Here is a 57,036-nt window from a genome sequence, read left to right as displayed (position 1 = left end):
CTCAGACCTGGAACTGACCACGCAAGCGCTGGACTTGAAGGGCGAGTTGCAACTGGCCCAGGGTGGAACACTGGCACTTGCGGCTTTGCAGGGACGTATCACGCCACCAGACGGCCAGGCTGTGATCCTGCCTGTGTCGGGCGGGGACACGTCCCTTCAGGCCGCACAGATTTCCGCACTTTTCGATCAGAAAAACGGCAACCTTTGGGACCTGAGCCTGACGGCGAACGGCTTTAAATCCCCTCAGGCCAACCTGCAAAACGCCCGGATTACGGCGCAAGGAGTTCTGGATCAGGCGGAAACCCTGTCAGTAAGTGGTGACCTGCAGGCCAGCGTCACCGGTGTTGATTTGACTGATCCTGCTTTGAACTCGGCTATCGGCCAACGCATCACGCTGGACGGCCAGTTTGACTATGGCAATGATCAGTCTCTGAACCTATCGGGGTTCGAACTGGTCGGATCGGATTATACGCTTGCGCTGGATGCTTTGGTCGATGGCCTGAACAGCGGTTTGAACGTGGACGGTTCAGCTACGCTCGAAGCGTCTGACTTGGCCCGATTTTCGGACCTCGCACAAATGGACCTTGGGGGGCGGGTCTCGGCCAGAATTGATGGGTCGGGATCGCCACTGGAAGGCAGCTTTGACGGCAAGCTGGCTGTCGAGGGCAGCGACCTGTCTACCGGGCGCGACGATATCGACCCGGTCATCACTGGCGAAACGACGATCACGCTGGATGCCAAACGTGATTCAGACGGCATTACCATCCGCGCCTTCGATCTGAACAGCGAAGCTGCGCAGGCTCAGGCAAGCGGCGATGTGACTACACCCGATGGCAATCTGACCATCGACGGGCAAGCGCGGGTAAATGCGGCGGACTTGTCAGTGTTCTCGGGCTTGGCGCAGCGTGAGCTGGGAGGCTCTGTAAGGGCAGAAGTCAGCGGCATGGGGACAGTACAAACGTTGGAGTTTGACGGCACCGCCAATGTCGTCGGTCGGAACATACGAACGGGCATGGCGGATATTGATCCCCTCTTGACCGGTCAGACCACAATCCAGTGGGATGGTGCACGGACCGCGGATGCCATTGATATACGAAGCGCCACAATCAACGCCCAAGCCCTGAGCGCGCAGGTTCAGGCCATGATAAATGACCCGACCGAAGAACCCTCGGGCCAGGGTCAGGCGCGTTTGACCGTGCCAGACCTGTCGCTTTTTTCGGGATTGACCGGCCAAGATCTGGCCGGATCAGTGAATGCCAACCTACAAGGCAGCGGCGACCTCGCCACGCGCGCTTTTGACGTCCAAGGGAACGTGGACGCCAACAACATTCGGTCCGGGATCGAGGTACTCGACAAACTGATTGAGGGGCGTACAACCCTGACCATAGACGCTGAAAATGGCGACGAGGGTCTGGATGTTCGCACGTTCCGACTGACAGGAACGGCAATCTCTGCAAACGCCTCGGGCAAGGTCTCGCGCGAGGCCGGAGGGCTGGATTACTCGGTGACACTGGACGACGTCGCCCGTGTGACCCGGACTCTGTCTGGCCCCCTGACTTTGGAAGGCAACGTGGCACCAACTCGGACGGGGTTGGAAGGAACTGCAAATTTAAGCGGGCCTGACAGTTCTTATGCCAATCTCAAAGGGACAGTTGAAACGGACGGCGACGCAGATGTGGAATTTGACGCCAAGTTCAATCGCATTGAACGATTTGCACCCGACTTCCCCGGCACCATCGCTGCCACGGGAACTGCACAACGCAAAAGTGGCATCTGGACCATCGACACCAGCGCCGAAGGCCCCGCGCAGATTAACAGCGACGTTTCGGGTACATTTGACGAAAGCACGGGTGAAGCGGATCTGAAGGCCGTGGGCGGTGTGAACATAGGAATTGCCAACCTGTTCATTTCACCCAATAAAATCGACGGAACTGCCCGGTATGACGTTACTCTTAAGGGCAAGCCAGCGCTTGATGCCCTTAGCGGGTCGATCACCACCTCTGGCACATCGCTGGCCATTCCGGGCGCCGGGCAAACAATCACTGGCATCAGTGGGTCAGTCGATCTGTCGCAAAGCCGAGCAACGGTTTCCATTTCCGGCGGCACCCGCGCCGGCGGTTCGTTCTCGGTCGCCGGGCCGGTTGATCTTACCCCGCCCTTCAACGCGAATATCGTAACGACTTTGAATAACCTGGTTCTGACGGACCAGCTTTTGTATGAGACCACACTGGCTGGACAAATTGCGATGACCGGAGCGTTGGCAGGAAATAGCTCGGTTTCAGGGCAGATCGATTTCGTTGAAACAAACATCAACCTAGCAGCCGCCTCTGGCGCGGTAGGGGCGGCGGCGATCCCCGACATCCAGCATGTTGGTGAAAGTGCTGCAGAATTGCTGACACGGCAACGCGCCGGTCTGGTCAAGGACGAAGAGACCACACAAAGCGACTCGCGCATTGCGTTGGATATCGCATTGCTAGCCCCGAAAGAGGTCTTTGTGCGCGGTCGCGGCGTGAACGCGGAACTGGGTGGGCGGCTGTTTATCGGCGGGACCACATCATCCGTCATCCCGTCAGGGCAGATAGAATTGATCCGCGGTAACTTTGATATTCTGGGGCGTCGACTGGCGCTGACCAAGGGTATCGTAACGCTACAGGGCGACCTCACACCGTATATCGAGTTCGAATCTTCGACCAGCACCTCGGACGGTACTGCTACGATCGAAATCGCCGGGCCGCTGGATTCACCCGAAGTCGACGTATTCTCTGACCCGGAACGCCCCGCCGAAGAGGCTCTGGCCATGTTGTTGTTCGGCAACCGGTTTTCGGAACTGTCGCCCTTTGTGATTGCCCAGATGGCGGCGTCGCTGGCACAACTTAGCGGCGCAGGTGGTGATGCCACCAAGGGGCTGCGTGACAGCACAGGGGTAGATACGGTCGATATAGGCGCGACGGAAGGCGGAGCGGGACGCTTGGGCGCGGGCGCTTACCTAAGCGATAACCTCTACACCGATTTCACCGTCAACACAGAAGGCGACACCGAAGTGAACCTGAACCTTGACGTCACCGACAACTTCACCGTCCGGGGCACTGTCGATGGCCGGGGCGAGACTGGGCTGGGTGTGTTCTTTGAACGCGATTACTGACGCCGGATCGCAATCGGTAGACCGATCTGAGGCACCGCTTCAAGCCCCGCATGATCACGCGCCATCCGCGCCAACCGGGCTGCAGCCCAATCTGGATACGCAACAGATCGACCTGTTGTTTGGCTAACATTCATGAAAAGCGCTTCTTGTGTAGCGCACACCTCGCCTGAAGCCGAAAGCATCTGGGCAAAATAATGCCCCCGTTTGTGATCGGCATCCAACATGCGAATGTGAAAGGTCAACGACTGACCTTCGAGAACTTCGCGCAGGAAAGACATTTGCGATTGCAGGACGTAAGGTCCCTGCCCCAACGCGCTGACCTGAACTTCGCCCAGTCCCAGATGATCAACCATCAACCGTTCAAGCGCCATATCAAATGCCACTCCGTAATAGCCCACATTCATGTGGCCATTATAGTCGATCCATTCCGGCAGCACCTTGAATCCGTGAATTTCGACAGGTGCGTCATAGGGGCCATCATGGCCGCCCAATGGTTCAGTCATCTGCATCATCCTCGAATATGGCGACAGCGCGCGTGAATCCCGCCGAAGCGCCTTTGATCTTGAACGGAAAACACGAGATTTCAAAGCCATGGGGCGGCAGGCTGTCCAAGTTGGTCAGCTTTTCCATGTGGCAATACCCAATGTCTATCGAAGCACGGTGGCCTTCCCAGATGATCGAAGGATCCTGTGTTTCGGCATATTCCTGCGCGGTGAAGGCAAAAGGGGCGTCCCAGCTCCAGGCGTCAGTGCCAGTCACCCGCACGCCTCGTTCCGTCAAATAAAGCGTCGCCTCGCGACCCATGCCGCAACCTTTCATCAGATAATCAGGTTGCCCATAATGCGTACCCGCAGCCGTATTCACAACGACGATATCCAATGGTCGCAACGTATGACCGATCCGTCTCAGCTCGGTCTCAACATCCGCTGCAGTCACCACATAGCCATCCTCGAAATGGCGGAAATCCAGCTTCACACCGGGATTCATGCACCATTCAAGCGGCACCTCGTCGATGGTGATCGCGCGTTCACCGTTGTTCATGGTTGAATGGTGATGATAGGGCGCATCCAGATGTGTGCCGTTGTGGGTGGCGATCTGAAGACGCTCAACAGCCCAACCTTCACCACCCGGCAGATCGTCTTTTTGCAGTCCGGGAAAGAACGACATGACCTGTTCCGCAGTATGGTCATGGGTCAGGTATTCGATTTCAGGCAGCATGATCGGCGGGTCGGACACGATCCCGGTTTCCAACGGAACAGACAAATCGACGAAACGGCGCGCCATGGAACCCTCCATCACCAAAAGCGGTAACAGGTTTGGCCGCCTCTAAGCTTCTGTCAAGGAAAGAAAAAGGCGGCCACATGGGCCGCCCTTGTTGATTTATTCAGCAGCGATGGCGTCTTCTATCTTTTCAACCCTGATGGCCGAGAACTTAAACTCGGGGATCTTGCCATAAGGGTCAATGGCCGAGTTGGTCAGGATATTTGCTGCTGCCTCAACATAGGCAAACGGAATGAACACCATATCCTCGGCAATCGCCCGGTCCGTCCGCACCATGATCTCGATCGAGCCGCGCCGGGTGGTCAGGCGGATCGTCTCGCCCGGTTCGATCCCCATCAGCTTGAGCGTGCGCGGGTTCATCGAACAGTTCGCTTCCGGTTCCACAGCATCCAGAACGTTGGACCGGCGGGTCATCGACCCGGTGTGCCAATGTTCCAGCTGACGACCTGTTGTGGCGATCATCGGATATTCGGCATCCGGGGCCTCATCCGGCGGGATGACGCTGGCGGGCGTGAATTTGGCTTTACCACCCGCACGGGGAAATCCGTCGCCAAACACGATGGACTGCCCCGGATCGGTCTCGGACAGCGACGGATAGGTGATCGTCTCGTTTTCCAGACGTTCCCACGTGATGTTGTCCAGCGACTCCATGGTCAGCTTCATCTCAGCAAAGACCTGAGACACATCCGTATAGTCCCAGTTCAAACCGATCCGCTGCGCCAGTTCGACGGTGATCGCCCAATCCTCACGCGCCTCACCCGGAGGAGCGACTGCCGGGCGCACACGCTGCACCTGACGGTTGGTGTTCGACACGGTGCCGTTCTTTTCATACAGCGCCGAGGCCGGCAGAATGATATCAGCGTAGTTTGCCGTCTCGGTCAGGAAGATGTCCTGAACGATCATCAGGTCCAGCTTTGCCAGCGCTGCGCGGGCATGGTTCACATCCGGGTCAGACATGGCCGGATTTTCGCCCAGAATATACATGCCCTTGATGTTTCCGGCATAAATCTGGTCGATGATTTCGGTGACCGTCAGGCCCTTTTCGTTCGAGAAATCCTCTGATCCCCAAACATCGGCGAACTTCGCCCGGATGTTGTCGTCTGTGACCGTTTTGTAGTCCGGCAGGAACATCGGGATCAGACCAGCATCCGAGGCGCCCTGAACGTTGTTCTGACCACGCAACGGGTGCAGACCCGCGCCCGGTTTACCAACATTCCCGGTCATCAGCGCGAGGCTGATCAGACAACGCGAGTTATCCGTTCCATGGATGTGCTGACTGACACCCATGCCCCAGAAGATCAGGCCGGCCTTGGCCTGTGCAAAGGTACGGGCCACCCGGCGGATCTGATCCGGTTCAATACCGCAGATCGGGGCCATCGCTTCGGGCGTGAACTGGCGCAGGTGTTCTTTCTCGGCCTCCCAGTTCTCGGTCCAGCGGTGGATGTACTGGCTGTCATAGAGCTCCTCTTCGACGATCACGTTCATGATCGCGTTCAACATCGACACATCCGCTCCCGGTCGGAACTGCAGCATTTCATCGGCGAACTTGCGCATCCCGACACCGCGCGGGTCCATTACGATCAGCTTGCCACCGCGTTTGGTGAACTGCTTGAAATACGTCGCGGCGACGGGGTGGTTCTCGATCGGGTTGGCCCCGATTATGATCGCCACATCCGCGTCTTTGATGTCGTTGAACGCAGCCGTAACCGCGCCCGATCCAACGTTTTCAATCAGCGCGGCCACCGACGACGCGTGGCACAGACGGGTGCAGTGGTCGACGTTGTTGTGGCGGAAGCCCTGACGGATGAACTTCTGGAACAGATACGCTTCTTCATTCGTGCACTTGGCCGAGCCAAAACCCGCGACATTGCGCGGATCATCGTCGCGCAGTTCCTTCAGCTTGGTCGCGGCCAGATCCATCGCCTCTTCCCAGGTCGCCTCGCGGAAATGGGTGGACAGGTCCGCAGGGTCGACATTCAAGCCCTTGGCAGGCGCGTCCTCGCGCCGGATCAGTGGTTTGGTCAAACGGTGCGGGTGGTGGATGTAGTCAAAGCCGAACCGGCCTTTGACACACAGGCGGCCTTCGTTAGCGGGGCCGTTGATGCCTTCGACATACTTAACCTTGCCGTCCTTGACCTTCAGCGAAACTTTACAGCCCACGCCGCAGAACGGGCAGACGCTTTCGGTCTCGGAATCGTAGTCCTTACTGTCACCCTTCTGCTGGTCGTCCAGCACAGTGGCGGGCATCAGCGCGCCGGTCGGGCAAGCCTGAACGCATTCACCACATGCGACACAAGTTGAATCGCCCATCGGATCGTTCTGGTCGAACACAACCTGCGCAGTATGACCGCGACCAGCCATGCCAATTACATCGTTCACCTGCACGTCGCGACAGGCGCGCACGCAGAGATTGCAGTTGATGCAGGCGTCCAGATTAACGCGCATCGCAACGTGGCTGTCATCCAGCAGCGGGATTTTCTCGGCCTCTTTGGCCGGGAAACGGCTGTCGCTGACGTCGTTCAGCTTGGCCATGTCCCAGAAGTGGCTGGACGCGTCATGTGCCTCCTCCGGCTGGTCAGCGACCAGCAGTTCCATGACCATGGCGCGCGATTTCTCGGCGCGGTCGCTGTCTGTCTTGACTACCATACCATCCGCTGCGGGTCGGATGCACGAAGCGACCAGAGTACGCTCGCCCTCCACCTCGACCATACAGGCGCGGCAGTTGCCGTCGGGTTTGTAACCCGGCTGCGGTTTGTGGCACAGGTGCGGAATTGTGAACCCTTGGCCTTTGGCGGCTTCCCAGATGGTCCAGCCCTCAGGCACGGTGACATCTTCGCCGTTCAGGTTGAAGGTGACGGTCTTGTTCGGGCTTGCGTCTAGCATGGCTCTGTCTCCCTTCAGATTTCGTCAGCAAAATGTTTCATGACAAGGCGGATCGGGTTCGGGGCCGCCTGCCCCAGACCACAGATCGAGGCATCGCCCATAACCTGACACAGATCCTCCAACAGATCGGTGTCCCATGTGTCGGCCTGCATCAGCTTGACCGCCTTTTCACAGCCCGCCCGGCAGGGCGTACACTGGCCACAGCTTTCGTCTTCGAAAAACCGCAGCATGTTCAGCGCCGCATCGCGGGCAGTGTCCTGATCGGACAGAACCACCACGGCGGCGGACCCGATAAAGGTGCCATGCGGCTGCAGCGTGTCGAAATCCAGCGGGATATCGTCCATCGACGCGGGCAACAGACCCGAGGAAGGCCCGCCCGGCTGATACGCCTTGAAGCTCTGCCCCTCGGCCATGCCACCAGCCGCCTCAATCACGTCCAGAATGGTCGATCCGGCGAGCAGCAGATAGACGCCCGGCTGTGCCACCCGGCCCGAGACCGAATAGCTGCGCAGGCCCTTGCGCCCGTTCTTTTCAACAGAGTTCAAAATCTGCGGCCCTTCGCGGCAAATCTTCGACACCCAATAGAGCGTCTCGACGTTGTGCACCAAGGTCGGTCGGTTAAAGACCCCAACCTGCGCCACAAACGGAGGACGGTGACGCGGCAGACCCTTTTTGCCCTCGATCGATTCAATCATCGCGGATTCTTCGCCGCAGATATAGGCACCGGCCCCCCGGCGCAGATCGATATAGCCGGGCGTGACGATCCCGGCCTGCTCCAGCGCGGTGATCTCACGGCGCAGAATTTCCAGCACCGCCGGATATTCGTCGCGCATGTAGATAAAGCAGGTTTCCGCCTCGACCGCCCATGCGGCGATCAGCATGCCCTCAAGGAAGACATGCGGCGTGCGCTCCAGATAGTAGCGGTCTTTGAACGTGCCGGGCTCGCCCTCGTCCCCGTTCACGGCCAGATAGCGGGTGCCTTCGTTCATGCGAACAAAGCCCCATTTCTTGCCCGACGGGAAGCCAGCACCACCCAGACCGCGCAGGCCCGAGGACAGGATGTCTTCCTGAACTTGTTCCCAATCGCCACCGTCGCGCAGCTCTTTCAGCTTGGCATAGCCGCCATTGGCCTCATACGCGGCAAAGGCTTCGTAGTCGGGTAGATGGGCGTGCGTGTCATCGGCAGCAATCGCGGCCTGCACCTTTTCGGGGGTCGCGTGGTCGATATGGTTGTGACCGATCTCCAGCACCGGAGCAGTATCACAGCGGCCCATGCACGGCGCGCGCACGACGCGGACCTGCGAGGCATCCAGACCGTCCTCCAGCGCCTTTTGCAACTGCTGGGCACCGGCCATTTCGCAGGACAAAGAATCACAGACACGGATCGTCAGCGCGGGCGGAGGCGTCTCGCCCTCTTTCACCACGTCGAAATGGGCATAAAAGGTAGCGGTTTCATAGATTTCGGCCTGACCGATGCGCATCTCGACCGCCAGAGCGGCGATGTGGTCGGCGCTGATATGGCCGTGTTCGTCCTGAATCAAATGCAGGAATTCGATCAGCAGATCACGGCGGCGCGGGCGATCGCCCAGCAGGCGCGCGATCTCGGCCTGTGCTTCATCCGTGAACTGACGGCCTTTGGGCGTGTGCCGCCCTTTGCCTTTACCTGACTTCCAGACGCCCTTGGGTGCGCCTGATGGCTTGGTATCTAATGGTGCCATGATGCCCTCCGATTAAGGCTCCGTGTCTCATCAGATCAGCATATCGTCAAATCGCATATTTCAATCGCACGATAACGACACCTTATCACCGTAAGGAGGCGACAACCGCCCTTAGCGCTTCGACCGTCGGCAATTCCGGATCACGGCTGAGCGTGGCCAGACAGATCGGCTTGCTGACGATCGGATCGACCAGAGGCAGCACTTTCGTCCCTTTCAGATCGCCCAATGCCCGCACCAGCACTCGGGGAACAACCGTGGCCGCCAACCCCTCGCGCGCCATGACCATCGAAGCGGTGAAGCCGCTGGTTTCGGCCACCACATGCGGGTGCAGGCCCTGTTCAGCGAAAATCCGATCCAGAATGCGGCGGTTCTGCATCTGCGGCTCAAGCAGGCTGATCGGGAACTCGGCCACCTGCGCCCAAGGGATCGGCCCGGTTTCATCGGTCATATGCGCCGGAACCAGCAGCACATAGGTTTCTTCGTACAGGGGCTGAACCTGCCGCAGATCGGTGCCGATGCTGTCGCCATAGGTGATGCCCGCATCCAGGCTGCCCTCATCCAGCCGGTGCTGAATGGCGGTGGCCGACATGGTTTCGATCCGCGACAGGATGCGCGGGTGGGCCTGCTGCAACCGTTTGATCAGACGTCCGGTAAAGGCAATTGCGGTGGGGATCACGCCCAGGATCAGCGTCCCCGTGATCTCACCCTTGGACGCCTGCACCTGCTGTTCCAGCGCCTTGGTCTCATCCAGAATACGCCGCGCCCGCTGGACGATCATCTCGCCTTCTTCAGTCAGGCCCTGAAACCTGTTGGCGCGGCGCACGATTGAGACGCCCAGCCGGTCCTCGAGATTCCGAATACGCATGGAAAACGCTGGCTGGGAAATCCCGCATTCTTCGGCCGCCTTGGCAAAATGACGATGCCGCGCCAAAGCGCTAAGCAATTGCAGGTCGCGGATTTCGATCATGTTTCGGTATCCCAAGGTGAGGCCAGAAACCCAGATTAGCGGCTTTTGCGTTGGGGGAAAGCGATGCGTTCAGGTCAAAGACAAAGCATAGACAATGTTGAGATAGCCCTGATCTGCAATCCGGAACTGGGTCTCGCCAATCTGTACAAATCCATTGGCCAGATAGAAGGCGATGGCCGGATCGTTTTCTGCATTTGTAGTCAACCAGACGGAATCGGCCCGTTGCTCTCGGCAATGCGTCACCACGGCCGTAAGCAGGCGCGTGCCGATCCCTTTGCCGTGATGACGCGGCTGAACATAGAACGTCGAAATTTCCATACCCGTCCACCCCGCGGCAGGGGCATCACAGACCGGAGAGACGCGAATGAACCCGTCGATCCCCTGTGAATTATTCGACACCAGAATGAACTCTTCCGGATCGCTGATCAGGGCAGCGATACGCGCTGGCGTGAACTCGGTCAGCGCGTAATCCGCGAAAAAACCGCTAACTCCGCGTTTGAGATAGGTGCCGATCCAGACTTCAATCGAGATCGCAGCGATGCTCGACGCATCTGAATGGTCCGCTACACGCAGGGTCAATCGGCGCTCAGGTATTGAACAAAAAGTGCATAACATCGCCATCCTTGACGATGTAGCCCTTCCCTTCAGCCCGCATCTTGCCTGCCTCTTTCGCGCCCTGCTCACCATTGGCGGCGATGTAGTCGTCATAGGCGATGGTCTCGGCGCGGATGAAGCCTTTTTCGAAATCCCCATGGATCACGCCAGCGGCCTGCGGGGCGGCGGTGCCGGTGCGGATGGTCCAGGCGCGGGCCTCTTTCGGGCCGACGGTGAAATAGGTTTCCAGCTTGAGCAGGTCGTAACCGGCGCGGATCAGACGGTCGAGGCCGGGTTCTTCCAGACCCATCTCGCTCAGGAACATCTCGGCCTCGTCGTCCTCCAGCAGGCTGATCTCTTCCTCGATCTTGGCGCTTATGATGACGTGGGAATTGCCCTGCGCCGCGGCCATTTCAGCGACCTTGGCGGAATATTCATTGCCTTCGGCGGCTTCTTCTTCGGACACGTTGCAGACATAGAGCACCGGCTTGGTGGTCAGCAGTTGCAGCATCTTCCACGCCTTCGCGTCCTCGTCCGAGACCTCGACCAGGCGCGCGGGCTTGCCGTTTTCCAGCATCTCCTGCGCCTCAGACAGCAGGCGGTCCTGCTGCTGCGCCTCTTTGTCATTGCCTTTAAGCTTGCGCACCAGATTGGCACGGCGTTTTTCGATGCTTTCCAGATCGGCCAACATCAGTTCGGTCTCAATGGTATCGGCGTCGGCCACCGGGTCAACGCGGCCATCCACATGGGTCACATCACCGTCTTCGAAACAGCGCAGCACATGGGCAATCGCATCCGTCTCGCGGATGTTGGCCAGAAACTGGTTACCCAGTCCTTCGCCTTTTGACGCCCCCTTCACTAGACCGGCAATATCCACAAAGGTCATGCGCGTCGGGATGATCTGCTTTGAGGTCGCAATCGCCGCCAGCTTGTCCAGCCGGTCATCAGGCACGGCCACGTCACCCACATTGGGCTCGATGGTGCAGAACGGGAAGTTCGCCGCCTGCGCTGCGGCGGTCTTAGTCAGAGCATTGAACAGGGTCGACTTGCCCACATTCGGCAGACCCACGATTCCCATTTTAAAGCCCATCTCGGCCTCCTGAAGCGATGTGACGGCGTCTTCTAGGCAGGTTGTGGAAAATGCGCAACCCGCGCTCACAACCCGCCTGACACCGATTGACAACGTCACGGACCTGTTACCCAGTTTGTGCTTGCGTGAGTTGAACTGCCTGAGGGATGGTACCCAAATTGCTCTTATCGCTAACTTTTGACGAAGACATCCTATGAAAGCGCTACTTACTTCTGTCGCCTTGCTCATGGCCGCTACCTCTGCACAGGCCCAATCTGTCATATTTGGCGCAGGCTACGCGGATTTTTCTAATGGCAACGGCAACGATCAAGGCGTGTTTTCACTGGAATACCAGCATCGCCCGTTTCACGAGGCAACCCGCTTCAGCGCTGGTCTGGGTGCGGCCCTGACCGTCGACACCGACGGAGACACGCATATCGGCGCAGGTTTGGTGGGCATATATTCCTTTTCGGATCGCTGGTTCGCTGAGTTGAGTGTGATGCCCGGTTACTTTAACGCCTCAAACGGCGACAATGACTTGGGTGGCAACTTTCAGATTCGCAGCCTTTTGGGTCTTGGCTATACTTTGGACAGCGGCAACGCCATTTCGCTGGCAGTCACTCACAAATCAAACGCCAGTACCGACAGCTTTAACCCCGGCGTGAATGCGCTGCTCTTACGCTATCACCTTGGGTTCTAGGTCAATCTGGTCAGTCGGGATTGATTTCCGGCCAAAGTTTCTGCACATCAGGATCAAACCTGAATGCAAGGATCACAGATGACCCGTATCGACGCCAAATTCGCAGCCCTCAAGGCCGAAGGTAAAAAGGCATTCGTTGCCTATATCATGGCCGGAGATCCAGATTTCGACACCTCGCTTGAGATCGTCAAGGGCCTTCCGGCAGCGGGCGTCGACGTGATCGAGCTTGGCTTGCCCTTTACCGACCCCATGGCCGACGGGCCAACCATTCAGGCCGCCGGACAACGCGCGTTGGATGGCGGTATGACCTTGCAGCGTACGCTGGATTTGGCCCGCAGCTTTCGCGAAACCGACGACACGACACCGATCGTCCTGATGGGGTACTATAATCCGATTTACAGCCGCGGCGTCGACAGCTTCCTGAAGGACGCAAAGTCCGCAGGCATCGATGGCTTGATCGTTGTCGACCTTCCGCCAGAAGAAGATGACGAGCTGTGCCTGCCCGCGCAAGCCGCCGGATTGAACTTCATTCGATTGGCCACCCCGACGACCGATGACAAACGCCTGCCCCGTGTGCTTCAGAACACCTCGGGCTTTGTCTACTACGTATCGATTACCGGAATTACCGGCGCGGCCGAGGCGCAAGCCACCAATGTCGGCCCCGAAGTCGCCCGCATCAAGGCCGCCACCGACCTGCCGGTCATCGTTGGGTTTGGGGTCAATACACCCGAAAAATCGAAGGCCATCGCCAGCGTGGCAGACGGCGCAGTGGTCGGCTCGGCTATCGTCAGTCAGATCGCAAAGGGCCAGCCTGTCGCCGAGGTACTCGACTTCGTCAAGACGCTCTCAGATGGGGCACATTCCGCCTGAGACGGCTTGCGACCACTTAATCGCTTTGAAACCGCAGTTGGCCTATGCCGCTGCGGTTTTTCTTTGAACAATCCAGTCACCAACCAACACCAAATGCAGCGTTGCGACGCGGGTCGGGTATTGGTAAACAATTTATACCAATCCTTCGAAAGCTGACCTCATGCCCGTCATCACGAATATTGAAGATCTCAAACGCATCTATGAACGGCGTGTCCCGCGCATGTTCTATGACTACGCAGAAAGCGGAAGCTGGACCGAACAGACCTTTCGCGACAACAGCTCGGATTTCGAAGATATTCGGCTACGCCAACGGGTGGCTGTTGACATGTCTGGGCGGTCAACTGCGTCCAAAATGATCGGGCAGGATGTGACAATGCCAGTCGCGCTGGCTCCGGTTGGTCTGACCGGTATGCAACACGCAGACGGAGAGATGAAGGCCGCCAAAGCCGCCGAAGATTTCGGAGTGCCTTTCACTCTGTCCACCATGTCCATCAATTCGATAGAAGATGTAGCCGAACACACTTCGGCACCATTCTGGTTCCAGCTTTACACCATGAAGGATCAGGATTACGTCAGCCGACTGATCCAACGGGCCAAAGACGCCAAGTGTTCCGCTTTGGTCATCACGCTGGACCTGCAGATCCTGGGGCAGCGCCACAAGGACTTGAAAAACGGCCTGTCTGCGCCTCCAAAGCTGACCCCCAAAACCATCGCGAACCTGATGACCAAATGGTCCTGGGGGATCGAAATGCTGCGCGCCAAACGGCGGGAATTCGGCAATATCGTTGGCCATGTGGACGGTATCTCGGACGCGTCGTCGCTGGGCGCGTGGACGGCCGAACAATTCGACCCCAGCCTCGACTGGAAAAAAGTCGAAAAGCTGATGGAACAATGGGGCGGCAAGGTCATCCTCAAGGGTATCCTGGATGCAGACGACGCCCGGATGGCGGCCAAACTTGGGGCTGATGCCATCGTGGTATCCAATCACGGTGGACGGCAACTGGACGGTGCTCTCAGCTCGATCCGTGTTCTGCCCGAGATCATGGACGCGGTCGGAGGCGATATTGAGGTCCATCTGGACAGCGGCATCCGGTCCGGTCAGGACGTTTTGAAAGCAGTGGCCCTGGGTGCGCAAGGCACCTATATCGGCCGTGCGTTTGTCTATGGTCTGGGGGCGATGGGACAAAAAGGTGTGACCACCGCGCTGGGCGTCATCCAAAAGGAATTCGATACAACCATGGCACTGTGTGGTGAAAGAAAAGTCACCGACCTGGGCCGGCACAATCTATTGGTGCCCGAAGATTTCGGCGGACGTTGGCGCGGGTGATCAGGGGGTGAGGGGGCGCTGCCCCCGCCGCCCGTTCCGGGCGACTCCCCCGAGATATTTAGGGCCAGATGAAGCAACGGATCCGCACTTCATCTGGCTGAAAATACCTCGGAGCGCGAGGCAGAGCCTCGCAATTGGTTGAACCTGTAAAAACCCCTTTCCAAAACAGATGAATCAAGCTAAGGACGCGGCTTCACGCGGGCATACAGCCTTGGAGGATGCCCGCCCTAACATTTGGAGAATTATCATGGCTGGAGAGATTCCTGATCTCGTAGCTCTGGAACGGACGGGGACAGGCAAGGGCGCCGCTCGTCAGACCCGCCGCGAAGGCATGGTTCCGGGCGTTGTATTCGGTGGCGACAAAGACCCACTAGCAATCAAGATCCCGTTCAACGAACTGTTCAAGCGTCTGAAAGCAGGCCGGTTCAAGTCCACTCTGTGGAACCTGAAGGTTGAAGGTCACGAGGACGTCCGCGTCATCTGCCGCGACGTTCAGCGTGACGTTGTCAAAGACCTGCCGACCCACCTGGACCTGATGCGCCTGCGTCGGACCACCAAGATTGCGCTGTTCATCCCCGTTGAGTTCGTCAACGAAGAAGAAGCCCCCGGCATCAAGAAGGGTGGCGTACTGACAGTTGTGCGTCCTGAGGTTGAACTGGTCTGCACCGCCGGTGACATCCCCGAGAAGATCACCATTGATCTGACCGGTCTGAACATCAACGATGTTGTCACCATCTCGGCCGTGGATCTGCCTGCAGGCACCAAGCCCACCATCGACCGTGACTTCGTGATCGCGAACATCTCGGCACCAACCGGTCTGTCGACCAGCGACGACGAAGAAGGTGAAGAAGTGGCCGCAGACGAGGTTGAAGTCGTCGGTCAGGAAGAAGAATAAGTCCAGACGCTTGAGTGACTGGATTGGAAACGGGGTCCGGATGGGCCCCGTTTTCTTTTGCAGGGTTGGGGTGGAAAACCGGTCGCGATCCGTGCCATCAACCTTGTGCAAAGCAACGGGGACGAGATCATGAAGCTGTTCGTCGGTTTGGGGAATCCGGGGGCGAAATATGCCCGCAACCGCCACAATATCGGCTTTATGGCTGTCGACAGGATCGCCCAAGATCACAGCTTTGGCCCTTGGAAGTCCAAGTTTCAGGCCGAGATCGCCGAAGGGCGGCTGGGGCGCGAAAAAGTGCTGTTGATCAAGCCGCAGACTTTCATGAATCGCTCGGGTCAATCTGTTGGCGAAGCGATGCGGTTCTACAAATTAGACTCGACTGATGTGACCGTCTTTCATGATGAGCTTGACCTCGCTCCTGGTAAGGTCCGGGTCAAGGCGGGCGGTGGTCACGCCGGTCACAATGGGCTGCGATCCATCCACGAACATATCAGCCCGGCCTATGATCGCGTGCGACTAGGGATCGGGCATCCGGGGCGCAAAGAGATGGTCTCTCCTTACGTTCTGGGCGACTTTGCCAAGGCTGACTCGGACTGGTTGGAGGACGTGCTGCGCGGCGTCTCAGATGGGGCCGCACATCTTGCCGATGGAGAAAGCGGCAAGTTCATGAATGCGGTTGCCCTACGGACTGCGCCACCGAGATCGTCAAAAACGCCTCAACCGTCCCAATCGGCACCAAAGCCCGCGCCTGAGCCCGAGGTCGATGACCGATCGGCCATGCAAAAACTGCTGGATAAGTTCAAATAGACTCATAGGTCTTGCCGTAACGTCCTGATTGCAGATCGCATCGGGGCGCGGTCCAATACAGCACGCATATGGGAGGAGACATATGAGAACGCTGTTGAAGTGGGTGCTGCGCATCACATTGATGCTGGTACTGGCCGCCGTGGTTGTTGGCTTCTGGAAACGCGAAGAAATTCAGCGACTTATGGCAGTGAATTCGCTATTCAGCGAAGACAAGATTGTCCATAACTTCTCGCATATGGATCAGGCGTTCCTGACGGTCGACCTGCCGCGCGGTGACGGCCCCACCTGGGACCTGCCCTATGGCACTGGCTTTGATCTACCCGAAGGCACCGATCAGTGGATCGAAGACCGGGCTGTGACGTCTCTTCTGGTGATGCAGGATGGTCAGATCCGGTTCGAGGAGTATTACCTGGGCACCACGCCGGAAGACCGCCGGATTTCCTGGTCGGTCGCCAAAAGCTACCTTTCGGCTCTGTTCGGTATCCTATTGGAGGAAGGCGCGATCACCTCGTTGGATGATCAGGTGGTTCAATATGCCCCGCAACTGAAGGGTACGGCCTATGACGGCGCGACCCTGCGCAATGTGCTGAATATGGCCAGCGGCGTCACATTCAACGAGGATTATTTTGACCCCAAGTCAGACATCAACCGTATGGGGCGTGTCGTGGCGTTGGGTGGAAAGCTCGACGACTTTACAGCCTCGCTGCAGGACAATTTCACAGAACCGGGTGAGACCTGGCAGTATGTCTCGATCGACACCCATGTGATTGGAATGGTGATCCGAGGCGCAACCGGGCGCAGCGTCACTGACTTGCTGACCGAAAAGATCATTCAGCCGCTGGGTCTGGAATACGACGGCTATTACGTGACCGACGGTGCCGGGGTTGCCTTTGTTCTAGGTGGCTTGAACTTCACAACTCGGGATTTTGCCCGGTTCGGTCAAATGATCCTGCAGAATGGGCAGCACAACGGTCAGCAACTCGTACCCGCTGATTGGGTCGCCGAATCCGTCCTGCCCAGCGCTCCGACCGAGGCCGGGAAGATCGGTTATGGCTACCAATGGTGGATTCCGGTAGGTGCGCACGAGGGCGAGTTTCTCGCACGGGGCGTTTATGGTCAGTATATCTATTTCGACCAACCCCGCGGCGTTTTGATCGTGACGACTGGCGCGGATCGCAAGTTCCGCGACGATGGCGTAAACGAAGCCAATGTCGAAATGTTTCGCAGTATTGCGCAAAGCCTGTAGGGTGTCGCCATGCAAAAACAGGACAGCATCAACGTGCTGGGGGGCGTTCTGGCCCCCTGCTCCCAAGACCCTCTGACCGGGTTCTTTCGTGACGGGGCCTGCAATACGTGCCCCGAAGATCAGGGCAGCCATACGGTCTGCGCCGTGATGACGGCCGAGTTTCTGGCCTTTTCCAAGTATGTCGGCAACGACCTCAGCACGCCGCGCCCCGAGTTCAACTTTCCCGGTCTCAACCCCGGAGACAGTTGGTGCCTTTGCGCCAGCCGTTTTCTACAGGCCCATGACGAAGGGTGTGCGCCTAAAGTGCACCTTGAAGCAACCCATCAGCGCGCTTTGGACATCGTCTCTCTGACGATTCTGACAGAGCATTCCAACGCAGATTAAACAGGTGGTCGGACAAAAAAAGGCGCGCTCAAGCAGGCGCGCCTTTTGTGGTTTTCGCAATCGGGTTTAGTCGGCGCTGCGGCCCTCTGTATCCGACATATCAAAGTTCAGATACTTGGCTACGGTCTGCACGTCCTTATCGCCCCGCCCACACATGTTCATACAGATCAGGTGATCTTTGGGAAGTTCGGGCGCAATTTTCATAACGTGAGCTAGCGCGTGGCTGGGCTCCAGCGCGGGGATGATGCCTTCGGTGGCGCAGCACAGCTGGAACGCCTCCAACGCCTCTTTGTCAGTGATCGAGACGTATTGCGCGCGGCCGATGTCGTGCAGCCAGGAATGCTCGGGCCCGATGCCCGGATAGTCCAGACCGGCAGAGATCGAGTAGCCCTCAAGAATCTGCCCATCATCATCCTGCAGCAGATAGGTGCGGTTGCCGTGCAACACACCGGGTCGCCCGCCGGTCAATGATGCGCAATGCTCCATCTTCTCGTTCACACCTTTGCCACCGGCCTCGACACCGATGATATTCACCGATTTGTCGTCAAGGAACGGATAGAACAGACCCATCGCGTTCGATCCGCCACCGATGGCGGCAATAATCGTGTCGGGCAGACGGCCTTCGGCCTTCATCATCTGCTCTTTCGCTTCCTTGCCGATGATCGACTGGAAATCGCGGACCATCGCCGGGTACGGGTGCGGCCCGGCCACGGTGCCGATGCAATAGAACGTGTCGCGCACATTGGTCACCCAGTCGCGCAGCGCATCATTCATCGCGTCTTTCAGCGTGCCTCGGCCGGACGTGACCGGAATCACCTCGGCCCCCAGCAGGCGCATACGGAACACGTTGGGGGCCTGACGCTGCACATCATGGGCACCCATATAAACGATACACTTCAAACCGAACTTGGCGCAGACGGTGGCGGTGGCCACGCCGTGCTGCCCCGCGCCGGTCTCGGCGATGATCCGGGTCTTGCCCATACGGCGCGCCAGAATGATCTGCCCCAGCACGTTGTTGATCTTGTGCGCGCCGGTGTGGTTCAGCTCATCACGTTTCAGGTAAATCTTCGCGCCGCCCAAGTGTTCGGTCAGACGTTCCGCGTAATACAGCGGCGAGGGGCGGCCCACATAGTTCGCCCACAGATCATCCATCTCGGCCCAGAAAGTCGGATCGTCTTTCGCCTTCTCGTATTCCTCTTCCAGCGACAGGATCAGCGGCATCAGGGTCTCGCTGACAAACCGTCCGCCGAAGATGCCAAAACGGCCCTGCTCATCGGGGCCGGACATGAAGGAATTGAAAAGATCGTTGGCCATGGCTGTCTCCGTCATCTTACCTGTCGTTCATAGGAGGTAGCGGCAGGATTTGCCATGGCAAAACGCACTCGCTCAATGCTTTGCCAGACGCGTCAACCGGTCGCGTTTGCCGCAGCGATAAAGGCCCGCATCAGATCGGCATCCTTGATACCCGGCGCACTTTCCACACCCGAGGCAACGTCAACCTGACGTGCACCGGTCATCCGGATCGCCTCGGCCACGTTATCGGGGTTCAAGCCACCGGCCAGCATCCACGGCTTGCGCCAATATTTGCGCCCGGCCAGCAAACGCCAATCAAAGGCCAACCCGTTTCCACCCGGCAACACCGCGTTTTTGGGGGCCTTGGCATCAACCAACAACTGGTCGGCAACATCGCTGTAGGTGTCTATGGCTTCCAGGTCCTTGGCATCAGCCACGCCAACCACCTTGATGACTGGCAGACCGTAACGCGCTTTGACTTCCTGCACACGTTCTACGCTTTCCGACCCGTGTAGCTGTAACATGTCGAACGGGGCAGCTGCGGTAATGCTGTCCAGCAACGTATCAGATGCGTTCACCACCAAGGCCACTTTTGCCACACCGACAGGGACGTGATCCGTTAGTTGGGCGGCTTGCTCCGGCGAGACATAGCGCGGTGATTTCGGAAAGAAGTTGAACCCCAGATACCGCGCGCCTGCGTCTGCTGCGGCGCGCACGTGGTCAGCGGCGGTCAGGCCGCAAATTTTGACCGCTACATCGGACATGTTAGCTTAGCTGGCCTCGTCCAGAATGGCGAGGACCTCATCCTTGCCTTCGTTCTGCTTTTTCTTGAGCTTTTTGACTTCGCGTTCAAGTTTGCGAACTTCACCGGTTTTGGCCGACGCATCTGCACGGTGCTTATGCTCACGCAGCCATTCCCAGAGGAACCCGATAATCAGGCCCGCAACAACGCTGCCCAGAACCACAAGGAACAAGGGCAGAGAGGTGCTGATATTGAACCCTAGCAAATCGGCAATAGCCTGTGGCATCAGGGTCAGTTCAACGGCTTCGCCGTTGGCCAGCGAAACCGAGATCAGAACGATCGCGAGGATCGCCAAAAAAGCATATCTAACGTAGCGCATCATGCCTTAGGCTTTACCGTTCAAACGGTCCCTTAGCAACTTGCCAGTCTTGAAAAACGGAACACTTTTTTCTTCGACCTGAACGGTCTCGCCGGTACGGGGGTTTCGGCCCACCCGCGCGTCGCGCTGTTTGACCGAAAATGCACCAAAACCACGCAGTTCAACCCGATCACCACGGGCCATGGCATCCGTCACTTCTTCAAACACGGTATTCACGATCCGCTCGACGTCGCGTTGATACAAATGCGGGTTCTCGTCGGCGATTTTCTGAATCAATTCTGAACGGATCATGTGCGTTACCCTCCCAGGCGACCGGATTACCATGTCTATTATTCTGAACAGTATAGGAAAAAACTTAGTTCGGGGGAACGTTGACTCTGTCTGCTAGGCCTTGATTCTGCCTCAAACTCACGCGATTTTTCGCCCGTTCACAGGAATTGACCCCCTAAAGCATGAACAGTTGGTGAATATAGCTCAAAATTCAGAACATATTGATTCGCAACAAAAACGGCCCCGCACTCATGTACGGGGCCGTAAAACTGTTTGGACTTAGGTCCGGACTTAGTCGCCCGACTTCAGAGCTGCGCCCAGGATATCGCCCAGAGATGCGCCCGAGTCGGAGGAACCGTACTGTTCCACGGCCTCTTTCTCTTCGGCGATTTCGCGTGCTTTGATCGACAGGCCCAGACGGCGGGTCTTGCTGTCGACGTTGGTGACGCGGACGTCGACCTTGTCGCCAGTGTTGAAACGCTCGGGGCGCTGCTCGGCACGGTCACGCGACAGGTCCGAACGGCGGATGAAGGACTTCATGCCTTCGTATTCCACCTCGATACCACCATCTTCGATCGCGGTGACCTCAACGGTGATGACCGAACCACGCTTCACGCCGCCCACGGCTTCGGCGAACTTGTCACCGCCCAGGGCTTTGATCGACAGCGAGATACGCTCTTTCTCGACGTCCACTTCCGAAACAACGGCCGAAACCATGTCGCCTTTGCGATAGTTCTGGATCGCATCCTCGCCACGCTCGTCCCAGGACAGGTCGGACAGGTGAACCATGCCGTCGATGTCGCCTTCGAGGCCAATGAACAGACCGAATTCGGTGATGTTCTTGACTTCGCCTTCGACCTCGGTGCCCTCGGGGTGTGTTTCTGCAAACACTTCCCACGGGTTGCGCTGAGTCTGCTTCAGGCCCAGAGACACGCGACGCTTGGCGCCGTCGATTTCCAGAACCATGACGTCGACTTCCTGGCTGGTCGAAACGATCTTGCCGGGGTGGACGTTTTTCTTGGTCCAGGACATCTCGGACACGTGCACCAGACCTTCGACACCGGCTTCCAGTTCGACGAACGCGCCGTAATCGGTGATGTTGGTGACGCGACCCTGATGGACCGAGCCCAGCGGGTATTTCGCAGCAACCAGATCCCACGGATCTTCCTGCAGCTGCTTCATGCCCAGGCTGATGCGGTGGGTCTCTTTGTTGATCTTGATGACCTGAACCTTGATGGTTTCGCCGATCGTCAGGATCTCGGACGGGTGGTTCACACGGCGCCATGCCATGTCGGTGACGTGCAGCAGGCCGTCAACGCCGCCCAGGTCAACAAATGCACCGTATTCGGTGATGTTCTTGACAACACCCTCGACGGTCTGACCTTCGGACAGGTTGCCGATGACTTCGGCACGCTGTTCGGCACGCGATTCTTCCAGGATTGCGCGGCGCGACACAACGATGTTGCCACGGCGGCGGTCCATTTTCAGAATCTGGAACGGCTGCTTCAGACCCATCAGCGGGCCAGCGTCGCGCACGGGGCGCACATCAACCTGCGAGCCGGGCAGGAACGCAACTGCGCCACCCAGATCGACGGTGAAGCCACCTTTGACGCGACCAAAGATTGCACCTTCGACGCGCTGGTCGTCGGCATATGCTTTTTCCAGACGGTCCCATGCCTCTTCACGGCGGGCCATCTCGCGCGAGATGACGGCTTCGCCACGGGCGTTTTCTGCGGCGCGCAGGTAGACTTCTACCTCATCACCAACAGCGATTTCAGGGGCTTCGCCGGGATTTGCGAATTCTTTCAGATCAACGCGGCCTTCCATTTTGTAGCCGACGTCGATGATGGCTTGGCCGGCTTCGATCGCCAGAACCTTGCCTTTGACAACAGAACCCTCTTCGGGTGTGTCCATTTCGAAGCTTTCGTTCAGGAGGGCTTCGAATTCCTCCATGGTTGTATCAGCCATGTGGCAGTGTTTTCCTTTACAAGTGTTTTTTCTGGCCGAGCGGTTGTCTCCGCCGGTCTTGATTCAGGTGCCTTGCAAGCGTGATCCGGTGCGCATCTGACTACACAAACACAAAGGGCCGAGGTAACCCGGCCCTGCTCAGATACGTCATCCGGACGTTGACCGCCCGTGTTAAGACAGCGCGCGTATAGGCCGATTTCAGGCAATGCGCAAGAGCAAAGCCCTTAATTGCCAGCTTATGCGCATTCTTTGCCCGTCCAGACGACCGAGTCCCTTTCCAACATAGACTGCTCGATTGCATCAAGCGGCGACAGGGCTTCGGCGGCATTTGCCGATCCACCCGAACGATTCCAGATTTTCAGGGCCGAGGAAGGGCTCCAAGGTAAGCACGCGTCTGCCAGCCAGGCGCGCAATTCAGAGGGCAACGAGTCGTATGCCTGCATCGGACACGTGCACCGCCGCCGGCGTTTCAGATTACTGCGCAGGTTACGGCCGCTTCGCCTGACCATCCCGCGTTTAAAATGTGTGTCATCTTCAAAATGCACCGTTGGCCTCATCACAATTTGTGATGTTATTACATACCATATCGCGACCAACAAGGGTTCTCATCAAAGAAAAGGGGCAGGATTTTGCCCTGCCCCCAAGTTTGGTCTGAACATTTTTTTGCACCGCGCAAGGTACTGCTAAAAGAGTTGCAAATCCTTTGCGCCGCTTTGAATTTCAGCAAAGTTCGGCATGTTCTGGACGGCCAAAGGCGCCGGTTTTAACCCTGGCATCGCCACTGTCGGCCTTGCCGGCTTACCGAAGGCCGGTTTTTCCAACTCACCGCGAATGTCGCGTAGCAATGTCTTATGATCTGGCATGGACTTAAGGATCTGAGCCAGATCCACCTTCGCGCCCTTCCACCATTGGAACCAAATCGGTTTTTTCAACGGACGAACGCGGTCGCGAATACCAGTTCCATAGCCGGTGTCGTAGACCTGTTTGCCTAGTAACACTGTTTGGAAAACGCGATGGTCGAACAGAGTGGCAAACTCGACATCGTGCTGCATAGGCAAACGGTGCTGCCAAAGCTCAAGGTTCTCAGCCAACCGGTCGGGAATTTTCATCTCGGTCCGTGCGTCGATCCAATATTGATCATCCGTGCGGTTGCCCAGCCGGTAATGCAGACAAATGAATTCGAGCACCTCATCATAGAGCTTGTCCATCTGCCGGTTGTAGCGCGCGCGTAGTGACGGCTCGATATCACGCGTCGGCAGGTGTTCGGCGAACCAGCGGATCGCATGGTCGATCATGTGGATCGCAGTGCTCTCCAACGGTTCGATGAAACCGCCTGACAGGCCGATGGCAACGCAGTTCTTTACCCAGGCGTTTCGCACCCTCCCAACGCGCATCGGGATAACGCGCGGCGTCAGTCCCTTGCCGCTGTCGCCCAACCATTCAAGATACTCGTCCGCCGCCTGATCATCCGTTCGATGCGCCGAGGAATACACATAGCCGGTGCCCACTCGGTTAAACAAAGGCACGCGCCACGTCCAACCGGCCCCCAGGGCCGTGGACCGTGTGGCACTCTCGATCTTGTCCGGATCAGGATGTTCGATCTGCAATGCCATCGCCCGGTCATTGGGCAGATAGTCCGAGTAATCCATGAACGGCTCACCCAGAGCCTGATTGATGATTAACCCACGGAAACCGGTGCAATCCACAACCATCTCGATGTCATGGCGACCTTTACGCTCTAACATCAGGTGGCTGACATTGCCTTGTTCGTCCAATTCAACCGACTGGACCTCGTCCTGAATGTGCTCGACACCGCGCTTGGTGCAAACCCTGGTCAGCATCCCTGCGAATTTCACCGCATCCAAATGATACGCGTAGCCAAACCGCTGCTCGAATTCCGGTGCGCCCAGCGGTCGCGCGCCTTTGCAGAGACGGGCCAAATCGTCATGCGGAGCGATCGATTGCGTGAAATCCCGATCCCCATTGCCAAATCGCAAGTAATACTCGGCCGCTTCAAGCCCTTCCAGCATTTGGCCATGAGCAAACGGGTTCATATAATCGATACGGTTACCTTTGGCGTCCTTGTTCCAGTTGCAGAACTTCACACCCAGCTTGAAGGAAGCGTTGGTTTCGCGAAAGAAATCCCGTTCAGCTATTCCAGCCTGCCGGAGCGTCACCGGCATACGAGGAACCGTTGCTTCGCCCACACCCACAGTCGAAATATTCGGGCTTTCGATCAGACATATCCGCGGCCGATCTTTTGGCGCCGATGTCCGGGACAACACCATCTCAAGGATAAGTGCGGTCATCCACCCGGCTGTACCGCCACCCACAATGGTGATTTCGCGCAATCGATTGTTCATTCTGCTCCCCCCTTTTTTGTTTTGGGGAACTATAACAGTTTTCCCGCACCGGGCCAGAGCCTATGACATAGGCGTTGAGCGCGCCAAAACGGCGTGTCGGACAAGCATCAGAACGCGCACAATTGCGCCTGCGTCAAATCTCTTCGCCTTTCTTCAAAAGCTCATCAATCAATTCGCGCTGCAGGCCCTGACTGTCACCACCGCCGAATTCTGCAGCACCGCCTGAATAGAGGGTGCCGTATGTCTTGGCGATGTTAACCGTTTGGGCCAGACCCGAGATCAGCTGGTCTTTTTCCAACGTGGACAACGGATGAATATAGGCCGCCCACAAGGTACCGTTGGCGATCGCATAACGCGCATCCAGCGTACTGTCGAAATTCGCCTGCATCATGCGCTGCAGGTCCGCGGGTGACAGATCAGCCGCGCTGCTAATCGACACCATGGCCCGCATCCGATCGGCGTTTACATCCGTGATGACCAGAACCGGAGTATCCCCGACCGTCAGCTGAAAACCAGGCCCCTGCGGCAGCGCCTCCGGATCCAAAGCGAACAGAATTTTTCCTAGCCGCTCATAGGTCATGGGCGGTTCCAACTCAGGAGCGTCCTGCGCCTCTTGAGCGGCCAGACCTGTGGCCAGAACTATCAGAAAAAGGGCTAGTCGGATCATCGCATCGCTCCTGCAGGTTGCCCATTGAGCATATGAGGATCAAACGACACTGGCCAAACAAAGCTTGGTGAGGAGAACCTTCCAAACGATCAGAATATCGGACGATCTGCAAAGTTTTTAAGCTCGTCAAACATAGTCCGTTCAACTCCTGACGCCTAGGTTTGTTTCAGCGGCGGGCAAACCGGCCGCGCCCAGCTTAAATGATGAAAGGAAACGCAATGAAATCCCTGGTTCTGACCACTCTGATCGCCACCCTGCCCCTGATCGCCGCCCCGGCCTTTGCCGCAGATGAAATCAACGTCTCGAACGGTATCTCGGCGGCGGGCGCGCCGCTGGCCGCACATGGGGTCGATCTGGTGGCGCTGGTCAATGACGGCAATCCGGTCGATGGCTTTGCCACCCATTCTGCGACCTATGACGGCGCGTCCTACTATTTCACCAACGCCGAAAACCTTGCCGCGTTCGAGGCCAACCCTGCCGCCTATCTGCCGCAGCATGGTGGGTTCTGCTCGTTCGGAGTGTCGGTTGGCAAGAAATTCGACGGTGACCCAGATCAGTATCTGGTCGCAGACGGCAAACTGTACCTCTTTCTGAACGCCGAAACCCGTGCCGCGTTTTTGAAAGACGTGCCTGGCACGGCAAAAACCGCTGATGGCCAATGGTCAAAGATCAAAAGCGTCGCAGTCGGCGAGCTTTAACCCACCTCCAAGCGAAAGCTCGCGGCGTTACGGCGTCGCGGGCTTTTTCTGTTCGATCAGCGCGATGGCCTGCGCCAAAGCGTCCTCGATGCTCAGATCCGAGGTGTCCAGTTGCACCGCATCCTCGGCCGGTTTCATCGGGGCCGTGCTGCGCTCGGTATCCCGCGCGTCGCGTTCGCGCACATCAGCCAGAACCTGATCGCGGGTGACATCGGCACCCTTGGCGCTAAGCTCAAGGTAACGCCGCTCGGCCCGGACCTCGGCGCTGGCGGTTACGAACAACTTCGCCTCGGCATTGGGGCAAATGACAGTGCCAATATCGCGCCCGTCCAGAACCGCACCCCCGACCCGCCGCGCAAAGGCGCGCTGGAAATCGACCAGAGCCGCGCGAACCTCTGGGATTACCGCCACTTTCGAGGCCGCCTGCGCGATCTCGGCGGTGCGCAGATCACCCTGCTGCAATTCCTCGGCGGTCAGGACTTGCGCCGCGGTGATGGGCTCCATCCCCTCAAGCGTCCGCCTGCCAACCGCGCGGTATAGCAGCCCTGTATCCAGATGGGCAAAGCCGAAATGCGTAGCAACGGCCTTAGAGATCGTGCCCTTCCCCGCCGCCGCTGGACCGTCTATGGCGACAGTAAAACTCATGCGCGTTCGACCTTGGCGCCCAGCGTCGCCATCAGCGGTTCAAAGATCGGGAACGAGGTTGCAATCGGGCCGCCATCATCAACCGAGATCGGCGTTTTCGCTCCCATGCCCATCACCATGAACGACATGGCGATGCGGTGGTCCAGAAAGCTCTCACAGGTACCGCCGCCGGGAACATTTCCGATGCCCAGACCGTCAACCGACCACCATTCCTCACCCTCTTCCACGGTCACACCATTGGCGCGCAACCCGCGGGCCATGGCGTCGATCCGGTCGCTTTCCTTGACGCGCAGCTCTTTCACGCCGCCCATCATCGTGGTGCCGGTGGCGTTGGCCGCAATCACGGACAGCACCGGGTATTCGTCGATCATCGAGGCCGCACGTTCCGGCGGCACGTTGATGCCCTTCATGTTGGGCGAGTATTTCGCGCGCAGATCGGCAACGGGCTCGCCGCCTTCTTCGCGTTCGTTTTCATAGGTCAAGTCCGCACCCATTTCGCGCAGCGTGGTAAACAGCCCGGCGCGGGTCGGGTTCAGGCCAATCCCCGGCACCAACACATCCGAACCGGGCGTGATCAACGCGGCGCAAACCGGAAACGCCGCGCTGGACGGATCGCGCGGAACGGCGATGACCTGCGGTTTCAACTCGGGGCGACCGGTCAAGGTGATCACCCGGCCCTCATCGGTATCCTCAACGGTGATCTCTGCGCCAAACCCGGCCAGCATCCGCTCCGAATGGTCGCGGGTGGCCTCTTTCTCGATTACCACGGTTTTGCCCGGCGCGTTCAGCCCGGCCAGCAGCACGGCAGATTTCACCTGCGCCGACGGAACGGGAACCTCATAGCGCACCGGAACAGGTTCAGCCGCACCCACAATGGTCATCGGTAAACGCCCGCCCGAGCGGCCAACGGCTTGCGCCCCAAACAACGCCAGCGGGTCCGTGACCCGCGCCATGGGGCGTTTGTTCAGGCTGGCATCGCCGGTAAACGTGGCCGAGATCGGGCAGGTCGCCATTGCACCCATGATCAGCCGTACCCCGGTGCCCGAGTTGCCGCAGTCGATCACCTGATCTGGCTCGGCAAAGCCGCCAACGCCGACGCCATGCACCGTCCAGTCTCCGCCGCCGTGATCCGTGACCTCGGCCCCAAAGGCGCGCATCGCCTTGGCGGTATCCAGAACATCCTCACCTTCCAGCAGGCCGGAAATCTTCGTCTCACCCACTGCCATCGCGCCCAAAATCAGCGACCGGTGCGAGATCGACTTGTCGCCGGGCACCTCTGCCGTGCCGGTCAGCGGACCGCAGGGATACGAGGTCATCGGGATGGGCGTGCCGTGTCCGGACATGGGGGCTCCTGTTTTCGCTATCAGTGCCTTAGCCGATTAGCGAATTGGGGCCAGATGGTCCAGCCGCAATCAGTCCTTACGGCGGAAGGTCAGGTAATGCGGTACGCGCCCCTCACGCAGAGCCTTCTGTTCGTAACGGGTGGAAATCCAATCATCCCACGGCTCGCGCCAATCGGTGGGACGCTCGGCCAGCCATTCGAAACCTGCGCGCGGCACCTCTTCCAGCGTTTGGCGAACATAATCGGGAATGTCCGTGGCGACCCGAAAGATCGAACCGGATTTCAGCGCCCGCGCCAGCGGCTCCAGATGCTCGGGCGTCACGAACCGACGGCGATGGTGCCGCGTCTTTGGCCAGGGATCGGGGTACAGCAGGAACGCGCGCGAGATGCTGGCCTCGGGCAACACGTCAAACAGATCGCGCGCATCGCCGGGATGAACAGCGAGGTTCTCAACCCCAGCCTGCCGGATTTTGCCCAACAACATGGCGACACCGTTGATATAGGGCTCGGCTCCGATGATGCCGATATCGGGGTTGCTGGCCGCCTGATGCACCAGATGCTCACCACCGCCAAAGCCGACCTCAAGCCAGACATCCCGCCCGCCAAACAGCGCCTGCAGGTCCAGCGGGTTGCGTTCGGGGTTGCTCTCCCAATCCACCGCGCCGGGGGCCAGCGCATCGAGGTCTTCGCTCAGATACGTCTTTTGACTGGGCTTCAGGGTCTTGCCCTTGAAGCGACCATAAAAGTTTCTGCGGGGGCGTTGGGGTGTCTCGGTGCTCATGGCCGTGCCCATACTGCGCAGACACCACAGACGCAAGAGGGCGGCCGGTCCGCTCAACAGACCCGCCGCCCCCCAAAACACCAGAATAGAGCGCGCCCGTCAGGGCGCACCTTTGGATACCGATCAGACCGCCGCTTTCAGCGCGTCCACAAGGTCGGTGCGTTCCCAGCTGAAACCGCCATCCGCATCGGGTTCACGGCCAAAGTGACCATAAGCTGCAGTGCGCTGGTAGATCGGCTTGTTCATCTGCAGATGTTCACGAATACCGCGCGGTGTCAGGTCCATCGCCTGTTCAACGGCCTTTTCGATTTCGGCGTCGGAAACCTGGCCTGTGCCATGGGTCTCGGCATAGATCGAAAGCGGCTTGGAAACACCAATCGCATAGCTCAGCTGAATGGTGCAGCGTTCCGCCATGCCGGCAGCGACTACGTTCTTGGCCAGATATCGCGCCGCATAGGCCGCCGAACGGTCCACCTTGGTCGGGTCTTTGCCCGAGAACGCACCGCCTCCATGAGGTGCGGCACCGCCATAGGTGTCGACGATAATTTTACGGCCGGTCAGGCCCGCATCCCCGTCGGGGCCGCCAATCACGAATTTGCCGGTTGGGTTCACGTGCCACTCGGTCTCGGCCGTCAGCCAGCCTTCAGGCAGGGTTTCGCGGATATAAGGCTCGACAATGGCGCGGATATCATCCGAGGACAGCGCCGCATCCAGATGCTGGGTCGACAACACGATCGAGCTGACGCCGACAGGTTTGCCATCGCGATAGATAACCGACAGCTGCGATTTGGCATCCGGGCCCAGCGCAGGCTCGGTACCGTTTTTGCGGACTTCGGCCAGACGGCGCAAGATCGCATGCGAATACTGGATCGGTGCGGGCATCAGCGCCGGGGTCTCGGTGGTGGCGTAACCGAACATGATCCCCTGGTCGCCCGCGCCTTCGTCCTTGTCGCCCGTGGCATCAACACCCTGAGCAATATGGGCAGATTGCTCGTGCAGCAGGTTTGTCACCTCGACGGTTTCGTGGTGGAACTTGTCCTGCTCGTAGCCAATATCCTTGATACAGGCGCGCGCGATCTCGTCGATGCGACCCATGTAATCATGCAATTTGTCCTGATCCGACAAACCGACTTCGCCACCGATGACAACCCGGTTGGTCGTGGCAAAGGTTTCACACGCCACGCGTGCTTCGGGTTCTTCGTTCAGAAATGCGTCGAGTACAGCATCCGAAATACGGTCGCAGACCTTATCGGGGTGCCCTTCGGAAACGGATTCCGAAGTAAAAGTATAGTTCTGTCGGGACATAAATGTGCTCCATTAAGATTTCCCCATCACGCCAGGAAGCCGTTGTGACGGGCATGCGAGGGGATACGCCCGCAAAAAGCCGGGGTCAATTGGTATTTATGCGCCGACCCGCCGAGCGTTGCGCCAAAGCAGCGCCGCCATCGCAACAAGCACAAGAAATACCGGATAGTCGCCGATCCGCGCATAAACAGTTCGTCCCAGAGGGGCCGGTAAAACCGCGTCGACGAATCCGGCTTCGCCCAAAGGCAGTGCCTTGGTGATCTGCCCAAGAGGGTCAATCATCGCCGAAACCCCGGTATTGGCGGCACGCATCATGGGCAAGCCTTGTTCAATCGCACGCATTTGCGCCTGAGCAAGGTGCTGATACGGCCCGGACCGAGTGCCAAACCAAGCATCATTGGTGATCTGCGTCAGGAAATCTGCGCGCCCCGGCGCGCCCAGAACATCCTGCGTGAAAACGGCCTCGTAACAGATCAGCGGCAGCGCAGCGCCAAGTTCGCCCAGGTCCATCAACGCAGGCCCCGCGCCCGCGCTAAACCCTTTTCCCGCGTTTGAAGCCAGCCCGTGAATACCGAACCGCGCCATCAGGTCGCCAAACGGCACGTATTCGCCAAAGGGCGTAAGGTGATGCTTGTCATATATATCCTGCACCTGACCCCGCGCATTCAGATGGATCATCGAATTGTAAATGCGCAGCCCGTCAAAGCGCAGGATCCCAAGTAAAACCGGCGTACCTTGCGCAGCATCAGATACGGCATCCAGAAACAGGCCCGCATCTTGCAACCGCGCAGTAACCGCGGTTTCCGGCCACACGATCAGATCAGGCCGGGGCTCGGCCGCCGTGAATTCAATCTGACGCGCAAAGTGCAAAGGGGCATAATCCCGATTCCATTTCTGATCCTGCGGCACGTTGGGCTGGATCAGACGCACGGTTTGGTCAGTATTCACAACATCAGGACGTGTGGCCGCATAGATTAATGCCAGACAGGCCGTGCCAAGCGTCACAGCCAACGGCAGACGAAACCCGACCCTCTGCGCCAGTCCCGCCCCCAAAGGCAGCGTTGCGAGCAATGTCAGCGCGCCCAGCCCGTAGGGTCCGATCACAGACAACAACTGGGCTATCGGAGTATCGACCCAAACTTGCGCCAGCCCTGCCCAAGGAAATCCCGTCAGGACATAACCACGCGCGCACTCGGCCAATGATACCAACACCGCAAGCAAAATTGCTTGCGACACGCCCGACGCGCCGGGCTTTCGCGCCACCCAGAACGACAGAGCCCAGAACAAGGCCAGCCCACCAGCCATAAACGCAAGCGCGAAGGGCGCCATCCAAGCGTGGCGCTGCGCGTCGACCAGAAACGGCTCAACAATCCAGCTGAGAGCGTGCGCAAAATACCCGGTGGCAAAGGCCCAGCCGATCCAGGCCGCGCGCGACCTGGAAGGCGCAGCTAAGAACAACGGCCCAAGACCAAGCAGCGCGGCCACAGTTGCAAACCAATAACCGAATGGCGCAAGCCCAAACGCTGCAATGGCGCCCAGAACCGCAGCCAAACCAAAAGTCACCCAGAATGGCCACCTCGCGGCAGGGTTCATACAACGAGATCCGGCAACATGACCCGCAGTCTTTTAATCCGGCGCGGATCGGCATCTATGACTTCGAACTCGGGCCCCTCGGGATGCAATACAACTTCGCCGCGGGCAGGAACGCGCCCCGAGAGCATGAAGACAAGCCCGCCCAGGGTATCGATTTCCTCTTCGTCGACATCCTCATGGCTGGTCAGGGAACGTCCGATCTCGGCCTCGAAATCCTCGAGCGGGACGCGGGCCTGAACGATATAGCAACCCGGCTTTTCCTGCAGCCAAAGCTGGCTCTCATCAGCGTCATGCTCATCCGCAATTTCGCCTACAACCTGTTCGATCAAATCCTCGATCGTTACCAAACCGTCGACGCCCCCATATTCGTCGATCACCAACGCCATGTGTCTGCGCTCGGTCTGCATTTTTGTCATCAGAACGCCGATTGGCATCGAGGGTGGCACGAACAGCAAAGTGCGTAACATCGAGATCAGGTCGAATGTGGATGAAGTTCCGTTAAACCCATGGGTCAGCGCGAAATCCTTGAGATGCACAAACCCTAAAGGCGTATCCAGAGTGCCGTCATAGACCGGGATACGTGACAGGCCGCTTTCGCGAAACACCTGCGCAAGTTCGTCCTTGGTTATGGTTGATGGGACCGACACGATTTCTGCTGTCGGGATCGCAACATCCTCGACTCGCATTCTGCGCAGATTGATCATGCCACGTGGTTGCGTTTTGTCGGCTTCATGCCCATTGGCGCCCGAAACCTGCTCATCATCTTGCGACGAGAATGCATCCACTATTCGAGAGAAAAACCCAGCTTTCTCTTTGGTGTTTTCTGTGCCTTCCTTTGGTTGCGCGCTTTGCGCTGCCATAGAACTGCCGTCTGTATCGCCCATTATCCCATTCCAAATGATCGGCCAAAATGGCCCGTATTAAACAGTATATGGGTCATCAATACCCATTTTGCCAAGTATCTCGACTTCGACCCCCTCCATCAAAGTGGCGTCCGGGTCACGGATGTGATCATATCCCAACAAATGCAACATTCCGTGAATGATCAGATGTGTGACATGATCATCCATGGTTTTTCCTGCCTCAGCCGCTTCACGCGCACAGGTGTCAAATGAGATCGCGATATCGCCCAAAGCTGTCTCTCCGGTAAAATCCGGGGTCGGAGACAACGGCGGCTGACCTGCAATGTCCGCGGCCAAATCTTCGGCAGGCCAACTCAGTACATTAGTCGCCGAGGGTTTTTCCCGAAATTCAGCGTTCAGATCCGCGATACGGACATCGTCGCAGGCCAACACGCTGATTTCACAATCTTCTTGAAGGTGGAAATGGTCCATTACCGCCTTAATAGCGCGGCGTGCCAAGGGCTCCAGCCCCTGCCAGCGAGTGTCTTCCACCGTCAGTTCAAGGTTCATGTCTGTCGTCCAAAGCCCCAGGCATCGTAGCCTGAAACCTCTCAGGTTTCACGGCCCGCGTCGGCCTCATACGCCTCGATGATCGCGGCGACAAGCGGATGGCGCACGACGTCTTTCGACGTGAAATAGTTGAAGCTGATATTCGGGATCGTCTTAAGCAACCGTTCCGCATCGGCCAGACCTGACTGAACCCCGCGCGGCAAATCCACCTGCGAGCGGTCACCGGTGATCACCATTCGGCTACCCTCGCCCAAACGCGTCAGGAACATCTTCATCTGCATAGTCGTGGCATTCTGTGCCTCGTCCAAGACAACAAACGCATTTGCCAAAGTTCGACCGCGCATAAAGGCCAGGGGCGCAATTTCGATTCGCTTTTCCTCGATCAGCTTGGCCAACTGTTTACCCGGAAGGAAATCATTCAACGCATCGTACAGCGGTTGCATATAAGGATCGACCTTGTCCTTCATGTCACCCGGCAGATAGCCCAGTTTTTCACCGGCTTCGACCGCAGGGCGGCTTAGGATTATACGGTCCACATGTCCGCCGATAAACATCGACACACCAACAGCGACAGCCAGATAGGTTTTGCCCGTACCCGCTGGCCCGATGCCAAAGGCCAGTTCATTGTTGAACAGCGACTGGACATAGGCCTTTTGGGCATCTGTGCGCGGTTCGACCAATTTCTTTCTGGTTTTGATCTCGACCGTTCCGCCCTTGAACATCTCAAGCTGATCACCTTCGCGACTTCCCGTTCCCTTCTCGGACCCGCCCATGCGCAATTCGCGATCCACGTCGGCGGCTTCGACATCCTTACCGGTTTCCAGCCTTGTATAAAGCGCCTGCAACACCTCGATCGCTTGTTTCTGGGCGTCTTCGTCGCCCATGACCACAAGCTGATTGCCACGGCGCACAATCTGCACCGAGAGTTTTTGTTCGATGTCGGTCAGATTACGGTCATATTCGCCGCACAAATCAATCAACAACCGGTTGTCGGGAAATTCAACAAACGCCTCACGCTGGGGCATTTCATCTTGCGGTGGGGTAAGAGCACCGATGGCCAATCCGTTCTCCTGTCTTGGCGTTTCTCCCCGAGCGTGACAACAATTGCCGGTGGGCGCAAGCCACAGATTCAAATTTTCGCAAACGAATGATAAAACCGCCGATTGCACTCGAGTATATCGAACCAACTTCAGGCCCAAAGGCCACCAGACTTAAGGAGGTCAGAAGGTGTAGTTCAAGCCAAACCGAAGACTGCGATACTCAGGCGTCGAACGAGTCGAAAACCCGCTGCCAAACTCAACATCCTTGCCCTCAAACTGAACATATTCGTATTCACCAGTGATCGACCAATCGTCGTTCAGGCTGTGCTCAGCTCCGATACTGACAGAAAAACCATTCCTGCTGTCGGATTCCTGGAAGGATTGGGCTGTCGAACCAAACGCAAGGCTGTTCGTCGTTTCGACATCTCCGCGAACATAACCAGCAGACACAAAATACAAAATACTGCCGCTTTTGTTCGTTAGGCCACTGCGAAACCGTACCGAAAGTATATCGGACACCTCAGAGCCGCCGGTAACAGACACGCCATTGACCGAGGTGGTGACTTCATCATCTATCGAGCCGAACTCGTACCCAATTTCTAGCCCATATACGTAATCGCGCCCACTTCGCGCAGGCAGCACTCCGCGCCAACCGGCGCGAACACCGCCGAATGACCCCTTCAGATCCAAGTCTCCAACGGAAAATGTGGCCCCGGGCGTTGCCAACCCAAACTCATCTGTTCCTCCGAGAGAATATCCACCGGTAACGCCCAGGTAAAATGCACTTATGTCGCCGTTAGAACGCTTGGGGTTGACTACTGGCGGATCGGTGAGACCAGGTTCTGGATTCCCGGCCAAAGCGCAGGACCCGAAGACAATGGAAGTAAGTAGCCCCCAGAACAGACGCAAACCAGAGCTTTTCAGAACCGTCAATTCAAACACTCGCACTCTCCGACATATCGACACACTGATCTGCCTAGGAGGCTAGAACTCCTGATACGTATGGAACCCTAGACCCCTAAAAAATCTAGCATTTCTCCGAGCATAGATCGAAGTCATAAATCAAGTGTTAATTTTCGGTTCAGAATCAGGCGTTGGTGTTTTCACCACAGTTTCAGCCAGGTTCAGAGCAGCTCGCCCGCAAGCGAATTTGCCCCCGACGCGGTGATGCGAACGTCGCGCAACTCACCCACTTCGACATTGGCCCCCGAGACGTGAACCGAATGAAGATACTCGGATTTTCCGACCATTTGGCCAGGCAGGCGACCGGGCTTCTCGAACAGAACACGGACATTCCGGCCAACCATCCCATCCTGAATTTCGCGCTGATGACGGGTGATCACAGCCTGCAGGCGCTGTAGGCGGTCATCCGCCACCTCAGGATCAACCTGAGACCGCTCGGCCGCCGGCGTTCCCGGACGGGTCGAATACTTGAACGAATACGCGTACCCGTACCTCACCTGCTCCACCAGATCCAACGTGGCCTGAAAATCCGCGTCGGTCTCCTCGGGGAAGCCTACGATGAAGTCGCCCGACATCATGATATCGGGCCGTGCTTCACGGATGCGTTCGATCAGGCGCAGATAGCTGTCAGCCGTGTGGCTGCGATTCATCCGTTTCAGAATCCGGTCCGAGCCCGACTGAACCGGCAGGTGCAAATAGGGCATCAACTTGTCGCAGGTTCCGTGCGCTTCGATCAGATCATCGGCCATGTCGTTGGGGTGCGACGTGGTGAAACGGATACGCTCCAGCCCGTCAACTTTATTCAATTCCCAGATCAGCCCGGCCAGCGTCATATCACCGTTAGGTCCGGCCCCATGATAGGCGTTGACGTTCTGACCCAGCAAAGTGATTTCGCGCACGCCGCGTTCGACCAGATCCTGCGCCTCGCGGATGATGCGATCCGCCGGGCGGCTGACTTCGGCTCCGCGGGTATAGGGCACAACGCAGAAGGCACAGAATTTGTCGCAACCTTCCTGAACGGTCAAAAACGCCGTCGGGCCACGCTTGGCTTTGGGTCGGTTCTTGAGCTTTTCGAACTTGTCTTCCTCGGGGAAATCGGTGTCCAGAGCCTTGGCTCCCTCGCGGGTCTTGGCTTCCATCTCGGGCAGACGGTGATAGCTTTGCGGGCCGACCACCAGATCGACCAGAGGCTGACGGCGCATGATCTCTTCGCCCTCGGCCTGCGCGACACAGCCCGCCACCCCGATCTTCAGATCAGGTTTTTCCGCCTTCAGACCTTTGAAGCGACCCAACTCGGAATAGACCTTTTCAGCCGCCTTTTCCCGGATATGGCAGGTATTCAACAGTATCATATCCGCGTCATCGGGACTTTTGGTCTCTACATATCCCTGACCGCCCAGCGTTTCGGCCATACGCTCGCTGTCATAGACGTTCATCTGGCAACCATAGGTCTTGATGTACAGCTTTTTGGGTTCCGACATGGGTAGGGCCTTTTGCGTTCGCGGGATCGGCGTCATCTATACCTTACGAACGCCGCTTGCAATGCCCGCGCGATTACCCGATTTTGGCCCGAAACACCAGCAAGACGAGCGCGAACAGGCCATGCAGTACGACTCTGTAAACTCTTTCCTGCAATCCGGCACGGATGCGCTGAAAAAGGGGCCGATTGCCCTGATCTTTGCCGAGGACGATGTCGAACTCGAAAGCACAATTCGGCATCACCTGAAACTTGGGTTTACCAATCTGATCGCATTCATGCCCGCAGAATTCACACTGCCGGAGGAATTGACAAAACGTATTCACCGGGTTGCGTTGACCTGCGCACCGCGGACCGTCGTTTTCGACACGATTAACAAGGTGATTGAAGCCGCTCCATCCAATTGGATGTATTACTGCTACAACGCCGAATACCTGTTCTTCCCCTTCTGCGAGACCCGCGCCATCGGTGAGATGCTAGCCTTTCACACCGAAGAACGCCGCGATGCGATGTTGACCCATGTGGTCGATCTGTATGCCGATGACCTTACGGCTTTCCCCAACGGAGTGGCTCCGGATCGTGCTATGCTGGACCGCATTGGATACTATGCCCACACTCGCCACACTCCTGACGGTAGACCGCTAGAGCGCCAGTTGGACATGTCCGGTGGGTTGCGCTGGAGGTTCGAAGACCACATCCCCTATGAACGCCGCCGTATCGACAGGATTGGCCTGTTCAAGCCCCGCAAAAACCTGCGCCTTTTGCCCGATCACACCTTTAACGAACCAGAATATAACACGTATTCTTGCCCCTGGCACCACAACCTGACCGCAGCGATCTGCTCATTCCGTGCGGCTAAAGCACTGAAATCAAACGCCGGGTCGACCTTCGACATCCCAAGCTTCAAGTGGCGGAACTCGGTCGCGTTCGAATGGAACTCGACCCAATTGCTGGATTTGGGCCTGATCGAATCCGGTCAGTGGTTCTGACCCAACCTTCATCTGGCCAAAAGTATCCCTGGAGAGGTGCGGCCCCGCCGCGCCGGGGGCAGAGCCCCCTATCGTGGCCACACCATCGGAAACCAATCCTCACGCAGACGCTGCCCGGGCACCATGTCATGGCCCGGAAACGGCGGTGAGGTTCGACCGGGTCGCTCTACATAGCGCGCGTCATCGCCCACCAGACGCAGTGAAAACGCACGACGGCGGCTGTCAGAGTGATTCCCGCGCGCGCCGTGCAGCGTGTGATAGTTGAACGCTACCGCGTCACCTGGCTGCATCTCGAACTCGACCACGCGCATCCCTTCAGCATCCGGGTCAGGGACAGGAATGTATTGGCCCTCATCGGGAAAGAACCCTTCTTCGGACACCCAGCGAGTCGGTAGAACCTCTTTCTCCCACTGGTGCGATCCGGCCACGCAGCGCAAGGTCGCTTTTGTCACCGGATCAAGCGGCGACCAGAAACTGATCGTCTGCTGACCTTCAACAAAATAATACGGCCCATCCTGATGCCACGGCGTTGTCATCGAGGTGCCCGGTTCCTTCACTAGAACGTGGTCGTGAAACATCTGAACAGTTTGTGACTGCATCAGATCGGCGGCAACCTCAGCTGCCGGAGAATTGTGGATCACATCTTGAAACTGTTCGACCCTCGTCCAATTGCAATAATCGTCAAAAAACAGTCCGGTCTCGCCCTGTTTCTTATTGTCCGAAGCGTATGGGCCAGGCTCAGCCATGTTCGCCGCAACCCCATCGCGCAAGGTTTCCACATAATCGGCAAACAGTCTCCGGATCAGAACAACACCGTCGCGCTGATAGGTGTCGATCATGTCTTGCGTCACAAGGGGATGGGTCATGTCAGTCTCCGTGCCGATTGCGTTGTGATCTGCGCATGGCATTGGTCTCTGTTCAAGTAATATCTTTTGAAGCTAAATATAAAGTCATGTTATACCTTTCACTTAGACAATACGAATATGTCTGCGCCATTGGACGATACGGCGGCCTGTCCGCGGCAGCCCAACATCTGAATGTTTCGCAACCGGCTTTGTCCAACGCGCTAACACGGGTCGAAGACCAGCTGGGGTACCCGCTATTCACACGAAAGCGCGGTGCTGCGATGACCCTGACCCCGCAAGGGCGCTCATTCATCGAACAGGCCGAGACATTGCTGTCGCGCGCCGCGAAACTGGAAAACGCAACCTCCACGGGGCCTGCAGCGGCTCGTTTGCGATTGGGATGTTTCGACGATCTTGCCCCCTTCCTGCTCGCCCGCGCCTTGCGCCTGTTGCGAGAGGGCCTTCCGGATGTCCATGTGACGTACCGGGTAGATAATTTCCAAGGTTTAATCTCAGGCTTAGTTCAGGGTGACATCGACTTTGCGATTACCTATGGGCTGACGCTGGATGCCGGGTTCACGACCAAGTCGCTCTGCATCACATGCCCGAACGCGGTGATGTCTCCGGATCATCCGCTTGCGGAGCACCGGCATCTATCGTTGAAGGAAATCGCGGCGTATCCCTTGATCCTGTCGGACGAAGGACTTTCTGCCCAACATTTTCTGACTTTGTTTCGCAAAGCGGGACAGACACCCAATGTCGCACACCGCGCCGCGTCACTTGAAATCCAACGCAGCCTGGCCGCAAACAATGAAGGAGTCGCTATGACCTATGCGAATATCCCCGCTGCAGTTAGCTACGATGGGATGCCACTGGTTAGTCGACCTGTCACCGATGATTTCGCAGCCGAGCCCGTCGTGCTCGCACGGCATGGGACGGGTCCAATGGACACCCTCTTGGACAGAGCGCAAGATATCCTGTCGGAATTAACGACGTAAGGTTACTTCTTTCGCAACCGGATCACGACATCGACCGAAGCGATCTCGACCCCTTCGGGTGCTTCGGGCAGGCGCTGGATCACAAGCTGTTCGGATGGTGCATCACTCAGACGCCCTTCATCCTCCCAGAAAAAATGCGGGTGATCATGCGTGTTGGTGTCGAAATAGCTTTTCGACCCGTCGACGGTGATTTCCTGCAGAACGCCCGCGTCGCAGAATGCCCGCAGAGTGTTGTATACAGTCGCTAAAGACACGGCATCGCCGTTCTTTTTAGCTGATTCAAACAGACTTTCCGCCGTCACATGACGGTGCTTTCCGTCCCCGACCAAAAGTTCGGCCAGGGCCACACGCTGACGCGTCGGGCGCAGTCCCGCGTGAACCAACCAGTTCGTGGCTATGCTCTGGCTTTCAGGTGTCATGAATCCGATACCGTTTTGTTGCTGAAGTATATATAGGTGCTGAAGTCAGGTAATTTCAAATGAAATTCATTCGCAAAGAACGGACAGAACACCGCATGATGTTGGCCACCGCTCTTGCAGGACCTTGCATACGGGTGCTAGACGAGGCCAGATTGAATGAACAGACCCCTGGCAGGAGAGGCGGCAAGAATGGCCCAATTCCCGAGCAGCTTTGACAAGGACGATCTGCTGAAATGCGCCCGTGGCGAATTATTCGGCCCCGGCAATGCGCAATTGCCTGCCCCGCCGATGCTGATGATGGACCGGATCACCGATATCTCGGCCGATGGTGGCGCGCATGGCAAAGGTCATGTGTTGGCTGAATTCGACATTACTCCGGACCTGTGGTTCTTTGACTGCCACTTCCCCGGAAACCCGATCATGCCCGGCTGTTTGGGGCTGGATGGACTGTGGCAGCTGACCGGCTTTAACCTTGGCTGGCGCGGCTGGCAGGGGCGTGGCATGGCTGTTGGCGTGGGCGAGGTCAAGCTGACCGGCATGGTCCGCCCCGACCGCAAGATGCTGACTTACAAAATTGATTTCAAAAAAGCGATCCAGACGCGCCGCCTGACCATGGGTGTGGCGGATGGCATCGTCGAAGCGGACGGTGAAATGATTTACGACGTCAAGGACATGAAAGTCGTCCTGTCCGAAGCCTGAGCCTGATCGGCCCGAAATAAGGAGCACGCATATGCGTCGAGTAGTTGTCACCGGTTTGGGGATTGTCTCCTCCATCGGGAACAATGCCCAAGAGGTTCTGGCCTCACTCAAAGCTGGCAAGTCCGGCATTGAGGCCAACGACCAGATGGTCGAACACGGTTTCCGCAGCCAGATTGCCGGCTCGCTGAAGATCGACGTGACCGAGCATGTGGACAAGCGCACCTTGCGTTTCATGGGTCCCGGAGCGGCTTATGCGCATATCGCGATGAGCCAGGCGATCGCAGATTCCGGTCTGACCGAAGATCAGGTGGTGAACCCGCGCACAGGTCTGGTGGCAGGCTCGGGTGGCCCCTCGACCAGCGCCATGCTGACTGCACATCAAACCGTGCTGAAGAACGGCGCGACCAAGCGGATCGGGCCGTTCGCGGTGCCGAAATGCATGTGTTCGACGATTTCGGCCAACCTTGCGACGGCGTTCAAGATCAAAGGCATCAACTACTCGATCACCTCAGCGTGCTCGACCTCGCTGCATTGCATCGGCAACGCGGCGGAACAGATCATGCTGGGCAAGCAGGACGTGATGTTTGCAGGCGGCGGCGAAGAGCTGGACTGGACACTGTCCTGCCTGTTCGACGCGATGGGCGCGATGTCGTCCAAATATAACGACACGCCCGACAAAGCCTCGCGCGCCTTTGACCAGAACCGCGATGGCTTCGTGATTTCCGGTGGCGGCGGCATCGTCGTGCTGGAAGATCTGGATCACGCATTGGCGCGCGGTGCCAAGATCTATGCCGAAGTGACCGGCTATGCCGCCACCTCGGACGGGCATGACATGGTGGCCCCCTCGGGTGAAGGCGGCGAGCGCGCGATGCGTCTGGCCCTGTCCACCCTGCCCGAAGGCCGTAAGGTTGGATACATCAACGCCCACGGAACCTCGACCCCGGTCGGCGATGTGGGCGAGGTTGAAGCCGTGCGCCGCATCTTTGGTGAAGGCAACGTGCCGCCGATTTCGTCAACCAAGTCGATGACCGGACACGCGCAAGGTGCCGCAGGCGCATTGGAGGCGATCTTCTGCCTGCTGATGCTGGACAATGATTTCATTACACCGTCGATCAATGTCGAAACGCTCGCCGAAGGCATCCAGCCCGGTGAAATTGCAACGCAAGTCGTTGAAAATGCGGGACTCGACTCGGTGATGACCAACAGCTTTGGCTTTGGCGGCACCAACGGATCCATGGTTCTTTCAAAGTATAACGGGTGAATGTGATGTCGGATCTTCTTAAAGGCAAACGCGGCCTTATCATGGGCGTGGCCAATGACCGCTCGATCGCGTGGGGCATCGCCAAGGCCATGCACGAAGCGGGCGCCGAACTGGCTTTCACCTATCAGGGCGAAGCATTCGGAAAGCGGCTGGAGCCCTTGGCGCAAAGCCTCGGCAGCGACTTCATGGTCGACGCGGATGTGACCGACGACGAATCTCTGGATCGCGCTTTTGACGAACTGGCCCAGCGTTGGCCAACGATTGATTTCGTGGTCCACGCAATCGCCTATTCGGACAAGTCGGAACTGACTGGCCGGTTCCTGAACACAACGCGGGCGAACTTTAAACATTCGATGGATGTTTCGGCCTACTCCTTTATCGAGGTCGCCCGCCGCGCCTATCCCATGATGAAGGACAATGGTGGCACTTTGCTGACGCTGACCTATCAGGGCTCAAACCGCGTGGTTCCGAACTACAACGTGATGGGTGTGGCCAAAGCGGCGCTGGAATCGGCGACGCGTTATCTGGCCAATGATCTAGGCCCCGAAGGCATTCGTGTGAACGCCATCTCGCCCGGTCCGATGAAAACACTGGCCGGTGCGGCCATCGGTGGCGCACGCAAGACCTACAAGTTCTGCGACCAGAACGCGCCCATGCGCTCGAACGCGACGCTGGAGGCCGTAGGCGGTACTGCTGTGTACTTGGCATCAGAAGCCGGAGCCTGCACCTCGGGCGAGATTATCAAGGTAGATGGCGGGTTCCACGTACTGGGCATGCCGCAGCCAGACTTCATGTGACCCGAGTTTTCCTTGCCGGTGCCAAGATTTGACCATCATTCACCGGCAAGACTGTCAGCATGAGCAAAGCTGATCACATCGTCGCAAGTAATGCACGCACCTCGCGGGCTCGTCGCAAGTCGGGTTTTTTGGGTGCGCGCGGACGGGTTGCCTTACTGGGCCTCACCACGCTTCTGATGCTATTTGTGTTGTACACACAGCCGCAGGTTCGAGCTGAATTTGAAAGCTGGACCAGCCTGATTACAGGCTGATCCTCTCTTCTACGATCGGTCAGTTGACCGAAACAACCTCGACGTCGAAAATCAGATCCTGACCAGCCAATGGATGATTTGCATCCAACGTCACTGTCGCGTCGTCAGCCTCGACCACGGTAACCGGCAGCACCTGACCTTCGGGCGTCTGCATCTGCAGTTGTGATCCTGGTGTCAGGGGGATGTCATCCGGGATACCTTCGCGCGGGATGCTTTGCCGCATTTCTGGATTAATCGGCCCATAGGCATCAACGCAGGCGATCTCGACTCGCTTCTTTTCGCCAACCGTCAGACCCGGCATCGCACTGTCGAGACCCGGGATGATCTGGCCTGATCCCACCACGAACTCCAACGGGTCGCGCCCGTCCGAACTGTCAAAGACGTTTCCGTCCAACAGCGTACCGGTGTAGTGAATGCGAACAGTGTCGCCCTGTTTGATTGCGGTCATTCTGGCCTCCGGCCGTTAAAGAGTTGAACGGCCAACCCTAGGGGCTGACACGTCATTGTAAACCCTTCCCCCTTTTAAGCGACCATCTGTTGTGCAAACCTGCGCCGGATGGATGGAGGGGACACAATGCCGATCACAACATGCGTTTTCGACGCCTATGGCACGCTTTTTGATGTCGCCGCTGCGGCGCGACAGGCCGCGGCAGAACCGGGCTTTGAATCATTGCAGGAAAAGTGGCCCGATCTGGCGAACTACTGGCGTCTGAAACAGTTGCAATACACATGGCTGCGCGCCGTTGCCGACGCGCATGCTGATTTCTGGGACGTCACCCAAGATGGGTTGGACTGGGCGCTGGAGGCCACTGGTCTGCACGGCAACGCGACTTTGCGACAGCGCTTGCTGGACCTGTATTGGGAATTGCAGGCTTACCCCGAGGTTCCCGCCATGCTAGCCGCCCTGAAAGCTGGCGGCCTTCAGACTGCAATACTGTCGAACGGCTCCCCTCCGATGCTGGACGGAGCGGTCCAATCGGCCGGCATCGGCGATGTACTGGACGATGTTCTGTCGGTCGAAAGTGTCGGCGTCTTCAAACCGCATTCCAAAGTCTATGATCTGGTTCAACAACGTTTTGGATGCGCGCGGGATGAGGTTCTGTTTGTCAGTTCAAACGGGTGGGACGCCGCGGGGGCCAGCGGGTACGGCTTCGTGACCACTTGGGTCAACCGGGCACAGGAGCCGATGGATCGCTTGCCATGGAAACCTGCGCATGTACTGTCCGACCTGACGACAATTCCCCAAATCGCAGGACTGTAATGCCCTTTTTCACGACCTCTGACGGCAAGAAACTATATTTCGAAGACACCGGGTCCGGCGCGCCTGTTTTCTGTCTTGCAGGGCTGACCCGTAACACGCAGGATTTTTCGTTTCTGGCACCACACATGACCGATCATCGAATGATCGCAATGGATTACCGGGGGCGTGGACAATCGGACTATGACCCCGACCATGGCAACTACAACGTCTTGCGCGAAGCGCATGACGCCATTGAATTGCTGGATCACCTTGGTCTTGAGCAGGTATCAGTGATCGGAACGTCACGCGGGGGTCTGATCGCCATGGCACTGGCTGCCAGCCACCCGGAGCGTCTGGCCGCAGTTGTGCTTAACGATATTGGCCCTGTCATCGATACATCGGGTATCGCCAAGATCATGGACTATGTCGGCAAACAACCCGTATCAAAGACCTATGACGATGCGGCGCGTGCCCTGCAGCATATGATGGACGCCCATTTCCCCGGTGTTCCCCTGCAAAGGTGGCGACAAATGGCTGAGTTCCAGAACGAGGAAACCCCGCAAGGTTTGAAACTGCGCTATGACCCAAGCCTGCGCACCGCTCTTCTGGATCAGGCAGCGGCAGGCGCGATACCGGACATGTGGCTGTTCTTTGAAGCTCTGCGGAACATCCCGACTGGTGTTATTCGCGGCGAAAACTCGGACGTGCTGAGCGAACAGACCTTGGCCGAGATGCATGATCGACATCCGGGGCTGGTCTCTGTCTCGGCTCCAGACCGGGGCCATGCGCCTTTTCTGGATGAACCTGAATCGCTTGATCTGATCCGAAAAACACTGGACGCCCTATGAGCACATTGCAAATGATCGAAGCCGCCGCCGAACGGCTGAAAGGACATGTGCGGGAAACGCCGCTGCTATCCTCTCCGTTCATTGATGAACTTGCCGGCCGTCGGGTTCTGGTTAAACCCGAATGCCTGCAGCACACGGGCAGTTTCAAGTTTCGAGGGGCTTGGTCGGCCATCTCCGCATTGGGTGAAGCCGAGCGCCAGAGCGGTGTGATCGCCTATTCGTCGGGCAACCACGCACAGGGGGTAGCTTATGCCGCCGCGCAACACGGCATATCCTCGGTCATCATCATGCCCTCGGACGCGCCGCAGTTAAAAATCAACAACACCCGCGCTTTGGGCGGAGAAGTGGTGTTGTACGATCGCGCCAATGAAAGCCGTGAAGAGATCGGCGAAGCCCTTGCAGCCGAGCGTGGCTTGACGCTGATCCGACCCTATGACGAACCACAGGTTATAGCGGGCCAGGGCACTACGGGATTAGAGATCGCCCGGCAAGCCACTGCCCTCGGCGTCACCCAAGCCGACGTTCTTGTCTGCTGCGGCGGAGGCGGGCTGACGTCTGGAATCGCGCTAGCATTGGAGGGTCACGCGCCGGGGCTTCGCCCCCGCCCGTGTGAGCCCGAAGGGTTTGACGATGTGAAACGCTCATTGGCGACCGGGCATATTCAGGCGAACAAGGCGACATCCGGCAATCTTTGCGATGCGATCCTGACACCGCAGCCCGGCGACCTTACCTTTCCCATCCTGAACCGTTTGTGCGGTCCGGGCCTTTCGGTCACGGAAGAGGAAGCCCTTCGCGCCATGGCCCAAGCGTTTTTGCGATTGAAAATAGTGTTGGAGCCCGGCGGCGCTGTGTCGTTGGCGGCCGCTTTGTACCGTGGCGCCGAAATTGAAGGCGACACGGTTATCGTAGTGGCATCTGGCGGCAACGCTGACCCGGAAGTCTTTGGAAAAGCGCTGGAATTCCTGACCTGACAACACAGGACCGATAAGGCAGGGTACTGGCTTAACGTATGACGAATGGGGATTGTGTCATGCAAATTGCAGATTTCGGGGACATAAAGCTCCATTACCGTGAGGATGGCGATCCAAGCGGGGCACCGGTCGTGTTCGCCAACTCGCTGGGCACGGATATGCGGCTTTGGGACGCCGTGTTGCCTCATCTGCCGGCCGGGCTTCGCCTGATCCGGTATGACAAACGGGGGCACGGGCTGTCTTCGGCACCACCCGCTCCGTATTCTATGGGGGCGCTGGTTCGGGATGCAGAATCCCTGCTGGATCACCTCGAAATCCGGGACTGTGTGTTCGTGGGCCTTTCGATTGGCGGGCTGATCGCACAAGGCTTGGCCGTTAAACGGTTGGACTTGATCCGGGGGTTGGTCTTGTCGAACACCGCGGCCAAAATCGGCACCCCAGCGATGTGGAACCAACGTATGGACGCAATTCGTGAAGGTGGGATCGAAGCGCTGGCAGACGCCACAATGGAACGCTGGTTCTCAAAAGCCTTTCGGGCGACGCCAGATCACCTGTTGTGGCGCAACATGATGGCGCGACAACCCGAGGACGGATACTTGGGATGTTGCGCGGCGATTTCAGGCACAGATTTTTATACGCCAACCAGCGGCTTAAGATTGCCTACATTGGGCATTGCCGGCAGCGAGGATGGCTCAACTCCGCCTGATCTGGTACGAGAAACCATTGATCTTGTCCCCGGCTCTCGTTTTGAACTGATGCGTCGAGCCGGGCATCTGCCCTGTGTCGAGCAACCCCAGGAATACGCAGCGATTCTAAGCCGTTTCCTGGCGGATATCGGGCATATCTGAAGGAGAACAGCATTGGCAGATTTCCTTTTAGTCCATGGCTCATGCCACGGTGCGTGGTGCTGGCGCGATCTGATCCCCGAACTTGCCGCCTTGGGGCATACGGCACGCGCAATCGACATGCCTAGCCACGGTGCTGATCCGACACCGGTTTCCGAGGTCACATTGCAGGGATGCCGCGACGCGGTACTCAAGGCGTGTTCGCCGCAGACGATTGTCGTCGGACATTCATGGGGCGGCTACCCGATCAGCGCCGCAGCCGAGGCCCAACCGAATGGGATGCGCGCCTTGGTCTATTTGTGCGCCTACCTTCCCAAAAACGGGATGTCGATGATCGAGATGCGCCGGCAGTCCCCTCGTCAGACCATCGGAGATGCGGTGGATAAATCGGCAGATGGTCTATCCTACACGGTCAAGCCCGAGCGGGTTCAGGATCTGTTTTATCACGACTGCCCGGCTGAAACCGTACCCTATGCGCTTTCGCGGCTATGTGCTCAGGCCATTGCGCCGCAAGATACGCCCCTGCCGCTCAGCGATGCATTCGCGCGCGTATCCAAGGCTTATATCCAAGCCACCGAAGACCGCACGATCCCGCCCGAGTATCAAAAGCAGATGAGTTTCGGTGTTCCCGAAGCCATGCGGCATAGCATCGACAGCTCTCACTCTCCGTTCTTTTCCCATCCGGGTCTGCTGGCTGAAATATTGGACAGTATCGCAAGTGACTTGCCCCACGAGAGCGGGGCGTAAGCCACTTTTCAGTGATAAACTCTATGGCTAGAGTGCCGGAGTATTCACTCAGCGGTTTCCATGCGTCTTCCCTTTCTCTTTGTCCTGCTCACAGTCATGATCGACGCAATGGGCATTGGGCTGGTTCTGCCGATCATGCCCGAACTCATCGTCGAAGTTCAGGGCGGTACGCTGGCCAGTGCAGCAGTTTGGGGAGGTGTTCTCAGCACTGCATTTGCGGCAATGCAATTCGTCTTCGGCCCCATCCTCGGCAATCTTTCAGACGCCTACGGGCGCAGGGCAGTTCTGCTGGTGTCACTGTTCGTTATGTCGTTGGACTATGTGGTGATGGCATTGGCGGGTAGTATTTGGCTGCTTTTGGTTGGGCGGATTGTTGGCGGAGTCACAGCGGCCACCCACGCCACTGCAGCAGCCTTTATGGCAGATGTTTCCAAACCCGCAGAAAAGGCGGCCAATTTCGGTCTGCTCGGCGCAGCTTTCGGCGTCGGGTTCGTTTTGGGCCCCGTGATCGGCGGCCTGCTGAGCGAATACGGGACCCGTGCCCCCTTCTGGGCGGCCGCTGCATTGTCATTGGTGACCTTTGCAATTGGTCTTTTCGTAATGCCCGAATCCGTGACCGACAAAACGCGCAGAGCTTTCAATCTGCGCCGCGCAAACCCGATCAATTCCCTCCGCGCCATTGCGGGATTGCCCGGCATTCGCCCGATGCTGTGGGTCTATTTCCTCTATTCGATCTCAATTTACGTATACCCTGCCATCTGGGCTTATTTCACCACCGAAAGGTTTGGGTGGTCCCCCCAGATGATCGGCTTGTCCCTTGGCGTTTATGGAATTGGCATGGCCGCCGTTCAAGGCGGGTTGATCCGGCCAGCTAGCCGATATCTGGGCGAAAGAGGAACTATCATCTACGGCATGGTCATCGAGATTATCAGCTTCGCTATTCTGGCGTTTTTGACAAGTGGTCTGATCGCATTGCTGCTGATCCCTCTCACCGCGTTGGGTGCGGTTGTGACCCCCGCCTTGCAAGCGATGATGTCCAAGGCTACGCCGGACAGCCAGCAAGGCGAGTTGCAGGGCGTCCTTACCTCACTGCATGCCCTATCGATGGTGATTTCCCCCTTGCTGATGACCAGCGTCTTTGCGCAGTTTGCCAGACCAGATACGGGACTTTATCTGCCGGGTGCCCCTTTCCTGCTGGCCATGGTCTTGATGGTCGTCGGCTTTGCAGCCTTTCTGAAAGCAAAACCCAAAAAAGTGTAACAGCGACACCGCTGTGACGGATTCCACCTTGCAGCCTGCAATCCGGCGCGCCACCGTGGCCCAAAGGAAATGAGGGAAGAGATGCAAACAATCAAAGCCGCCGTCTGCCGGGCCTTCGGTGACCCCTTGATCATCGAGGACATCCAAATCGCGCCACCTCAAACGGGCGAGGTCGAAGTTACTCTGGACGCGGTCGCGATCTGCCACTCGGATATATCCTACGCAAGCGGTGCCTGGGGTGGGTTCCTGCCTGCCGTTTATGGGCACGAGGCCGCGGGCGTCATTACTGCGGTTGGTCCGGCAGCTGGGGACTTTGCCATCGGCGATCCGGTTGTCGTCACCCTCATCCGCGCCTGCGGATCCTGCCCGTCTTGTGCAGGTGGCAACCCAACGATTTGCGAAACGCCATATGACACTGTTAAAGGGCCGTTGCGCACGGCTGATGGTGGACCGCTGGAACAGGCCATGGCTTGCGGTGCCTTTGCCGAAAAAGTTGTGGTCAGCCACCGTCAGATCGTGAAAATCCCGTCAGACATGCCCAAGGATGTAGCCAGCCTATTGTCCTGCGGTGTGATCACCGGCGTGGGTGCCGCGGTGAACGCCGCCGGTTTGCGCGCAGGGCAGGACGTGGTCGTGATCGGCGCTGGCGGCGTGGGACTAAACGCCATTCAAGGCGCGCGTATCGCCGGAGCGCGGCGCATTGTGGCCGTCGATATGACCGAAGATAAGTTGGACATCGCTGCAGAGTTCGGTGCGACGCATGGCGTCTTGGCGACATCGAAGTCACCATGGAAGGACGCCTACAAAGCCTTGGGCGGGCGTGGGGCCGACGCCGTGCTGATCACGGTAGGCGCCATCCCAGCCTACGATCAGGCACCCCGCTATCTTGGACCCGGTGGGAAGGCTGTCATGATCGGGATGCCTCATTCAGGTGATCAGTCAAGCTATGAACCCGTTATCCTTGCAGCGCTTGGGCAAGGCCTGATCGGATCGAAAATGGGCGACGTGGTCATACAGCGCGATATTCCCTGGATGATTGACTTGTATGAACAGGGGCGGCTGAAGCTGGACGAGCTGATCTCGGGCCGGTGGTCGTTGTCGCAGATCAACGAGGCGATCGAAGACACCAAAACCGGCTCGGCCAAGCGAAACGTGATCATGTTCAACAAAGCCTGAGGCAATCGACCGGAGGAGACGCCATGAAGCTGCAGGACCTCGACATCATTGTGACCGCTCCGCCGGCACCCGGTTGGGGCGGGCGCTATTGGATATTGGTCAAAGTCACGACCGACACAGGCATAACCGGTTGGGGCGAATGCTATGCTTCATCTGTAGGCCCTGATGCTATGCGCCATGTCATTCGGGACGTCTTTGAGCGTCACATGCAAGGCGAAAATCCCGAAAACATCGAGCTTATGTTCCGACGTGCCTATTCCAGCGGCTTTACACAACGACCTGATCTGACAGTCATGGGCGCGTTTTCGGGGCTTGAGATCGCGTGCTGGGACATTCTGGGCAAAGATCGCGACCGTCCCGTCTACGCTCTGCTGGGCGGGCTGGTGAATGATCGGATCCGCGCCTATACCTATCTGTACCCCCTACCCCAGCATAATCTTAACGACTTTTGGACCGCACCTGATCAGGCAGCTGAATGCGCTGCTGAAATGGTCCGGCGCGGCTTTACAGCGGTCAAGTTCGACCCTGCCGGGCCTTATACAATACGCGGCGGGCATATGCCTGCAATGTCCGATATCTCGATGTCTGTCGCCTTCTGCAAGGCCATCCGTGAGGCCGTGGGCGACAAGGCAGATCTGCTGTTCGGCACCCATGGCCAATTCAATACCGCCGGTGCGATCCGCCTGGGTCAGGCGCTAGAGCCATATTCGCCACTTTGGTTCGAAGAACCCACACCCCCCGACATGATCGAGGACATGGCCCGCGTTGCCCGCAATGTCCGAATTCCTGTGGCAACAGGCGAACGGATGACCACGAAGGCCGAGTTCGGAGCCGTCCTGCGCGCAGGCGCAGCCGAGATTCTTCAACCTGCACTGGGCCGCGCCGGTGGCATCTGGGAAATGAAGAAAGTCGCTGCCATGGCCGAGGTCTTTAACGTACAAATGGCTCCGCACTTATACGCGGGGCCGGTGGAATGGGCTGCGAATATTCATCTGGCGGCTTCGATCCCAAATCTGCTTTTGCTGGAAACGATCGAGACCCCATTTCACGACGCCCTGATCAAAAGCACGTTGCGCGTTGAAAACGGCTTTGTAACGGCACCTACGGCCGCAGGGCTGGGCATCGATGTCGACGAGGACCTGGCGCGGACGCATCCTTTCACGGGTGACGGATTACACCTTCAGATGCAGGAAGAGCCCTGCAATTACGTCGACGGCAATGCGTTTCAGGGCGGTGCCCCTGCAACCGAGGGGTGACAAACTGCTGCGGTTTGAGGCATATTACCTTGACCCCCTATCGCAAGCAGGCCCCTACGTGACACTTAAGGAAAAAGACGCTCAGGATCAGGACAGCGCCCTTTCAGATATGCAAGAGAGCGCCGCGCATGCCGCTGCGTTCCTGAAAATTCTGGCCCATGAAGGCCGCCTGATGATCCTTTGCCATTTGGGCGAAGGTGAGAAATCAGTGGGTGAGCTTGAAAGCCTGCTGAATATCCGACAAGCCGCCGTCAGCCAGATGCTGGCGCGATTGCGCGGCGAGGGGCTGGTGTCGACCCGGCGCGAGGGGAAAACGATCTACTATTCTTTGCAGGACGGAAACACGGCCCAAATGATTGGTTTGCTTTACGACCTGTTCTGTAAACCGCAAGACTAGTTTGACACATACCCTGCAATCACCTGCATCAGCTTAAAGGCCGTGGCTGCATCGTTTTCGACAACGGCTAAGAACTCTTCTTCCCCGATCCTGAGGCAGGACAGGTTCGTCTCGGCCAGCATGCTCAGTGCGCGCGGCTCTTTGCGGATCAGGCCCAGCTCTCCGACCAGCGCCCCTGCACCAACTTTTGTGATCAACTGATCCGGTCCGTCAGGTTGTGGCAGATACAGACCCGCCTCGCCTTCCAACACCACATAAGCCCCATCTGTGGGTTGGTCGTCCTTGAGGAACACAACCTCGCCAGGCTTGGCGTCGAACCAGCGGGCACCAAAGGCCAAAAGGCGCAGCTGACGACGGTCAAGACCCGAAAACAGCGGCGTCTGCTCAAGCGCGCGCAGCTTGCGCGCCAAGTCGGCCGAGGCTGCACTGTCTTCTTCCACATCCGCAGGTCCTTCATCTGAAACCACCCGACCCTGCCGGATTTCGACATACATGTCGAATACATCCGGATTGTCATACTGATCGTTCAGATAAATGACGGTCGTCTCAGGCAGCAAAGATCGGATATTCTTATAGACCGCCACCTGCGTGGCCATGTCATAGCTGGCCAGCGCATTGTCCAAAATCAGGATATCCGGTTTCTTGATCGTCGCGCGCGTGAACGAGAGCGGCTCGGCAAAAACCGCCGGCAGATTCTGACCACCCAGCGCCACCGGAACGTCGTAGATCAATTCGACCACCTGTGGCCGTGCCCCGTTGCTGTCAAGAACATCCACGATCAGTTTGCGCACCTCGTCCGAGCGCGCACCCCCAATCTGGCTGACCTTGCCGAACAGCGCATTCTCCATCACCGTCAGGCCGGGCGCAAATTCTTCGGCATTCAGTGGCACAAACACGTCGTGCAAAGTCTCAAGCAGTTTATGCGAATGACTGTGGCGCAGTTCAAGAATGCGGTTCTTCAGTTCATCTGAAAATGCCGGACCGATTTGCTCGGCCGAAATCACAACGGGAACGGCAAGCAGGTTAGCAAGCTGTTCGTCATTCAGACCCGAGACCCCGTCATCCCGCGTCTGCTCCAGCAATTCTATCGCGCTTTCATAAGTCTGTGCTTCAAGGCCCAGCTTTCGAAACAACGGATGGTCTGTGCCGTCCAGACCAAAGATCTGCCGCAGCATATCCACCACATCGCGCGTCAGGTTGACCAGTGTCTCGTCCAGGCCCAGTTCTCGCAGCTCTCCCAAAAAGACAGGTTGGCGGGCCAGCAAGTCCTGCGTCACAGGCACACGTGGGGTCGCGAACAGCAGGTTTTCGGCAACGGGTAAGGCAGGATTATAGCAGCACCAGTCGAAGATCAGGGCCTGCTGTTCAAGCCCGGCATCTCGCACCGCCTGCTGTACGAGGGGTCGCAATTCAATAAGCTTCCGGGCCAGATCCTGATGTTCGTCCGGTTCAAAGACCTGTTCTGCCCCACGTTGGAAAAGCGCCGCGCCCGAGCCCATCCCGTCGATCAGATGCAGCCACCAGTCGCGCAGAGATTCGGCGTTTTCAACACCGGCCCGCGAAGGGTCAAGCCATTCGGCGCTGTAGGGATCGTCACTATTCCCTGCCCGCCGGGTCTCTGCAAAGTCATGATCTTCAACTCCGCCCGTCACTGGCTTGAACCGCATCGGCATCATCACGTTGTCGCCCAACGAGCCTTGAAACATCACCGGACGCGAAGACGCATATCCAACTCGTGCAGCAACGACGCCTTGGTGCAGGTCGGCCATGTTTTCCGCCCCGATTTCAACCCGCCCGGACGAAGGCATGATCTCGCGCGTCAGCAATTCCGCCAGGGCGCGCCGATCTTCTTCGCTGGGGGCTGCGACGCCGATGGTTTTCCCACCGGGAAAGGTCAGGTTCAGGTCATCAAGAACCTGATTGCCGTCCATATCCCGGACCGAGACGTGATCCAGTGCTATATCGCCGTTCAGGCGCGGCGCGCTGTCTGGTTCGCCTTCGAACAGTTTTTCGTCAACCATCCCCGCGGGCGCGAACCGTTCAACAACCACGTCCCAGCGCAAAGACATATCCTGTGTCTGATTGTAGTAGGTCAGCAACTCTTTCCACGGAGAGCTCAGGTCCTTGTAGGCCGCCAGCGCCGCGACAAGCGCACCCAGCGAGACTGAGCCCTGTAGAACCAGCAAGCCGCCAACCAGATAAAACAGGAACGGCGTCAGTTGCGAAATGAAGTTGTTGATGAACTTCATAAAGAACTTTTTCTGGTAGATCTCGAAACGGATGCTGAACAGCCGCCCCAGCTGGTCCGAGATCATCGCGCGGCGATACCGCCACCCCCCATTCGTGCGCAGCGTCGACGCGCCCGCCGCGTTTTCCCCAATCTGAGCGGCCAGGATACGGACCTCTTGGATCCGGCTTTTATTCAGCAGGTTGATCTGACGTTGCAACTTGGGGATCAACCAGGCCTGCACCGGGATCAAGGCAACCGCGGCAAGGCCGAACCAGACGCTTTGCAGAAACAGGAAAGACAGGATGGTGATCATCTGCCCGGCCTGCAGCACGGGTTGGCTGATCGCGTCCCCCATCAACCCGCCCATCGGCTCGCTTTCGGCGGTAATCATCGAGACCATCTCACCCTGGCTGACGCGCTCGAAATAAGGTTGGGGAAAGCGCAGCGCGCGACTGATTAGTTGATACCGGAAACGACGCAGCATCCGCTCGCTCAGAACGCCTTTCATCGTGTTGATCCGCATTTTCATCAGGCCGTGGGCCAGCACCGCAGCCAGAAACGCGAAACACAGGATGATCAGGAAGGTGGTCTGCGGCAACTGATAGCCCATCACATTCACCACCGAGCTTCCGGCCCCGATCGCATCGTTGATGATCCGTTTTGGCAATTCCAGCGTCAGGTACAGCAGCGGAAACAGCGTCGCAGTCACGGCCAGCAAGATCAACTGATCGCGTTTGGAGTATTTCCAAATAAAGCGGAAAATCGTGCGTTCTATGGAACCTGCCCCTGTTGCGGATCACTGACCCGATCTTGGCGACATCGTCGCAAATCCAATGGTTTGAATTTACCGCAATCGTGGCCAGCGACGCAAACAGTTTCCAATTTGATCAGATTTTCGCCGAATGTGAACAAGTTCATTTGCGCAACCACAAGTTACCGCCTAGTGTTTGTATCAGGACGATGTCGGGAGGATTCATTTGCATGCCAATTTAGGCGCAGTGTTTTTGATGCTCTGCTTATTGCAGATCAAACATATGTTTGCGGACTATTACCTCCAAACGCCGAAAATGCTGGCGGGACGCGGGGAATATTTTCATATGGGACGCGCACAACATGCGGCAGTGCATGTTGTGGGGTCCGTCATTGTTTTCCTACTATTTGGCTCGCCTTGGGCATTTATTCTTATCATCGCCGCGCTGGAATGGATCGTTCATTTCAATATTGATTTCGCAAAGGCCAGCTATTCCGACAAAAAGCAACTAATGCCAACGCAAGCGGCCTTTTGGCGCGCGGCCGGGCTGGATCAGTGCCTGCATAATCTAACCTATGTCGCAATGGTCTGGGCCTGGGTGAAATTCGCAGCTTAGGCGACCTTACCCAAAGCACTCTGCCGGTAAGCTGACAGCCACATCTTGTCCAATGCATCTATTCGGTCGATGTCAAACGCATCCGCATGCTCCCAATAGCGACCCGACGGCACGTAGTAACCCAGCTCTTTTTCACGCTGCAATGCCGCACTCATCCCATGCGTGCACGGAAGATCGACCGAACCAAGCGATGTCGAAGCGACCGAAGGATAGACCAGCCTGCTTTCCCCGTTGGAAAGCCGCACGATCCGACATCCCTGAGCAGCACCGAACAACCCAAGCCGAGCCGATTTTGCTTCAAGTGACCTGAGCGTAACGTCAGCACGCAAAGGGTCGGCCGCCCCGGTTCCATAAAAATGTGTCTTTCCAGCGCTGGGGTATACCATGTCACAGCCGAAATATGCCAACACAGAGGGGCGCAGCGCAGCCAGTGCCCAGTACCCTGCGGTAAAGGCCATCGTGCCGCCCGCGTAGACGAACCCACCATAGTCATTTTGCAAAGGTACGTAGTCTGCGGCACCAACAATGGATTGACTGCTAAGCGTCGCGGCGGGTCGGTTCTCGACCGGGAAGTCCTCGGGGTGGATCAGTACATCCCAATCATTACGAATACGCCAGGCGTTGTTGATCGCCACTATGTGCGTAAATGGCGAACGCTCCCAATCTTTCGCTGCAACGGCAGACGGCGCGCTTCCAAGAATCAAAACTCGGGGCTGAGTATCGGTCATTCTGGGGTCCTGCCTTGTTGCAGTCCCCAGAAAGGTTAGAGCGTTTTACGCGTCAAACTACCCCAAAACTGAAAAACTGCTTTCCTCGTTGATCGGGCGCTTCCGGGAATAGAATCCCACGTCGATCACGCGATTGATATAGGGCAACGTAAACTGCAGCGGTTGGGCGTCATGATCAGCGCCACCTTCGACATAGTCTATCAGAGCAGCCATCATCTTGCCGGCAATCGGCGCATTCTTGTATTGGTTCCCGCTTGTGCCGCAGGCCATATAGAACCCCGGCAGGCTGGATTTGTCATAGATCGGAATCCAGTCGGTCGAGGCGTCATACAGGTCCACCACACCGCGCGTCTTCGACGGGATGCCCAGGCTAGGAACCCGCTGGGCATAGCGCATCGCCTGCGTGGTCCATTGGTCGGTGAAATCACGGTTGTAGTTGACATCATCCTCGCACCACTGATGCGGATCGCACTCCGGATCTTCCGAGCCCACAAGGATATGGTTGCCATGCTCGGGGCGGCAATACAGCGCAATGTCGCTGTCCGAGACGATCGTGCCATCGTTTTCAAAATCGAACCCTTCGGGCGCAGGCACATGCACGACCTCTTGCCGAAGAGGGCGCGTCTCGATGGTCATATCATCCAGCACCCCTGCCATACCGTTGATGATGGCCGACCCCGGCCCGGCCACATTCACTACCACCTTGGCACGGATCTCCTCACCAGTGGCCAGCTTAACCCCAGCCACGCGCCCGTCCTCTGTCAGAATTTCAACCACCTCGGCACCGGTGCGAACCTCGGCCCCGTGCTGTTTGGCGGCATCCATCAGGTTCTGCGCCGACAGGGCCGGGTCGGTCACGTAGCCAGCCTGTGGCCAGAACACTCCGCCTTG

Annotated in this window: 56 protein-coding genes and 1 riboswitch (2 of these 57 running past the window's edge); of the genes, 25 read left to right on the top strand and 31 right to left on the bottom strand. The window is 57.8% G+C overall.

What is annotated here, in order from left to right:
* Window positions 1-3,142: the 3' portion of a translocation/assembly module TamB domain-containing protein gene (locus ACR3EG_RS06220; protein WP_480494215.1), read on the top strand. 941 nt of this gene lie to the left of the window's left edge; 3,142 of the gene's 4,083 nt are visible here — the last part of the coding sequence; the start codon falls outside the window, past its left edge; its stop codon occupies window positions 3,140-3,142.
* On the opposite strand, the gene ACR3EG_RS06215 is transcribed toward ACR3EG_RS06220, so the two are convergent.
* The 7 genes from ACR3EG_RS06215 to ychF form a co-directional block, all read right to left on the bottom strand.
* Window positions 3,136-3,645: a thioesterase family protein gene (locus ACR3EG_RS06215; protein WP_480494213.1), complete on the bottom strand. Its 510-nt coding sequence runs from the start codon at window positions 3,643-3,645 to the stop codon at window positions 3,136-3,138. The two genes, ACR3EG_RS06220 and ACR3EG_RS06215, sit on opposite strands and share 7 nt — an antisense overlap.
* Window positions 3,638-4,426, bottom strand: coding sequence for a cyclase family protein (locus tag ACR3EG_RS06210; RefSeq protein WP_480494211.1), 789 nt, complete (start codon window positions 4,424-4,426; stop codon window positions 3,638-3,640). The genes ACR3EG_RS06215 and ACR3EG_RS06210 overlap by 8 nt, the downstream gene beginning before the upstream one ends.
* 96 nt (window positions 4,427-4,522) lie before the next feature.
* A complete protein-coding gene (gene fdhF / locus ACR3EG_RS06205) occupies window positions 4,523-7,306 on the bottom strand; it encodes a formate dehydrogenase subunit alpha (protein ID WP_480494209.1) in 2,784 nt (927 codons plus the stop codon).
* A 14-nt stretch (window positions 7,307-7,320) separates the two neighbouring features.
* Window positions 7,321-9,024, bottom strand: a complete 1,704-nt coding sequence (locus ACR3EG_RS06200; RefSeq protein ID WP_480494207.1) for an NAD(P)H-dependent oxidoreductase subunit E — start codon at window positions 9,022-9,024, stop codon at window positions 7,321-7,323.
* A gap of 85 nt (window positions 9,025-9,109) precedes the next feature.
* Window positions 9,110-9,991 carry a LysR family transcriptional regulator gene (locus ACR3EG_RS06195; RefSeq protein ID WP_480494205.1) on the bottom strand — a complete coding sequence of 294 codons (882 nt, stop codon included), beginning with the start codon at window positions 9,989-9,991 and terminating at the stop codon, window positions 9,110-9,112.
* A 69-nt stretch (window positions 9,992-10,060) separates the two neighbouring features.
* Entirely contained in the window at window positions 10,061-10,570 is a 510-nt protein-coding gene (locus ACR3EG_RS06190) for an N-acetyltransferase family protein (protein WP_480494203.1), read from the bottom strand.
* A 7-nt stretch (window positions 10,571-10,577) separates the two neighbouring features.
* Window positions 10,578-11,675 (bottom strand): redox-regulated ATPase YchF, encoded by a 1,098-nt coding sequence (ychF, locus tag ACR3EG_RS06185; RefSeq protein ID WP_480494201.1) that lies wholly within the window; start codon window positions 11,673-11,675, stop codon window positions 10,578-10,580.
* 193 nt (window positions 11,676-11,868) lie between these two features.
* Here ychF and ACR3EG_RS06180 point away from each other — a divergent pair, with 193 nt between their 5' ends.
* The 7 genes from ACR3EG_RS06180 (at window position 11,869) to ACR3EG_RS06150 (ending at window position 17,883) form a co-directional block, all read left to right on the top strand.
* Window positions 11,869-12,354, top strand: a complete 486-nt coding sequence (locus ACR3EG_RS06180; RefSeq protein WP_480494199.1) for an acyloxyacyl hydrolase — start codon at window positions 11,869-11,871, stop codon at window positions 12,352-12,354.
* A 78-nt stretch (window positions 12,355-12,432) separates the two neighbouring features.
* Entirely contained in the window at window positions 12,433-13,224 is a 792-nt protein-coding gene (trpA, locus tag ACR3EG_RS06175; RefSeq protein ID WP_480494197.1) for a tryptophan synthase subunit alpha, read from the top strand.
* A 160-nt stretch (window positions 13,225-13,384) separates the two neighbouring features.
* On the top strand, window positions 13,385-14,551 hold the full coding sequence (locus tag ACR3EG_RS06170) for an alpha-hydroxy acid oxidase (protein WP_480494195.1): 1,167 nt from the start codon (window positions 13,385-13,387) through the stop codon (window positions 14,549-14,551).
* A 247-nt stretch (window positions 14,552-14,798) separates the two neighbouring features.
* Window positions 14,799-15,446 (top strand): 50S ribosomal protein L25/general stress protein Ctc, encoded by a 648-nt coding sequence (locus ACR3EG_RS06165; protein ID WP_480494193.1) that lies wholly within the window; start codon window positions 14,799-14,801, stop codon window positions 15,444-15,446.
* Window positions 15,447-15,575: 129 nt separating this feature from the next.
* Window positions 15,576-16,253, top strand: a complete 678-nt coding sequence (pth, locus tag ACR3EG_RS06160; protein WP_480494191.1) for an aminoacyl-tRNA hydrolase — start codon at window positions 15,576-15,578, stop codon at window positions 16,251-16,253.
* 82 nt (window positions 16,254-16,335) lie between these two features.
* Window positions 16,336-17,499 (top strand): serine hydrolase domain-containing protein, encoded by a 1,164-nt coding sequence (locus tag ACR3EG_RS06155; protein WP_480494189.1) that lies wholly within the window; start codon window positions 16,336-16,338, stop codon window positions 17,497-17,499.
* Between the two features lie 9 nt (window positions 17,500-17,508).
* The gene (locus ACR3EG_RS06150; protein ID WP_480494187.1) at window positions 17,509-17,883 is read left to right on the top strand and encodes a DUF2237 family protein; all 375 of its coding nucleotides are present in this window, start codon (window positions 17,509-17,511) and stop codon (window positions 17,881-17,883) included.
* Between the two features lie 66 nt (window positions 17,884-17,949).
* Here the strand turns inward: ACR3EG_RS06150 and trpB are convergent, their stop codons facing one another.
* From trpB to ACR3EG_RS06110, 8 genes are all read right to left on the bottom strand, one after another.
* Entirely contained in the window at window positions 17,950-19,197 is a 1,248-nt protein-coding gene (gene trpB, locus ACR3EG_RS06145) for a tryptophan synthase subunit beta (RefSeq protein WP_170354864.1), read from the bottom strand.
* Between the two features lie 92 nt (window positions 19,198-19,289).
* Window positions 19,290-19,940, bottom strand: a complete 651-nt coding sequence (locus tag ACR3EG_RS06140) for a phosphoribosylanthranilate isomerase (RefSeq protein ID WP_480494185.1) — start codon at window positions 19,938-19,940, stop codon at window positions 19,290-19,292.
* A 6-nt stretch (window positions 19,941-19,946) separates the two neighbouring features.
* Window positions 19,947-20,297: a LapA family protein gene (locus ACR3EG_RS06135; RefSeq protein ID WP_480495907.1), complete on the bottom strand. Its 351-nt coding sequence runs from the start codon at window positions 20,295-20,297 to the stop codon at window positions 19,947-19,949.
* A 6-nt stretch (window positions 20,298-20,303) separates the two neighbouring features.
* Entirely contained in the window at window positions 20,304-20,588 is a 285-nt protein-coding gene (gene ihfB, locus ACR3EG_RS06130) for an integration host factor subunit beta (RefSeq protein WP_170354862.1), read from the bottom strand.
* A 270-nt stretch (window positions 20,589-20,858) separates the two neighbouring features.
* Window positions 20,859-22,535, bottom strand: coding sequence for a 30S ribosomal protein S1 (gene rpsA, locus ACR3EG_RS06125; RefSeq protein WP_480494183.1), 1,677 nt, complete (start codon window positions 22,533-22,535; stop codon window positions 20,859-20,861).
* A gap of 236 nt (window positions 22,536-22,771) precedes the next feature.
* Complete coding sequence (locus ACR3EG_RS06120; RefSeq protein WP_480494181.1) at window positions 22,772-23,044, bottom strand: DUF6525 family protein; 273 nt, start codon at window positions 23,042-23,044, stop codon at window positions 22,772-22,774.
* 174 nt (window positions 23,045-23,218) lie between these two features.
* Window positions 23,219-24,898: a tryptophan halogenase family protein gene (locus tag ACR3EG_RS06115; RefSeq protein WP_480494179.1), complete on the bottom strand. Its 1,680-nt coding sequence runs from the start codon at window positions 24,896-24,898 to the stop codon at window positions 23,219-23,221.
* Window positions 24,899-25,031: 133 nt separating this feature from the next.
* Window positions 25,032-25,565: a hypothetical protein gene (locus tag ACR3EG_RS06110; RefSeq protein WP_170354858.1), complete on the bottom strand. Its 534-nt coding sequence runs from the start codon at window positions 25,563-25,565 to the stop codon at window positions 25,032-25,034.
* 218 nt (window positions 25,566-25,783) lie between these two features.
* Here ACR3EG_RS06110 and ACR3EG_RS06105 point away from each other — a divergent pair, with 218 nt between their 5' ends.
* Complete coding sequence (locus ACR3EG_RS06105; RefSeq protein ID WP_480494177.1) at window positions 25,784-26,263, top strand: YHS domain-containing (seleno)protein; 480 nt, start codon at window positions 25,784-25,786, stop codon at window positions 26,261-26,263.
* Window positions 26,264-26,290: 27 nt separating this feature from the next.
* Here ACR3EG_RS06105 and cmk read toward each other — a convergent pair whose 3' ends face one another.
* From cmk to miaB, 10 genes are all read right to left on the bottom strand, one after another.
* Window positions 26,291-26,908 carry a (d)CMP kinase gene (cmk, locus tag ACR3EG_RS06100; RefSeq protein ID WP_480494175.1) on the bottom strand — a complete coding sequence of 206 codons (618 nt, stop codon included), beginning with the start codon at window positions 26,906-26,908 and terminating at the stop codon, window positions 26,291-26,293.
* Window positions 26,905-28,251 carry a 3-phosphoshikimate 1-carboxyvinyltransferase gene (gene aroA / locus ACR3EG_RS06095; RefSeq protein WP_480494173.1) on the bottom strand — a complete coding sequence of 449 codons (1,347 nt, stop codon included), beginning with the start codon at window positions 28,249-28,251 and terminating at the stop codon, window positions 26,905-26,907. The genes cmk and aroA overlap by 4 nt, the downstream gene beginning before the upstream one ends.
* 69 nt (window positions 28,252-28,320) lie before the next feature.
* Window positions 28,321-29,031: a tRNA (guanine(46)-N(7))-methyltransferase TrmB gene (trmB, locus tag ACR3EG_RS06090; protein ID WP_480495905.1), complete on the bottom strand. Its 711-nt coding sequence runs from the start codon at window positions 29,029-29,031 to the stop codon at window positions 28,321-28,323.
* 123 nt (window positions 29,032-29,154) lie between these two features.
* On the bottom strand, window positions 29,155-30,336 hold the full coding sequence (gene metK, locus ACR3EG_RS06085) for a methionine adenosyltransferase (RefSeq protein ID WP_480494171.1): 1,182 nt from the start codon (window positions 30,334-30,336) through the stop codon (window positions 29,155-29,157).
* A gap of 5 nt (window positions 30,337-30,341) precedes the next feature.
* A riboswitch (SAM-SAH riboswitch) is annotated at window positions 30,342-30,390 on the bottom strand.
* 42 nt (window positions 30,391-30,432) lie between these two features.
* Window positions 30,433-31,899, bottom strand: a complete 1,467-nt coding sequence (lnt, locus tag ACR3EG_RS06080; protein WP_480501690.1) for an apolipoprotein N-acyltransferase — start codon at window positions 31,897-31,899, stop codon at window positions 30,433-30,435.
* Between the two features lie 26 nt (window positions 31,900-31,925).
* Window positions 31,926-32,813, bottom strand: coding sequence for a hemolysin family protein (locus ACR3EG_RS06075; RefSeq protein ID WP_480494167.1), 888 nt, complete (start codon window positions 32,811-32,813; stop codon window positions 31,926-31,928).
* A 36-nt stretch (window positions 32,814-32,849) separates the two neighbouring features.
* Window positions 32,850-33,341 (bottom strand): rRNA maturation RNase YbeY, encoded by a 492-nt coding sequence (gene ybeY, locus ACR3EG_RS06070; RefSeq protein WP_480494165.1) that lies wholly within the window; start codon window positions 33,339-33,341, stop codon window positions 32,850-32,852.
* Window positions 33,342-33,382: 41 nt separating this feature from the next.
* On the bottom strand, window positions 33,383-34,402 hold the full coding sequence (locus ACR3EG_RS06065; protein WP_170354849.1) for a PhoH family protein: 1,020 nt from the start codon (window positions 34,400-34,402) through the stop codon (window positions 33,383-33,385).
* A 159-nt stretch (window positions 34,403-34,561) separates the two neighbouring features.
* Complete coding sequence (locus ACR3EG_RS06060; RefSeq protein ID WP_480947276.1) at window positions 34,562-35,314, bottom strand: outer membrane protein; 753 nt, start codon at window positions 35,312-35,314, stop codon at window positions 34,562-34,564.
* Window positions 35,315-35,505: 191 nt separating this feature from the next.
* Window positions 35,506-36,825 (bottom strand): tRNA (N6-isopentenyl adenosine(37)-C2)-methylthiotransferase MiaB, encoded by a 1,320-nt coding sequence (gene miaB, locus ACR3EG_RS06055; RefSeq protein ID WP_480494161.1) that lies wholly within the window; start codon window positions 36,823-36,825, stop codon window positions 35,506-35,508.
* A gap of 121 nt (window positions 36,826-36,946) precedes the next feature.
* Here miaB and ACR3EG_RS06050 point away from each other — a divergent pair, with 121 nt between their 5' ends.
* Window positions 36,947-37,810 (top strand): hypothetical protein, encoded by an 864-nt coding sequence (locus tag ACR3EG_RS06050; protein ID WP_480597015.1) that lies wholly within the window; start codon window positions 36,947-36,949, stop codon window positions 37,808-37,810.
* A 68-nt stretch (window positions 37,811-37,878) separates the two neighbouring features.
* Here the strand turns inward: ACR3EG_RS06050 and ACR3EG_RS06045 are convergent, their stop codons facing one another.
* Window positions 37,879-38,676 carry a phytanoyl-CoA dioxygenase family protein gene (locus ACR3EG_RS06045; RefSeq protein ID WP_480494157.1) on the bottom strand — a complete coding sequence of 266 codons (798 nt, stop codon included), beginning with the start codon at window positions 38,674-38,676 and terminating at the stop codon, window positions 37,879-37,881.
* Window positions 38,677-38,762: 86 nt separating this feature from the next.
* Between ACR3EG_RS06045 and ACR3EG_RS06040 the strand changes: the two genes are divergently transcribed.
* On the top strand, window positions 38,763-39,653 hold the full coding sequence (locus ACR3EG_RS06040) for a LysR family transcriptional regulator (protein WP_480494155.1): 891 nt from the start codon (window positions 38,763-38,765) through the stop codon (window positions 39,651-39,653).
* A 2-nt stretch (window positions 39,654-39,655) separates the two neighbouring features.
* Here ACR3EG_RS06040 and irrA read toward each other — a convergent pair whose 3' ends face one another.
* Window positions 39,656-40,072, bottom strand: coding sequence for an iron response transcriptional regulator IrrA (gene irrA, locus ACR3EG_RS06035; protein WP_170354845.1), 417 nt, complete (start codon window positions 40,070-40,072; stop codon window positions 39,656-39,658).
* Window positions 40,073-40,261: 189 nt separating this feature from the next.
* Between irrA and fabA the strand changes: the two genes are divergently transcribed.
* From fabA to ACR3EG_RS06015, 4 genes are read left to right on the top strand one after another with little or no spacing between them, the layout of a single operon-like run.
* Window positions 40,262-40,771, top strand: a complete 510-nt coding sequence (gene fabA / locus ACR3EG_RS06030) for a bifunctional 3-hydroxydecanoyl-ACP dehydratase/trans-2-decenoyl-ACP isomerase (RefSeq protein ID WP_170326986.1) — start codon at window positions 40,262-40,264, stop codon at window positions 40,769-40,771.
* Between the two features lie 31 nt (window positions 40,772-40,802).
* A complete protein-coding gene (gene fabB, locus ACR3EG_RS06025; protein WP_170753627.1) occupies window positions 40,803-42,032 on the top strand; it encodes a beta-ketoacyl-ACP synthase I in 1,230 nt (409 codons plus the stop codon).
* 5 nt (window positions 42,033-42,037) lie between these two features.
* A complete protein-coding gene (locus ACR3EG_RS06020) occupies window positions 42,038-42,829 on the top strand; it encodes an enoyl-ACP reductase FabI (RefSeq protein ID WP_480494153.1) in 792 nt (263 codons plus the stop codon).
* 59 nt (window positions 42,830-42,888) lie between these two features.
* Complete coding sequence (locus tag ACR3EG_RS06015; RefSeq protein ID WP_480494151.1) at window positions 42,889-43,080, top strand: hypothetical protein; 192 nt, start codon at window positions 42,889-42,891, stop codon at window positions 43,078-43,080.
* A 19-nt stretch (window positions 43,081-43,099) separates the two neighbouring features.
* Here the strand turns inward: ACR3EG_RS06015 and ACR3EG_RS06010 are convergent, their stop codons facing one another.
* Complete coding sequence (locus ACR3EG_RS06010; RefSeq protein WP_480494149.1) at window positions 43,100-43,528, bottom strand: FKBP-type peptidyl-prolyl cis-trans isomerase; 429 nt, start codon at window positions 43,526-43,528, stop codon at window positions 43,100-43,102.
* 126 nt (window positions 43,529-43,654) lie between these two features.
* Between ACR3EG_RS06010 and ACR3EG_RS06005 the strand changes: the two genes are divergently transcribed.
* The 9 genes from ACR3EG_RS06005 (at window position 43,655) to ACR3EG_RS05965 (ending at window position 51,820) form a co-directional block, all read left to right on the top strand.
* Window positions 43,655-44,341, top strand: a complete 687-nt coding sequence (locus ACR3EG_RS06005; protein WP_480494147.1) for a haloacid dehalogenase type II — start codon at window positions 43,655-43,657, stop codon at window positions 44,339-44,341.
* Window positions 44,341-45,168, top strand: coding sequence for an alpha/beta fold hydrolase (locus ACR3EG_RS06000; RefSeq protein WP_480494145.1), 828 nt, complete (start codon window positions 44,341-44,343; stop codon window positions 45,166-45,168). The genes ACR3EG_RS06005 and ACR3EG_RS06000 overlap by 1 nt, the downstream gene beginning before the upstream one ends.
* Complete coding sequence (locus ACR3EG_RS05995) at window positions 45,165-46,139, top strand: threonine ammonia-lyase (protein ID WP_480494143.1); 975 nt, start codon at window positions 45,165-45,167, stop codon at window positions 46,137-46,139. The genes ACR3EG_RS06000 and ACR3EG_RS05995 overlap by 4 nt, the downstream gene beginning before the upstream one ends.
* A 59-nt stretch (window positions 46,140-46,198) precedes the next feature.
* Complete coding sequence (gene pcaD / locus ACR3EG_RS05990) at window positions 46,199-46,987, top strand: 3-oxoadipate enol-lactonase (protein WP_480494141.1); 789 nt, start codon at window positions 46,199-46,201, stop codon at window positions 46,985-46,987.
* A 12-nt stretch (window positions 46,988-46,999) separates the two neighbouring features.
* Complete coding sequence (locus ACR3EG_RS05985; protein WP_480494139.1) at window positions 47,000-47,731, top strand: alpha/beta fold hydrolase; 732 nt, start codon at window positions 47,000-47,002, stop codon at window positions 47,729-47,731.
* 60 nt (window positions 47,732-47,791) lie between these two features.
* Complete coding sequence (locus ACR3EG_RS05980; protein WP_480494137.1) at window positions 47,792-48,991, top strand: TCR/Tet family MFS transporter; 1,200 nt, start codon at window positions 47,792-47,794, stop codon at window positions 48,989-48,991.
* Between the two features lie 81 nt (window positions 48,992-49,072).
* Window positions 49,073-50,167 (top strand): Zn-dependent alcohol dehydrogenase, encoded by a 1,095-nt coding sequence (locus tag ACR3EG_RS05975; RefSeq protein WP_480494135.1) that lies wholly within the window; start codon window positions 49,073-49,075, stop codon window positions 50,165-50,167.
* Window positions 50,168-50,190: 23 nt separating this feature from the next.
* A complete protein-coding gene (locus ACR3EG_RS05970; protein ID WP_480494133.1) occupies window positions 50,191-51,423 on the top strand; it encodes a mandelate racemase/muconate lactonizing enzyme family protein in 1,233 nt (410 codons plus the stop codon).
* A gap of 109 nt (window positions 51,424-51,532) precedes the next feature.
* Window positions 51,533-51,820: an ArsR/SmtB family transcription factor gene (locus ACR3EG_RS05965; protein WP_480495903.1), complete on the top strand. Its 288-nt coding sequence runs from the start codon at window positions 51,533-51,535 to the stop codon at window positions 51,818-51,820.
* Here ACR3EG_RS05965 and ACR3EG_RS05960 read toward each other — a convergent pair.
* A complete protein-coding gene (locus ACR3EG_RS05960; protein ID WP_480495901.1) occupies window positions 51,817-54,813 on the bottom strand; it encodes a cyclic nucleotide-binding domain-containing protein in 2,997 nt (998 codons plus the stop codon). The genes ACR3EG_RS05965 and ACR3EG_RS05960 overlap by 4 nt on opposite strands.
* A 244-nt stretch (window positions 54,814-55,057) precedes the next feature.
* Between ACR3EG_RS05960 and ACR3EG_RS05955 the strand changes: the two genes are divergently transcribed.
* Window positions 55,058-55,417, top strand: coding sequence for a DUF3307 domain-containing protein (locus ACR3EG_RS05955; RefSeq protein WP_170355054.1), 360 nt, complete (start codon window positions 55,058-55,060; stop codon window positions 55,415-55,417).
* Here the strand turns inward: ACR3EG_RS05955 and ACR3EG_RS05950 are convergent.
* Window positions 55,414-56,145, bottom strand: coding sequence for a hypothetical protein (locus ACR3EG_RS05950; RefSeq protein WP_480494131.1), 732 nt, complete (start codon window positions 56,143-56,145; stop codon window positions 55,414-55,416). The genes ACR3EG_RS05955 and ACR3EG_RS05950 overlap by 4 nt on opposite strands.
* 57 nt (window positions 56,146-56,202) lie before the next feature.
* Window positions 56,203-57,036 carry the 3' portion of an NAD(P)/FAD-dependent oxidoreductase gene (locus tag ACR3EG_RS05945; protein WP_480494129.1) on the bottom strand. 471 nt of this gene lie beyond the right edge of the window, so the window shows 834 of its 1,305 coding nt (coding positions 472-1,305); its start codon lies off the right edge, out of view; it ends in the stop codon at window positions 56,203-56,205.

This window comes from Ruegeria sp. AM7, from assembly GCF_056535965.1.
Note: the sequence above shows the minus strand (reverse complement) of the source record. Positions and strands in the feature narration are given on the sequence as shown.

Excerpts from the sequence above, each read along its gene's own strand:
- ACR3EG_RS06000 (WP_480494145.1), top strand. The coding sequence starts at position 44,341 with ATGCCCTTTTTCACGACCTCTGACGGCAAGAAACTATATTTCGAAGAC.
- ACR3EG_RS05975 (WP_480494135.1), top strand. The coding sequence starts at position 49,073 with ATGCAAACAATCAAAGCCGCCGTCTGCCGGGCCTTCGGTGACCCCTTG.
- ACR3EG_RS06020 (WP_480494153.1), top strand. The coding sequence starts at position 42,038 with ATGTCGGATCTTCTTAAAGGCAAACGCGGCCTTATCATGGGCGTGGCC.
- ACR3EG_RS06005 (WP_480494147.1), top strand. The coding sequence starts at position 43,655 with ATGCCGATCACAACATGCGTTTTCGACGCCTATGGCACGCTTTTTGAT.
- ACR3EG_RS05995 (WP_480494143.1), top strand. The coding sequence starts at position 45,165 with ATGAGCACATTGCAAATGATCGAAGCCGCCGCCGAACGGCTGAAAGGA.
- pcaD (WP_480494141.1), top strand. The coding sequence starts at position 46,199 with ATGCAAATTGCAGATTTCGGGGACATAAAGCTCCATTACCGTGAGGAT.
- trpA (WP_480494197.1), top strand. The coding sequence starts at position 12,433 with ATGACCCGTATCGACGCCAAATTCGCAGCCCTCAAGGCCGAAGGTAAA.
- trmB (WP_480495905.1), bottom strand. The coding sequence starts at position 29,031 with ATGAGCACCGAGACACCCCAACGCCCCCGCAGAAACTTTTATGGTCGC.
- ACR3EG_RS06050 (WP_480597015.1), top strand. The coding sequence starts at position 36,947 with ATGCAGTACGACTCTGTAAACTCTTTCCTGCAATCCGGCACGGATGCG.
- ihfB (WP_170354862.1), bottom strand. The coding sequence starts at position 20,588 with ATGATCCGTTCAGAATTGATTCAGAAAATCGCCGACGAGAACCCGCAT.
- trpB (WP_170354864.1), bottom strand. The coding sequence starts at position 19,197 with ATGGCCAACGATCTTTTCAATTCCTTCATGTCCGGCCCCGATGAGCAG.
- ACR3EG_RS06180 (WP_480494199.1), top strand. The coding sequence starts at position 11,869 with ATGAAAGCGCTACTTACTTCTGTCGCCTTGCTCATGGCCGCTACCTCT.
- metK (WP_480494171.1), bottom strand. The coding sequence starts at position 30,336 with ATGTCCCGACAGAACTATACTTTTACTTCGGAATCCGTTTCCGAAGGG.
- miaB (WP_480494161.1), bottom strand. The coding sequence starts at position 36,825 with ATGTCGGAACCCAAAAAGCTGTACATCAAGACCTATGGTTGCCAGATG.
- ACR3EG_RS06115 (WP_480494179.1), bottom strand. The coding sequence starts at position 24,898 with ATGAACAATCGATTGCGCGAAATCACCATTGTGGGTGGCGGTACAGCC.
- ACR3EG_RS06140 (WP_480494185.1), bottom strand. The coding sequence starts at position 19,940 with ATGTCCGATGTAGCGGTCAAAATTTGCGGCCTGACCGCCGCTGACCAC.
- ACR3EG_RS06165 (WP_480494193.1), top strand. The coding sequence starts at position 14,799 with ATGGCTGGAGAGATTCCTGATCTCGTAGCTCTGGAACGGACGGGGACA.
- rpsA (WP_480494183.1), bottom strand. The coding sequence starts at position 22,535 with ATGGCTGATACAACCATGGAGGAATTCGAAGCCCTCCTGAACGAAAGC.
- ACR3EG_RS06195 (WP_480494205.1), bottom strand. The coding sequence starts at position 9,991 with ATGATCGAAATCCGCGACCTGCAATTGCTTAGCGCTTTGGCGCGGCAT.
- ACR3EG_RS05970 (WP_480494133.1), top strand. The coding sequence starts at position 50,191 with ATGAAGCTGCAGGACCTCGACATCATTGTGACCGCTCCGCCGGCACCC.
- ACR3EG_RS06135 (WP_480495907.1), bottom strand. The coding sequence starts at position 20,297 with ATGCGCTACGTTAGATATGCTTTTTTGGCGATCCTCGCGATCGTTCTG.
- ACR3EG_RS06045 (WP_480494157.1), bottom strand. The coding sequence starts at position 38,676 with ATGACCCATCCCCTTGTGACGCAAGACATGATCGACACCTATCAGCGC.
- ACR3EG_RS06105 (WP_480494177.1), top strand. The coding sequence starts at position 25,784 with ATGAAATCCCTGGTTCTGACCACTCTGATCGCCACCCTGCCCCTGATC.
- ACR3EG_RS06150 (WP_480494187.1), top strand. The coding sequence starts at position 17,509 with ATGCAAAAACAGGACAGCATCAACGTGCTGGGGGGCGTTCTGGCCCCC.
- ychF (WP_480494201.1), bottom strand. The coding sequence starts at position 11,675 with ATGGGCTTTAAAATGGGAATCGTGGGTCTGCCGAATGTGGGCAAGTCG.
- ACR3EG_RS06200 (WP_480494207.1), bottom strand. The coding sequence starts at position 9,024 with ATGGCACCATTAGATACCAAGCCATCAGGCGCACCCAAGGGCGTCTGG.
- ybeY (WP_480494165.1), bottom strand. The coding sequence starts at position 33,341 with ATGAACCTTGAACTGACGGTGGAAGACACTCGCTGGCAGGGGCTGGAG.
- ACR3EG_RS05965 (WP_480495903.1), top strand. The coding sequence starts at position 51,533 with ATGCAAGAGAGCGCCGCGCATGCCGCTGCGTTCCTGAAAATTCTGGCC.
- ACR3EG_RS06075 (WP_480494167.1), bottom strand. The coding sequence starts at position 32,813 with ATGGGCGATACAGACGGCAGTTCTATGGCAGCGCAAAGCGCGCAACCA.
- ACR3EG_RS05950 (WP_480494131.1), bottom strand. The coding sequence starts at position 56,145 with ATGACCGATACTCAGCCCCGAGTTTTGATTCTTGGAAGCGCGCCGTCT.
- ACR3EG_RS06215 (WP_480494213.1), bottom strand. The coding sequence starts at position 3,645 with ATGACTGAACCATTGGGCGGCCATGATGGCCCCTATGACGCACCTGTC.
- ACR3EG_RS05980 (WP_480494137.1), top strand. The coding sequence starts at position 47,792 with ATGCGTCTTCCCTTTCTCTTTGTCCTGCTCACAGTCATGATCGACGCA.
- ACR3EG_RS06110 (WP_170354858.1), bottom strand. The coding sequence starts at position 25,565 with ATGATCCGACTAGCCCTTTTTCTGATAGTTCTGGCCACAGGTCTGGCC.
- pth (WP_480494191.1), top strand. The coding sequence starts at position 15,576 with ATGAAGCTGTTCGTCGGTTTGGGGAATCCGGGGGCGAAATATGCCCGC.
- fdhF (WP_480494209.1), bottom strand. The coding sequence starts at position 7,306 with ATGCTAGACGCAAGCCCGAACAAGACCGTCACCTTCAACCTGAACGGC.
- fabB (WP_170753627.1), top strand. The coding sequence starts at position 40,803 with ATGCGTCGAGTAGTTGTCACCGGTTTGGGGATTGTCTCCTCCATCGGG.
- ACR3EG_RS06170 (WP_480494195.1), top strand. The coding sequence starts at position 13,385 with ATGCCCGTCATCACGAATATTGAAGATCTCAAACGCATCTATGAACGG.
- irrA (WP_170354845.1), bottom strand. The coding sequence starts at position 40,072 with ATGACACCTGAAAGCCAGAGCATAGCCACGAACTGGTTGGTTCACGCG.
- ACR3EG_RS06210 (WP_480494211.1), bottom strand. The coding sequence starts at position 4,426 with ATGGCGCGCCGTTTCGTCGATTTGTCTGTTCCGTTGGAAACCGGGATC.
- ACR3EG_RS05955 (WP_170355054.1), top strand. The coding sequence starts at position 55,058 with ATGCTCTGCTTATTGCAGATCAAACATATGTTTGCGGACTATTACCTC.
- ACR3EG_RS06015 (WP_480494151.1), top strand. The coding sequence starts at position 42,889 with ATGAGCAAAGCTGATCACATCGTCGCAAGTAATGCACGCACCTCGCGG.
- aroA (WP_480494173.1), bottom strand. The coding sequence starts at position 28,251 with ATGTCCGGACACGGCACGCCCATCCCGATGACCTCGTATCCCTGCGGT.
- ACR3EG_RS06120 (WP_480494181.1), bottom strand. The coding sequence starts at position 23,044 with ATGGTCAGGCGAAGCGGCCGTAACCTGCGCAGTAATCTGAAACGCCGG.
- ACR3EG_RS06155 (WP_480494189.1), top strand. The coding sequence starts at position 16,336 with ATGAGAACGCTGTTGAAGTGGGTGCTGCGCATCACATTGATGCTGGTA.
- ACR3EG_RS06010 (WP_480494149.1), bottom strand. The coding sequence starts at position 43,528 with ATGACCGCAATCAAACAGGGCGACACTGTTCGCATTCACTACACCGGT.
- fabA (WP_170326986.1), top strand. The coding sequence starts at position 40,262 with ATGGCCCAATTCCCGAGCAGCTTTGACAAGGACGATCTGCTGAAATGC.
- cmk (WP_480494175.1), bottom strand. The coding sequence starts at position 26,908 with ATGAGTTTTACTGTCGCCATAGACGGTCCAGCGGCGGCGGGGAAGGGC.
- ACR3EG_RS06040 (WP_480494155.1), top strand. The coding sequence starts at position 38,763 with ATGTTATACCTTTCACTTAGACAATACGAATATGTCTGCGCCATTGGA.